Below are 57,176 nucleotides of genomic sequence, written 5' to 3' on the forward strand. Positions count from 1 at the left end.
AATCCTTTTAGGATTAATACAGCAGGAAAATAGAGGAGTCTGTGATGTTTTTTGCAGTCATTACGCTTTTTCCTGAAATGTTTGAAGCGATTACAGCCTACGGCATCAGCGGACGTGCGGCAAAACGAGATATTGTACAAGTCACTTGTATTAATCCTCGTGATTTTGCTGAGGGAAACTACAGAAGAGTGGATGAACGTCCATTTGGTGGCGGCCCGGGTATGGTGATGATGGCTGAGCCTTTGGCGAAAGCAATTGCACATGCCAAACAGCTTGCCTCACAAGCAGGACATGTTCATGTTCCTGTGGTGTATATGTCCCCACAAGGCAAAACCTTAAATGAACAGGCAGTACAGCAGTTTGTTGATTATGACGGCTTAATTGTACTGTGTGGACGTTATGAAGGAGTCGATGAACGTTTGATCCAGCATTATGTTGATCAAGAATGGTCAATTGGTGATTATGTTCTATCTGGTGGTGAACTGCCCGCTATGGTGTTACTTGACAGTATTATTCGCCGTTTGCCGAATGTAATGTCAGATGAACAATCAGCAGTACAAGATTCTTTTGTTGACGGTCTTTTAGATTGTCCACAATATACAAAGCCTGACCATTTTGAAGGGCTGGATGTGCCAGAGGTATTAAAATCTGGACATCATGGCAATATTGAAAAATGGCGTTTTTTGCAGCGGTATCAAAGAACTCTAGAGCGCCGACCAGAATTGGTCGAAAACGTAGAGTTGACTAAGCAGCAAAAAAAATGGCTAAAAGATACGCAAGAGAATGGTGGTAATTCTTAATCGTTATTCTCAAGAACGAAAGTTCTGCAACAAGACGAGAAGCAATGCTTCGAGTTAAAGCATAATTCTATTTAATGAATAGTTTTATGTAAATTTAAAGGCTCTTTATAGACATATTGTCGTAAAGGGAAAGATAAACGGGTTGATATGCGCTTTAGCCTCTATCCCCAGCGGAAATTCAGACCTCTTCTGACTCCGTACATATTGGAGATTCCCACAATGAGTGGTAAACATCCTTTAGTTCAAGCTGTTGAAAATGCACAGTTAAAATCTGATATCCCTGCTTTTGCTCCTGGTGACACTGTCATCGTTCAAGTAAAAGTAAAAGAGGGTGATCGTGAACGTCTTCAAGCATTTGAAGGTGTTGTAATCGCTAAGAAAAACCGTGGTTTGAACTCTGCGTTCACAGTACGTAAAATTTCTAGCGGTGTTGGTGTTGAGCGTGTATTCCAAACTCACTCACCAGTTGTTGCTAAAATCGAAGTGAAACGTCGTGGTGACGTTCGTCGTGCTAAACTTTACTACCTTCGTGACTTGTCTGGTAAAGCTGCACGTATTCGTGAAAAATTACCAGCTCGTAAAGCGTAAGCTTATAGCGAGTAAAAAAATGCGCCTTTTGGCGCATTTTTTGTTTAAAAACTATAGTCCTTGAAGTTTCAAACGGTTTGCATGTTGACGGTAAACTGATACAGGGTCGGAAGCAAAAATAGAGCGTATACCAAGCACTTGGTTTACTTCATCTAAATGATTCCAGTTGTAATCATCACGAATTGTTTTACCAAATTTGGCACTGCATCGGGAAACAAGTCCATCATTATCACCAAATGGATCGACCACTAAACTGCTGCCTGTAAGAGCAATATCAAATGGATCTAATGGGTTGGTCAGCGCTTTATTCCCCGAGAAAGAATACATATAAATACCTTTCTCTTGGTATGTCCCTTCACCACAAGAAGTAGTTGGTACACCCATAGGGAACTGAGCATTAAATTGAGCTGAACCTTGCGTAGATAAGCTATGAGCACCTGCTAAAGAGTCGTGCGGATAGCTTGTTGGGTCTAGGCCTCCTGCCCAAGTAATGGCTGCTGAAAACCAGTTTACTAATGTTGCCAGTCCAGACAGAGGAGTACCCTCAACGTTCAAGATCACATCTGCCATTGGTGATCCCTTATGAGGCGCACCAATTGTAGTGAGTGAGGCAACTTTCTCTGGCATGATACCGGCCACATAGCGAATTGTCGGGCCCCCATGGCTATGACCTATCAAGTTGACTTTAGGTTTACCAGTAATGGCAATAATCTCTTCTACTTGCTGGGCAAGTTGTTCACCACGCACTTCAGTTGAGTTAAAAGGTGACACTCTGGTTGCCCAGACATTTCCACCATTACGAGCCAGATCAGGAAGGATTTGGTACCAGTAATCGAGACCAAGTGTATCTGTCCCAACTCGGTTAAAACCTGCCATACCGTGGTTAAAAACCAGTGGATATTTGGTTTGTGCATAAGATGAATAGACGAACGAGTTTTTAACTTGTTCAGCATTTGTGGCATGGGCCGCTGAAATACTCAATCCTGAGAGCATTGCAGCGCAAAAAAACGTTAACTTTCTTTTCATTTTTTACTCACTATTTTTATTTTGTATGAAAAGCAGCTTCTTACTGCTAGTGCTTGTTTAGTCAGTTCCTAATAGGAAAGACTTAATAATTAAATGGCAGTTCACCTCCCTGATCATGGACCGTTTCAAAAGTTCGCAATCTTAATTGTTCTTGTGATGAGTTAAATTGTTGTTGGCGTAATTGTTGTATGGCTTGGCTTTTAGCACTATCACTCATGTTACTTTTAATAATTTCATCTCGTCCACTCAAGTAACTTGTGACCCTTTGTTGCCAAGCACTACGCTGTGTATCTAAAGTTTCTAGCCTTTGAGTTGCTTCAGCTCCGACGAGTGCTGTACGCATTTGTCTAAGCTCTTCTGCTGAACCATGACGTGCTTTAATTTGTTTGGTCAGTGCATGTAAGTCATCAAGTTTAGAAAGTTCTTGTAGGTTTTGCTGCCAGTCTTCAGGAAGTTCTTCAAAACGTTCTTTAAGCTTTTGAGCCTTTTCAATTTCGCTTAAAGAAGAGTCCTCAAGTATTTGCATACGATCTAGCGTGTAGTTCTGATATATATCTTCATTTGAGAAGAGCCCTTCAATTTCAGCGGCCGAAAAGAAACGTTTCCTTAAATCTTGAATTGAATTAAATATCTTTTGAAAATAATTTTTATCTTGTTGTTTTGATGGAGGTGTTTGGATTTGAGCAAGCTGTTCACGGTATTTTAAGTAGCGGGTCCATAAATCCAGAATCTGTGAGCGAGCTGGCTCTAAATATTTCCCCTGAATAAATTGTCCAAAGTGATTTTTAATTTGCTCTAAATCATTTTCTCCATATTGAGTAATAAAATATTCAAAGCAGTCACGAGTTTGACTGTTAACAACCAAATGTTGGGAACTATCAATTTTTAACTGACAGTTAACTTCAGTATCTTGCTGACTTTTACTATGGTAAGCATCTGCATTTAGCGATGAATGATTTGTAGGTAGAGCTGATGCTAAATTTTGAGCTGTCTTTTCACTGACTTGGGGTGATGTGTTTTTTGAATCAGGACTTAACCAATATACACATGCAATGAGGCTCAAAATAAAAAATCCGAGCACGCACCACAATACCTTCTTCTGCATCCCTTGCATAAAGATATCTTCCTTAAGTTTTAATTTGTTGTTTTTTTACTCGATCATTAATGTGCCATAAAATAAGTGAAAAGGCACCTAAATATTATGAAAATATCTTGCCGAATTTGCTAACATGTCGGCACTTTTTTCTAGCTTTGTGTTCCAGTAAAAATGACGACAAAAAATCAAAAAATTTCTCGTCGCCATATCAGTGGTGTATTTCTATTAAATAAACCATTAGGCTTAAGTTCAAATGCCGCTTTGCAAAAAGTGCGTTGGTTATATCGCGCCCAAAAAGCAGGCCATACTGGAGCGTTAGACCCCTTGGCGACAGGTTTGCTCCCGATTTGTTTGGGAGAGGCCACTAAATTCTCACATTATTTGCTGGACTCAACAAAGCGCTATCAGACCACTGTTCGATTGGGGCAGACCACAACAACAGGTGACGTGGAAGGGGATATTTTACAAGAACGTTCTGTCCCTGTTCTTAACCAAGAACTTATTGAACAAACTTTAGAAAAGTTTAGAGGCGATATTCAACAAGTTCCGCCCATGTATTCGGCTTTGAAAAAAGAAGGTAAGCCGTTATATGAGTTGGCGAGAAAAGGTATAGAGATTGAGCGAGAGGCGCGTCCAGTCACGATTTATGCTTTAGAGCTTATTGAGTTTACCGAAAATAGTATCACTCTGGATGTAACCTGCTCTAAAGGGACATACATCCGTGTATTAGGTGAAGATATTGGTGAAGCACTCGGTTGTGGTGGGCATTTAACGATGCTGAACCGGACTCAAACAGGACATTTTGAGCTTATACCGAGCTATACCATTGAATATCTGGAAAGTTTAACAGAAGAGCAAAGAGAAGCTTTGTTACTTCCAGTTTATGCACCAGTTGACCATTTCTTAAAAATTCAGGTTCCAGAAGGGCGTGAAAAATATTTTTGCAACGGTTTAGAAAGCAATATTGAACATTCTGCAGAAGCAGAAGTTTTGGTGTTTTCGGGTGAGCGCTGTTTAGGCTTAGCCGAGATTACCGATAAAAAACGGTTGGTACCTAAGCGTATCTTAAATTTGTAGTAGATGTAGAGTATAGAGCATGGGCATGGAATGGGACGTTATCCTTAGTTTGATCTTTTTTGCGTTTACTGCGGGAGCAATTGATGCTGCTGTGGGTGGCGGTGGACTCATCCAGATTCCCGGGATCATGAGCACTTTTCCTAACATGTCGACTGCTACGGTGATTGGTACCAATAAAGTCTCATCCATTTTTGGTACAGCGTCGGCGGCTTATACATTTGCTAAAAAAGTAAAGTTGCAATGGAAGCTTTTAGCCGTTATTGCCATTTGTGCCTTGATTAGTTCTTTTGCCGGCGCGGCATGCTTATCACTTATTCCTCAATCGGTATTGCGTCCTTTCGTTTTCGTAATGTTGATTGTGATTGCGATTTATACCCTAGTTAAAAAGAACTTCGGTCAAGTTCATACCGAGCAAAAAATTACCACGAAAATGTTAATTTTAGCTGGTATCGGTAGTTTGGCAATTGGTTTTTACGACGGTATTTTTGGGCCAGGTACAGGTAGTTTCTTTATTTTCTTCTTTATCCGTTTTTTACAAGTTGATTTCTTGCATGCTTCAGCTTTGTCAAAAATCGGTAATTTTATGACTAACTTAGCTGCGCTGAGTTTCCTCATCCCAACTGGTCACGCTATTTTACATATTGGTTTGATGATGGCAGCGGCTAACGTGCTAGGTTCTATTGTTGGGGTACGTACTGCGCTTAAATACGGCAGTGGTTTTGTGCGAATTATCTTTTTAATTTTGGTAAGTATTCTGATTTGCCGTTTGGGCTATCAAATGTTTGTTACGGGTTAAATAAGATTAAAAAAGTATGAGCTGTCCCTAAAATGCAGTTCATACTTTTTTGTATCATTTGAAATTAGAAATATAAAAATCATTACAGAAGTTTACTAGAAAGAAAACTGTGTAAAAAATAGTCTCATTTTAAGCTACTTAAACATTATAAATTTCAACGTATGATAAACCTTGAAATAAAAAAGATTTTTTAGCTAAAAAATGAGGAAGAGAATGAATATTTTCGAAGCATTAAGAGAAAGCCACGAAAATCAACGTAACCTTTCTGAACAACTTATTCAGACACATGGTTTAACTGAAGAAAGAAAAGAACTATTTGATGCATTAAAAAATGAACTTTATGCCCATTCAGTTGCCGAAGACCGTTACCTCTATATTCCTTTAATGTTTGACGATGTCGGTTTAGATATTACGAGACATGCTTTATCTGAGCATCACGAAATGGATGAGTTGGTTGAGCAGCTCGAAAAAACCGATATGAGTAGCCCAAGCTGGTTAGCAACCGCCAAACAGTTGAGTGAAAAAGTCCATCATCATTTAAAAGAAGAAGAGCATAAGTTTTTCCAGCAAGCCGGAAAAATTCTTAAAGACAGCGAAAAAGAGACACTCGGCAATAAATATTTAAAGGAATATAAAAAGTATAAAAAGCAGCAGTAGAGTAAACCTATACAGCTTTTTTAGTACTTCTTAAAGTAACACCAATAGAGGCCAACATTACGCAAGCCAAAGCCACCCATTGCAGCATGCTGATTTCTTCGTGAAGTAATAAGAAACCCGTTAATGCTGCCAATGCTGGTGCTAAACTCGTTAGAGTCCCGTAAGTTAATTTATTGAGTTGTTTGAGAGCCATTAAGTCGAGTGCATATGGAATTGCAGTCGCTAACACCGCAATAAGTAAGGCTTTACCCCAGTACTGTGTCTCAAGTAATGCAGGAGCATTATGCCAGATTCCAATTGGCAATAAGGCAAGTGCAGATACACCGATCCCAATCGTTAATGCATGCATCCCGATATTTTGGGTCACAACTTTATGACCGAAATAGATATAGAAGGCCCAGCAAAGTCCGGCACCTAGCGCACATGCTGCACCTACATACGAGAAATGGTGTTGAATAGGGTTTTGCCAAGGTACCATGAGTGCAATGCCTAACATGGCCAGTGCTACCCAAATGTAGTCGCTCTTTTGTTTAATAGAAAGAAGCGCAAGACCCAATGGACCAATAAACTCTAATCCAACAGCAATACCTTGGGGTAATTTTCCAAGTGAGGTATAAAATAGGATATTCATTAAGCCTAAAGATGCGCAGTACATCAATAAATCACGCCATTTTAAATAGGGTAAGCGTGACCAGATTTTCCAAGATCGGAACATAATTGCGACAATAACGGTTGCAAAACTCAGCCTTAAAACTGTAACGGTGAGAGGGTCTAATGTTGCAATGAGCTGCTTAGCAAATGAAGCGCTGATTTGATATGAGACCATCGACAAAATCATATACAGCACAGCAATAATTGGAAGATTTTGCATGGAAAATACTCTAGCGCTTCATCTGATGTCTAAAAATAATGGTGGACAATTATAACGAATACTGTGTTTTAGCTGGCAAATTTCATTAAATTAACTTGCTACTTTTTCACGTTCTTGGCGAGCTTTTTGGGTGGTTACGGTACAACCAACAGAGGCAGTGATAATGGTTGCAAGTGCTAGCCATTGGTTCCATAAAAGATATTCACCCAAGAAGATAAAGCCAGATAGTGCTGCAACTGCGGGCTCTAGGCTCATTAATGTTCCAAAGCTTAAAGGTGTCAAATTGCGCAGTGCTAACATTTCTAAAGAGAATGGAAGAGCACTGGCTAAAATGGCCAAACCAATAAAATAAAAAAGATAGGGAAGTTCTATAACTTGTGCAATTGAGCCTGAAAAAAAGGTAATGGGTAATAATATGCATGCACCTACACTCATTCCCAAGCACACCGTATGATTACCTGAAATACCAGAAGGTTTCTGGCCGGCAATAATATAAAGCGCCCAACAAGCCCCTGCACTAATTGCAAATAAAACGCCGATCCAATCTAGACTATGTGCCTGATTAAAAGGGAAAAGTAAAATCAGCCCAATAATTGCGAAGCTGACCCAAACAAAATCATATTTTTGGCGTGCGTGGTATAACGCTACACTTAAAGGGCCAATAAATTCAAAAGCAACCGCGATCCCAATCGGTAAGCGTTCGATCGACAGATAAAATAAGGCGTTCATGCCTGCAAGCGCAAATCCATAAGCTAAAATTGCTTTCCATCGAACCTGACTAAAATTAATTCGCCAAATTCTAAAAATAAAGGCAAGAATAATAGCACCTAAACATAGGCGCATTGCTGAAACAGTCAGTACAGGGAAGTTCTGAAATAAAATTTTAGCTAAAGATGCGCTACTTTGAACGCTTAACATAGCAAGAATAAGAAAACCCAAAGCATGTAGCTGAGATTTCTGGTTTAAAGTGGACATTTTATTATTTGATCAATTGGTATACTTTTCACATGATAATGTAAATGCCCATAAAAAAGCCACAGACAATGCTGTGGCTTTTGAATTTACAGTTCGTATTAGAACAATACGCGCACGCGAATTGTACCTTCAACTTCATGCAACATATCTAAAGCTTCTTGAGAAGCAGAAGCGTCAACATCCATTACGAGGTAACCGATGTCACCTTTAGTCATAAGTGACTGACCAGAAATGTTGATGCCTTGTTCAGCAAACAAGTTGTTGATTTTAGACAATACACCTGGCACGTTTTTGTGGATGTGCAATAAACGGTGTTGGCCAGCTGTCAATGGTAACGCGATTTCCGGGAAGTTCACCGCAGAAAGTGTCATACCTTTGTCAGAGTAAGCAACAAATTTCTCTGCAACTTCTAAACCGATGTTTGCTTGCGCTTCCATGGTTGAACCACCAACGTGAGGAGTTAAAATCACGTTGTCTAAGCCGCGAAGTGGAGATTGGAATTCTTCACCATTTGCTTTTGGTTCTTTCGGGAATACGTCAACCGCTGCACCAGCAATATGACCAGACCTGATTGCATCAGCTAAATCTTCAATCACTACACATGTACCACGTGCAGCATTTAAGAAGATCGCGCCTTCTTTCATTTTCGCAAATTGTTCTTTAGTGAAGAAGTTACGTGTAGACGGAACATCTGGCACATGCAACGTTACAACATCTGCAGTTGCTAAAAGTTCATCTAAAGAACCAACTTGGCGAGCATTACCCATTGGTAATTTCGTTACTGCATCATAATAAATAACATGCATACCCATGCTTTCAGCAAGAACTGAAAGTTGAGAACCGATGGAACCGTAACCCACAATACCTAAAGTTTTGCCACGAGTTTCAAAAGAACCGACAGCAGACTTGTCCCAACCACCACGATGACAAGCCGCCGATTTTTCAGGAACACGGCGAAGAAGAAGAATCGTTTCAGCAAGTACAAGCTCTGCAACCGAACGCGTATTTGAATACGGTGCGTTGAATACAGGAATACCACGTGCCATTGCTGCTTTAAGATCAACTTGGTTTGTTCCGATACAGAAACAACCTACTGCGATCAATTTATTTGCAGCTTCGAAAACTTCTTCAGTCAATTGGGTACGCGAACGAATACCAATAAAGTGAGCATCTTTAATTGCTTCTTTAAGCGCTTCGCCTTCAAGAGCAGTTTTACGATAGTCAATATTGGTGTAACCCGCAGCGTTTAAAGTATCGACTGCGTTTTGGTGAACGCCTTCTAACAAAAGGAAACGGATTTTATCTTTAGGTAGTGAAAGATGTTGGCTCATTACGGCTCCGCTACAAAGGCCAAATTTGGTGGCGGTATAATAACATACTGGGCAGCGCTATAGATATTTCGTTTATACCATCGCCTTATGGCAATTTTATCTATGTCTAATCACTTCTGTTTATGGCTTGTCGAGCATTTTAAAATATGCTTGGTAGGGGGATAAATGTGATTTTTCTCTGAAAGCCCCATAGAAAGTATTTATTTACGTTAAACATGTTTTGTAGTGACAGTATCTCTATTCTGAACTTTATCGCTTGCGCGGATACATGTAGAATATAGGAGTTCCTTGAACATTATGGCTTTGCTCAGGTGAGAACCTTGAGAATTATGAGGTCATATCCCACCACAGTTTACTTCTTGCTAGGTCTGCAAACGATGAATGCTCCAGTCGCTTTAACACCTGAGTTACTCACCCAATTAACAGCAATCGTCGGTGAAAACCGTATTAAAACCGATGCTGATAGTCTCGAAAACTGGGGTAAAGATCATACCAAGCATTTTAATCCGAACCCATCGGTCATCGTTTTTCCTTCAACGACTGAACAAGTTCAGGCGGTTGTTAAGCTTGCGAACCAGTTTAATGTTGCGATTACACCGTCAGGTGGTCGTACTGGTCTCTCTGCCGGTGCGGTAGCAACGAATGGTGAAATTGTCATTAGCATGGACAAAATGAACCAAATTCTTGAGTTCTTCCCAGCAGACCGTATGGTTCGTGTTCAAGCTGGTGTTGTGACTGAGCAATTGCAAAATTATGCAGAAGAACAAGGCATGTATTATCCAGTGGACTTTGCATCCGCTGGTTCTAGCCAGATTGGCGGTAATATCGGTACGAATGCTGGTGGTATTAAAGTTATTAAATATGGCATGACACGTAACTGGGTACTTGGCTTAACCGTAGTGACTGGTAAAGGTGATATCCTGCGTTTAAACAAAGGCATGGTTAAAAATGCGACTGGTTATGCATTACAGCATTTGTTTATTGGTGGTGAGGGTACACTAGGTTTAGTGACTGAAGCAGAAATTAAACTTGAGCGTCAACCACAAAACTTACAAGTTTTAGTTTTAGGTGTTCCTGATTTTGATGCAGTAATGCCTGTATTACATGCGTTCCAAAAAGACATCGATTTAACTGCATTTGAGTTCTTTGGTGAACTTGCAATGCAAAAAGTTTTAGATCATGGACATGTACAACGCCCATTTGAAACTCAATGCCCGTTCTATGTATTACTTGAGTTTGAAGCACCATATGAGCCGATTCTCGATAAAGCAATGGAAATTTTTGAGCATTGTATGGAGCAGGGTTGGGTACTTGATGGCGTAATGAGCCAGAGCCTTGACCAAGTAGAAAGCTTATGGCGTTTACGTGAAGATATCTCTGAGTCAATCGCGCCATTTATTCCATATAAAAATGATATTTCAGTATTAATTACTCACGTACCTGCATTTATTCGTGAAATTGATGCGATTGTTCAAGAAAACTATCCAGATTTTGAAATTTGCTGGTTCGGTCATATCGGTGATGGTAATTTGCACTTAAATATTTTAAAACCTGAAAACTTAACCAAAGATGAGTTCTTTGCGAAATGTCAGGTGGTTAATAAATATGTGTTTGATACCGTTAAAAAATACGATGGTTCAATCTCTGCTGAACATGGTGTAGGCATGACGAAAAAGCCATATTTGGAATATTCACGTTCGCCTGAAGAAATCGAATATATGAAAGCTTTGAAAAAAGTATTTGACCCGAATGGTTTAATGAACCCAGGTAAATTGTTTGATCTTTAAATTAGATCTATTTTGTAGAACTACATAGTTTCTACAGAGTAACCAACAAAGCCATAGCATCATAAAGCTATGGCTTTTGTTTTTGGTGATAAAAATGCAACGTTTATTTTTAATTTCAGCGCTCTGTGCTGGACTTTTCACTGGGTGTGCGACGACCAGTAAATTAATTCCTTTTGTGGGTTCTGAAACCCCGATGCAACAAGTACTTAAAGCCCAGCCTGAGATTGTAAAAGAGCACAATAATACCTCAGTTCAGCAAGTATTTAACCGAGTAGAATCTCCAACAGTTTCCCGTATTACCGTTATCCAAACAGGTTTAATGGATGATTCTGTTTCTGCAATCCGAACAGAATATTCATTTAAGCTAGTTGATGAAAAGTGGCAATTGCAAAATAAGCAAAAGAGCTATCAATGTGCGAGAGGAAAGGGTTCCAAAGGTTTCCAAACCCAGCTTTGCTCTTAAAAATAAAAAAGACGATAAATATATCGTCTTTTTTAATGACCTAAATTATACGCCGCTTTCTAAAATTTTAATTTTAACGTCAACTACATCATCTTTAACTGCTTCATGATGTGCTTGCATATGATGCGTCGCTAAATGTGCTTCAAGATGGGCAACACTTTCCCATTTTTCTAACATTACAATAATGTCTGGGTCTTTGTTTTGGAAGCTCGCATTTGAGATGTGGTCAACTAAAGGTTCATAACCATGACAACCATCTTCTGCTAAAACAGTTGGAATGATTTTTTGAAAGGCATCCAATACGTTCTGGCGATGCTGTCCACCCGATTTAGTACGAATTTCCGCAATAATGGTTAGCATGGATTTCTCCTTATTAGGCTGCTGCAAATACAGTATTTAAGTGTGCTTTATATTCTTCAACATAACTATCAACGTCAGGCATTTTAATTACGTCATTTACGATAAATGTCGGAAGGGTGCTCATGCCTAAGAACTGATTGGCTTTATGAAATGGTAAATAAACACCATCTACACCTACGCCGTGGAAGAATTGATCTGCATCTTCAAATGCTTCCATTGGAGCATTCCAAGTCAATGACAGCATATATTTTTTGTCATGAATTAGACCACCTGAACCATATTTTTTTGAGGAATCAGAACGGCTACGGCCATCACTTGCATAAAGTGAACCATGACCAGTGGTAAAGACATCATCAATATATTTTTTGACTGTCCAAGGTGCGCCCATCCACCAGCCTGGCATTTGATAAATAACAACATCTGCCCATAAGTATTTTTCAACTTCACTTTCAGCGTCATAATTGCTGTCTGCACGGGTGACTTGGACTTCATGGCCGAGTTCCGTGAGGTGTGTGGTTGCTAGGGTGGTTAATGTGTCATTTAATTCACCGTTTGAGTGGGCAAATTGTTTAGCACCATTAATCACTAAAATCTTACTCATGGAGGTTGCTCTCATTAAATTCCTGTATTTGACGCATACTCTATGAGATTTACTGTTGTAGAAAAATGCATGAATAGGAAAAATATTGTTGATAAAAAATCAATAATTATTATTGGATTTCTATTTAAAATTAATCTATCTCATTAATATCAATAAATTTATGCCTATTTACAAAGCTCAAAAGGAAAAAGTGGCCTATTATCTTTAGCATTAATTTTGAGTAAATAGAGGGGAAGAGTGATGAAAAAGAATGGTTTGTTGATTATTTTCAGCCTAAGTATATTAACTGCTTGTGCTCCACCTCAAAATTCTTCTGTTCAACTCGCTGATAGTCCTATACAGGCTGTATTACTCGATCAACCAGATCTTTTAAATGATGCAAGCAATTTAGATATTTCACAGCAAATGAATGCTTCAGATGATCCTTCCAATGCGCAAGTTACTATTTTGCAAACAGAGCCTAGTCCAGATGCGGTGTCGAAAACACGTACTGAATATTTATTAAAACGGGATCAGCAAATCTGGAAAATTGTGAATAAAAAGCAAAGTTATCAATGTACAAAAGGAGAGGAAACTACAGACTTTCAAGTTAATCCTTGCCCATGATGCTTAATTTATTATCGAATATGTGGATAACTTTGAGTTTGTGCACAACCATAATTTGCATGCCTTTTTGTGCAAAAAACTGAAATTTAAGCTTCTTGAAATTGCATGATTGCTGATCAATTTAAAAAGTGCTATTGTTGCGCTCGGCAATTGTGCCAATTGGTAAAAAATTACCGAATCTCACGTCATATATTTTTTCTCGTTTTAGACACCTTGTGAATACGGTGTTTCACACTCTAAACATGCACTCTCACGGCATATAACAACTTAACTAAAGATTGATTGACCATACATGTCATCGTCATGACTACATCTTATTTTATAGGTAGTCGTACAGACATATGGCCGCTATTTTGAAGTGTACAACTCATGAAAAATATTCAAACGACAACGTTGAACCGTACAACGTTGATGTTTCCGTTGGCCTTAGTGCTATTTGAATTTGCGGTTTATATTGGTAATGACCTGATTCAGCCAGCCATGTTGGCAATTACTGAAGATTTTGGTGTAAGTGCAACTTGGGCACCATCTTCGATGTCATTTTATTTATTAGGTGGCGCATCTGTTGCATGGTTACTTGGTCCTTTGTCGGACCGTCTCGGACGTAAAAAAGTACTATTAGCAGGAGTTTTATTCTTTGCTCTATGCTGTTTTTTAATTTTACTGACGACGCAAATCGAGCAATTTCTAGCTTTAAGATTTTTGCAGGGAATTGGCTTAACCGTAATTTCAGCCGTTGGTTATGCGGCTATTCAAGAAAGCTTTGCTGAACGTGATGCGATTAAAGTCATGGCACTCATGGCAAATATCTCATTACTTGCACCCTTGCTAGGACCTGTACTTGGCGCTTTCTTAATTGATTATGTGTCATGGCACTGGGGCTTTGTCGCCATCGCTGTATTGGCATTACTCAGTTGGATCGGGTTGAAAAAACAGATGCCAAGCCAGCAAGTCAGTGTAACCAAGCAACCTTTTAGTTATCTTTTTGATGATTTTAAAAAGGTGTTTGCCAACCGCCGTTTTTTAGGTTTAAGCCTCGCATTACCTTTAGTGGGTATGCCTTTAATGCTATGGATTGCTTTATCTCCAATCATTTTAGTAGATGAATTAAAGCTCACCAGTGTGCAATATGGCTTAGCTCAATTCCCCGTATTTTGGGGTTTAATCGTAGGCAACATTGTCTTAATCAAAATTATTGACCGTTTGCCTTTGGGTAAAACCGTCATGATGGGTTTGCCGATTATGCTAACCGGTACACTCATTTTAATATTAGGTGTAGTGTGGCAAACCTATCTCATACCATGTTTGCTTACAGGCATGACACTGATTTGTTTTGGTGAGGGGATTAGTTTCTCGGTCTTGTATCGTTTTGCGCTCATGTCATCTGAGGTCTCAAAAGGAACTGTTGCAGCAGCAGTTTCAATGTTACTGATGATGAGCTTCTTTGCAATGATTGAACTTGTACGTTATCTCTATACACAATTTCATTTATGGGCTTTTGCATTGTCTGCATTTACCTTTATTGTTCTTTGGTTTAGCCAACCGCGAAGTGCTTTGAAGCAGGAAATGCAAGAAAGACTGCAACAAGGCAACAATTAAATAAAAAAATACCGGAATTGATATTCCGGTATTTTTTTATTCTTGTAACATTTTTTCCATTTCTTCACGGTCTGCTTCATAGGTACAACCTAACAGTACCATTGGCTTTTTCCCTTTCATTTCTGATAAGTTCAAATTATGGTAAAAAGTAACCGAATCTGAAGTGGCGGGTTCTGTTTTAATTGTACGTACCCCTCTAAACAGAGGAAGCATTGTAAAATCAGGATGTTGAGGAATATCAAATTTCTTTGAAAGTTGCTGAACATTTACATTACGAAAAACAGCAGTTATACCTTGACCAGCCAAAGCAATCTCGTTTGTCTTTAAGCCAAATAGCTCAATAGGTTGATTGGTTTTATACAAATAAATGAAAGGTTGGTCTGAATCTTCAACTCTTTTAAAGCCAAGTGCTGTTAAATTCTCGTCATATTCAGAACCAAAATCTGAATAGGTCGCGTAATCAGATTGACACTCAATAATCTCTTTTAAATCATTCCTTTCAAACGCATAAGAACTACTACTCAGCATTATTAAAATCACGGAAAGAATCGAAGGAATTTTTGGGAAATGCATTTTTATCCTCAATAAAAATCTATATCTATTTAATCTCTTGTTCTAAAAGTTTGCCTTTAAGGGTTAATAATTCAGGCAAGGTTTCTAATAATAAGCTAATTTGTTTTAACACGAGTGTGTAATTCTCTGAAAAGTGCTCATGGGTAGTTAGGCTTTGAATTTGCGCTAAAGTCTGCTCAAGGAAATTGAAATCAATATAAGCCGGATCAAATAAGCTCTGTTTAAGAATTTGCTGACAATCCAGTAAGAGTTGTAATACTTGTTGATCATCAATTTTCTGTCGTTGGCTTCCTAATGCTGCTACGTAACTCAGTTGACTGTGGCTATAAACCAAATAACGGAAAGCATAGTGGATGAGTTGAGGGTTCGGGTTGGGTTCAGCACTCAGGCTTGAAATCATATTCGATAGTTCAATTTGAGCGTTATGTGCAGCACGACGAATTCGGCGGTACTCTATATCCTGATTTTTGCCATATTGATATTGCTCAACAATCACATTGAAATAATCTAAGGTCGCTTTGCTGCTTTTATTAATATTGTTGGGGATGTTTCGAAAGTTCCAGTCGGGCCAAATAAAGTTTACGGCGAGCCATGCAATAAAGCAGCCTAATAAGGTATCTATCAGTCGAGGCAAAATAATACTGTAGCCAGCGCCTTTTAAGTTGAAAATTAATAGCACCATAAGGGTGGCCATGAGCGTAGCCAAAGCATATTTCTTTTGACGTAAGTAAAAAAAGCAAACTCCACAAATAATTGTAATGATGAGCTGGCCTTCAATACTCGGTACAAAATATAAAATTGGTATTCCTAATAAAACGCCGAGTAAGGTACCAATCGTTCTTAATTTAAGACGGCTTTTAGTCGCAAAATAAGTAATCTGACAGACAAACAAACTGGTGAGTAAAATCCAGTAGCCATGCTGCGCAAAGGGTAACAGTGAAATTGCATAACCTGCGGCGAAAACCACAGCAATTCGTATGGCATGCCTAAACAGCGCTGACTGTGGCGTAAGTTGTTGCCGAATTTTTAAGATAAGATCTGAAAATCCTTGAATATCATCATCAAGTAAATTTAAGTGTTCTTGTCTTGTTTGAGTGCTATTTTCAGGAACAGGTTGGGCATATTGCAGTTGTTCAAACTGTTCATGCATTCCTTTTAAATTATCAAAAATAAGTTTTAAATTTTTAACTTCAAAATTTTGTGGATGTTGTTGTATCCAATTTTTTAAAGAACTTTCCAAATGTCCTAGTACTTTCTGACTTTCTTGCGAAGGCTGATATGGCTGGTTATATAAAATACATTGAGCTAAGTCTTGGCATGCTTGTGCTTGTAGGCGCAGGTTTTTTTGGAAACGGAAAATAAGATCGCTACGGCTAAAATTCTGTTGAATATGTTCGTAATGTAAATAATTAGAAGTTGCTTGCTCGTGAATATCTCGGGCGAAAAAATATAGGTTTAGCCAATAGATACTTTTATTACTGACTCTGGAAGCTTTGAGCCGAGTAAGTAGTGAACTGCGTATTTGATTGAGGCTTTGGGCAACTTGCGTATTTTGTAGAGATAATTCATATAAAAGCTGCTCAACATTCTCTTTATTGTCCGGATCAAACAAACGAGCTTTTGCTTGTAGTAGAACAGTAATTTCTTTAAAAATTTGTGAGAGCTTATCTTGTAAGGGAAGTGTCGGTTTAATAATAAAAAATAAAATAGAAGTTAAACCGTACCACAGAGCACCATAAACAAAATAAGTAGGTTGTTGATACCAATGTGCGTATTCGCCTAAACCGAACATACTATAAATAGAGAGCAGAATCGTGCCAAAAGAAATCGTGGCATAACGTTGCCCTAAGGCGCCTAGTAATATAAAAAAAGCGCTTGAGATAGAGAGATATAAAATAAAGAAAATTTTGTAAGGAGCTAAAAAGCCAAGAATACTACTGACTGTAAAAAAGAGCAGGCAGACATAGACCAAGTTGCGTAATCGAATACTTAAACGATCATCAAAGTCTGTTAATGCTGCTGCAATTGCGCCTAAGGTTACGGGAACAATAAGTTGATTATAGCCCAGCCACAGCAAACCTAAAGTTGTGCCAGTGAGTACAATCAGAATTTGCAGGCAATAAATTAAAATAGAATTGGTCTTAAAGCTATTAAATATTTGGGTCAGATAATTCACGGCTTTTGTTCTAAATTAGAGAATACGTGAGAAAGCAGTATGTAACTTTAAATTTTTATTACTTCAAAAATATTATTCTTTTTATCTACAAAAGTCAGTCATTTTTTAAGATTTTATTAGACTTAAACCAAGTTGTAACGATCAATAAATTAACAAAATTGTGGATATCTTTTTAGATACCCACAATTTGAAAAATATATAAATTATTTAATCACACCACATGCAATTCGTGCTCCACCACCGCCAAGAGGTTGAGGTGAGTCTGAATAATTGTCGCCACCCGCATGAATCATAATCGCTCGACCCTGAATATCAGCAAGTTTTAATCGAGGTGCGATTACGGCAGTTGTTGCAACACCTGTATTATCGACAACTAAAACAGGTAGATCGCCTAAATGGCCAGTCGTTGGAGTACCGTGATGAGGGGCTTGGTTCGGGTTATAGTGGCTACCCGCAGCTAAAGCAGCGCCAGTTTTTCCATCTTTTACAGCAGGTGCACAAGAAGCGTTTTCATGAATATGGAAACCACGAGTACCACTTGGTAAGTCAGCAAGAGCAGGGGTAATAATTAAACCTTTGTCACTATCTTGAAAGCTAATCGTACCTATTTTTTTGCCAATACCGTTAGCTGTCACTTCATTTACATCGACCACTTTTTTTGTATGCATTGAGGTTAATGCTTGGGCTGTGTCAGATACAGTTTTAGTTACCGAACTACAGCCAACGGTAAAAAGGGCTGTAAGCGCACAGACTGCGCCAATTTTATTAAACATCTGCATGATTGGATGTCCTTATAAATATATATGATTGTTTGATTCAAACAAACAGAGGTCTGACCTACAAGTTAATTTAAATAGTTAATTTGTATCTAGAAACATTTTTAAATTAAATCTCTATGTCACTTTTCATCATTAGACGATTCACCCTCAGAATCATAAATCATGGTCGTTTTTGGCATAGGTTCAGGCTCAATCGTCTCATGTAACCATTCACGCCAAATTGCCAGTAAAATAGCCAAAATTACAGGACCAATAAATAATCCAACCAAGCCAAAACTCGCAATACCGCCTAATACACCAAACATAATTAATAAGAACGGAATTTTGGTGGCACCAGAAATGACGAGTGGTCTAATCACATTATCTGAGCTACTGACAATCAGCACACCCCAAACCACAACACCAATTGCCTCCATAGTTTGTCCCTGAGAGAACAACCATAAGCCAACGCCTAAATAAGAAATTGGAGTACCAAATGGAATTAAAGCCAATAAGAAAGTAACAATAGTGAGTACCATAGGGTTTGGTACACCTGCTACGAAGTAACTTAATCCAGCTAAAACGGCTTGAGCAATTGCAGTTAAACCCACACCATAGACTACTGCACGAGTTGTTTCAGAAATTGTATCGAGATAATGATGAATACGAGGGCCAATGACCATTTCTAAAGCTTTACTCACTTGAGATAAAATCATTTGACCATCACGATAGAAGAAAAATAGGCTAAATACTGCAAAGCCAAGTTTGACAATATTTTTACTAATTTCACCAAGCAGCACACGGCCATAACTTAAATGGCTTTGTACCCAAGCTGCGATATTTTGAATCGTACTATTAGGATCGTTATTTAATTCATTGAGTGTACGAGAAATCTCTTTTCCTACAAAAGGAAGATCACGAATAAAATCTGGAACGCTTAAATGACCCGAAAAAACCTGACGTTGTAAATCAAAATATAAGTTACGTCCCTCATGCTGCAAAATAAAAACCGCGCATGTAAAGGGGATACCAACTACCAAAATGACCAGACTAATCATCAGGGTTGCGTTTAAAGTATTACGTGATTCTCCAAAAAAACGCTGAATTCTTAAATAAATAGGCCAAGTCATATATGCAATGATGGCAGCCCAAAGTACAGGAACAATAAAATATTTCAGGATATTAAATCCTAAAAAAATCAAAATAAAAAACAGCCCAAACAATAAAACGCGCTGTAAATTAGGAGCGTATGGATGCACGAACAATATTTCTCTAATTTTCTACATAGAATAAAGTCATATTAACTGAAAAATAACCTGAGGCAAATTTTAAGGCCGTAATGTAAAGAACCTTATACATCCAGTTTCAAAGGCTAAAATTCCTTTAAAACCACTCAGCTTTATCTTCAATTAACTTGTTTAGAACAGGTTGCCATTGATTTTGGATACTAATAAAGTTCTTTTGCGGTTTATCAAAAATGCTTAAACCTTGCATTGCTAAGCTGCCATAGGCAGTGCGTTCAGCAATCCATGCAACAGGTTCCTGTTCAATTTTTTCAAAGAACTGCTGGATATCTTTTGAGCTTGCACTGTTTGGTTTTACACGGTTAGCAAGAAGCAAAATCTGTACTTTGCCTTTGCGAATACGTTTAATATCTTGTAAATGCTTCAAAAATCGACGAGTACTGTCTATGTCAAAAAATGAAGGCTGAAGCGGAGTAATAATGGCATGAGCTTCACTAATAAGTTGTTCAGCATGCTCACCTGAAAGTGCACCAGGCGCATCAATAATTAAATAGTCCAGATTTTTGGGTGCATCACCAATTGATTTCTCATGACGCCAGTCTAGGCTTTGAATCGTTACAACGGTATCAGGGCGCTGTTTTAACCATTGTAAAGCCGATTTTTGATTGTCCGAATCTGCTAATGCTACTTTATATCCTTTTTGTGCCAATGCTGTTGCCAACGTAATGGCCGTCATGGTTTTTCCGCATCCGCCCTTTTGATTTGCAATAAGTATCGTTTTCATAAATCCAATTATTTTCAGCAGCACATTTGTTTATGTTTTATACCTTAGCATCTTTTTATGTGAAGGAGATGACCACATTTGACAAAAGTTTAAGCTGTTTCGTTATTTTAGATATGATTAGATCTGTAATCTTAATTCGTGCTTTTTAAGGAAAATTTATGTCTGTATGGCTTGCCATGCTTATTGGTGCTGGAATTGGCATCATTATCACTACTCTTATTTTATCAAATACACGTAATGGACGAATTAAGGCTGAATATGAGCAATATATTGCTGAACTTGAACTAGAGCATCAACAAGCGCTTACTCAAGCACAAAAGAGAAGTGTAAATACAAGTCGTGCGGTGTTGAAAGGAAAAATGGCAGAACAATTTGCTCCGGTTTTACCTGAATTTCAGTATTTACCAAGCGATGCAAAATTCATGGGCGATCCGGTGGACTATATTATCTTTGATGGATATACCGATTTTCGCGATGGCGATGGTACGGCAGAAGACATCAATATTATTTTGCTCGATGTAAAAAGTGGTGGAGCTAGACTTACAAAGGGTCAACAGGCAATTGCTCAAGCTGTTCAACAAGGTAAGGTTCGTTTTGAAACGTTGAGAATAGATTTCGAAGATTAACAAGCTGTTTAATTCAGCACAAAAATAGACGAAATTGATCTGTATTGTTACTAAATTTCGATATTTTTTTCATCGCTTAAAGCTATTATAAATTGAAGATCTATTCACTTTGATCTAGCAATATTTGAGGTGTAACACGATGAAAAAACAACGTTTGATGATGGGCTTACTCGCCGCGATTGGCATGAGTTCAACATTTGCATCGACCTCAAGTGAATATAATATTGCCAATGGTTTGAGCCCGATAGAAAAAGATCAATCTATTTCTGTATTACAACCTTTTCAAGGCAATTTTAGAATCTTGGGTTCAAAAGTTTATCAAAATGATGAACAAGCTAAATTTTCTCCTATTGACTATGCCGTAAGTTGGGGATTGTTTGCACAGCCTGAAATCGCACGTCATATTTCAGTGAAACAATATGACCGTTATTTAAACTGGAAAATTCCTAAATTACCTGTTCCAGCAGAGCAAGCAATGCAAATGGTGTCTAACATGCACATCATTCCTGCGAACCCTGAGATTGCTCAGCAGATTAAACAGGTTAAACGTGGTGATCTGGTCTATCTTAAAGGTGACCTTGTCGAGATTAAGGACAAAAATTTGGTCTGGAAATCTTCACTTACGCCGACTGATACGGGTGATGGTGCATGTGAGTTATTCCGCGTTCAGGCAATTCATTGGGTTGAAAAGCAAAATATATAATTTGAAAAAAAGCCTTCATAAGTTTGAAGGCTTTTTTATAACCACTACATTGCTTATTTCTGTTGCGATGCTTTCCAATATTTTAATTGATTTTGCGCTTGTAAATAGTCGGCAAGATCATTGATCTGTTCATCTTTAGTGGCTTGCTTATCACTCAAGTGTTTTTCTTGGTTTTCCCAATATTGATAAAGTAGACCCTGAATGTAACGACCTTGCTCAGTTTTTAAATCTAAATCTTTTAACATGGTCAGAGAAGAGCGCACATTATCGAGAGTACGCTGTTGCTCAAACTCTGTAGTGAGGGTTCCAGCTTCATGCATTTTTGCTAATTCACTTTCCATCTCGTCACTCATTTCTGTAAAGCGGCGGTCATAATCCTCTAAGAGCGCAATATCGTGTGCATCATTAGCAGTGGCAGGGAAGGTCTTAACAGGTCTTTCATTTAGTTTTTCTAAAACCTGATCGGTAGATGAGGTGGCAGAAGGTTGCTCCGTCTTAGCAGGCTCATCCGCTTTTTTACAAGCAGTCAGAAATAGGCTAGAGCAAAGCAAAGACATTAATATGATTTGAGGTGTTTTCTTCATAACTTTCAACCAAACCTATTCACTAATTATTTAACGGGTAACGTACTTTTTTGAAAGTGATATGCATACGTAACATATGGAAAATCAATCTGATCTTGAGGACCTAATCCAGTAAAATCATAAACAATTTTTTCAAACTGTGCTTTGAGTTGTAATTGATCTTTTTCAGTCATTGCAGCAATAAAACTCGTAGAGAGTAAACGTTTACTCACGACTTGTTCGACAGAACCATGTTGTGACTGTGTGAATGTTTGCAGGCTATCAAATATAAATAAATCTTGTTGTTCAAATACGCGTTTCCACTTTCCACTATGATAACGAGGTGTATCGCCTTCAAGTGGAAGTAGGAAATCAGCTAAAGCCTTGACCCAATCTGTACGTTCGTCGCGTTGATTCCAAACGAGCCCTAAATGTCCTTGTGGTTTTAATACTCTATGCATTTCTGTTAGGGTGTCGAGGTTGTCAAACCAGTGAAAAGATTGCGCACAAATAATGGTATCAATTTTATGATTTGCTACAGGAATTGAATGGCTAAAAGCCTGTAATGTTTGAATATCAGGATAAACTTGTTGAAGCTGCTGTAACATCTCGCCAATTGGCTCAACTGCAATAACATCAGCATGTGTTTGTTTTAAGTAGGGTAAGAATTTGCCAGTACCCGATCCAAGATCAATAACAGTAGAGTTTTCCTGTATTTGTAGGCAATTTTGCAGCCAACTTACTATTTCTGCGGGATAATTGGGTCTAACTTGCTGATATAGTTCAGCAGCTGAGCTGAAGCCTTTTTGAGCGGCAGGATGTAAGGATTGTGTCATATTTTGCGCTTTTTAATCTGACTGGCATCTATAAAATAAGATACTCCGCAATCATAAATTGGCAAAACACCTATTTTGTTTCATTTTTGACGTTGTATGTGGGAGTAAATTTTCTTTCGGTGTGAGCATGGATAAGCAAATTATTTTTGAAGACGAACACATTAGAGCCATTTTTTTACCAGGCGATTCTAATACATTAGTTCTCTCTTTTGGCGATTTGATTACCCGAGCGAGTGGCTTATCTATCAATGCTGAAAAGTCTCTAATTAAATACCAATATAATGTTATTGGGGTAATGCCAAAACAAAAATCATGGTTTCCTCAAGCAAGCATGATTGAGCTGGCAAAAGCAATTTCGCCTATTCTAGAAGGCTTTAAAAATATTGTGGGTTATGGCGGTTCAATGGGCGGCTATGCGGCAATCAAATATTCTAATTTATTGAATATGAACCGTGTGATTGCATTTGTGCCTCAATATTCAATTGACCCAGAGCATGTTGAAGACCGACGCTACGCTGAGTTTTTTGATTCGGTAGCAAACAAGGACATGCAGATTCAGCCGCAAGATGTCGATTCAGCGCGTGAATACGTTATTGTTTATGACCCATATTTCTCGATTGACCGTGAACATTACTTAAAAATAAAAGAGCTGTTACCAAGCTTACATACGATTCATTTGCCATTTACTGGTCATGAAGCATTGTCTGTATTGGCTAGTTCAAGTTTATTACATGATTTTATTGAACATGATTTCGATGAAATCTATTTTTATCAGCAAGTTCGTAAGGTCAAAAAACAAAGTAAGTTTTACTTCCGTAATGTACTTGCGCATGTTCTTACCCAACATGATGAAATGTTGTTAAAAATATTGCGTCAAAATGATTTTCAGTTAGATGAACGTTATTTTGATAACCCACTTAAACAGGCTATTACACGTAGTCTGATAAAAACAAATCAAGCAACTGAGTTGGATTTTCAAAAGCTTGGTATTAAAGTGCTGCGAATTCAAGAAGATGCAAATTACACAGAAGGCTTGCAGACTAGCTTTGGTTTAATTTTGGTATTTAACCTTATCAATTCAAAGTTTGAAAGTTATACAGTAGATACTCTACTGGTGAATAAATCTTATTTGGTTCCAATTGTGGCTGAGCAAACCGGTGTAGTGCATATTGAATTAAATAATGAAGTTTATTTGTTAGCGATGAATGATCGTAAGATTATTAAATTGTTCAAGAGTGAAGAGCCTTTAACATCGGATATGAGTCCTTTTGTAATCAAAAAATATTCGGATTCTTTTGCGATTAGCTATAAGCAACTAAATTTATCTTGTGATGAACAAGGGCTGTGTGAATTTACGGAAGGTTCAATTCAACCTACAGAGCAGTTGACCACCATCAGCTATTAAAACTTTATAGTGTTTAAATAAAGCTCAGACCTTTAGGTTTGGGCTTTATTTTTTGCTTAAAAAATATTTTTTTATAAACTTATTTGTATATTATTTTAAAATTCATTATTTAAATAAATAGTAGGTTTATTATATGGTGATCTGCTGTATTTAAAGTAGGCATAACTAGTAATATATATAAATACTATATTTAAAGATAAATGGGTTTTCCTAATACATAAATTATAGAAATAATATAAGATTAATTAAAATACAGTCCTAGCTATAAAAAAATATAACTAAATGTTTTTATTATATATTTTATTTTTACCTGAAGAGCTTGGTTAAAATAAGTTCACTATTCAAAGATAATTGCATATTTATTTTTTTCTCCTAAAATGATTTTTTACTAAATTGTCGTTACAGTTTTTTATATGCAATCATTAAATTATCGGAATAATGATGCATCGCAACATGGAAGTTCTGCACCTTTGAAACGAGCAATGAGTACTCGACATTTGGTGATGATCTCCCTTGGCGGTGCCATAGGTACAGGTCTTTTTTTAGGGTCTGGTGATGTAATTTCCCAAGCAGGCCCAATTGGCGCAATTATTTCTTATTTTTTGGGCGGTTTAATTGCCTATACCGTGATGTTATGTCTTGGTGAGCTTGCGGTTCATGTACCGGAATCAGGTTCTTTTGGTGAATACGCCCGCCGTTATATTGGTCCGGGTACGGGCTATATGATTACTTGGCTCTATTGGTTAACTTGGACTGCAACTTTGGGGACTGAGTTTACTGCGGCAGCTTTATTGGTGCAGGAGTGGTTTCCATCTACCTCGGTATGGGCTTGGACTCTTTTTTTTGGCGCCTTAGTTTTTTTCCTTAATATTAGTTCAACTCGATTATTTGCCGAATCTGAATTCTGGTTGGCACTCGTCAAAGTTATTACAATCATCTGTTTTATTGGTTTGGGTCTACTGGCAATTTTTGGTTTTATTCCTTACCACGGACATGAAACAGCGCCATTGTTTAGTAACCTAACTGCTCACGGTTGGTTTCCAAATGGTCTTTTTCCAATTTTTGCTACTATGCTGATTGTTAACTTTGCTTTTTCGGGCACAGAATTAATTGGAGTAGCGGCGGGGGAAGCCGAGAATCCAGCACAGACAGTTCCTAAAGCAATCAATGCGGCTATTTGGCGTTTACTGATTTTCTTTGTTGGTACAATTGTGGTGATTAGTTCATTACTGCCGTTCCAGCTTGCAGGCCTTAGTGCAAATGAAGTAAGTAATAGTCCTTTTGTGACGGTATTTAACTATATTGGTATTCCATACGCAGAAGACATTATTCGCTTTGTAATTATTACGGCTTTACTATCTGCTGCAAATTCTGGTTTGTTTGCTGCTTCACGTATGATGTGGTCGCTTTCGGCAAAAAATCAATTACCAAAAATATTTTCTAAATTAACTCCTTCTGGAACACCGATTGTTGCCATTACTGTAACTATGTTTGGTGCAATTCCTGGATTGCTTTCAGAACAATTCGCGCCAGAAACAATTTTTAAGAATTTGTTGGGCGTTGCAGCTTTTACAATGGTTGTGGTTTGGATTGCGATTTGCGTTTCACAGTTTAACTTCCGTAGACAGTGGTATAAGTCGGGTAAAACAGCAAAAGATTTACGCTTCGCGGCACCTCTTTTCCCTCTTACTCCAATTGTAGGTGGGCTGTTCTGTATCGTTACCTGTATCAGTATGGTGTTTGACCCATCTATGCAAGTTGGTTTTATCTGCTGCATTATTTTTATCATTTTATGCTATGCAAGCTACTTCATTTTTTATCGAAAGAAAGATCTAGTGTAAAGCTAAGCTTTTTAGTCGAAAAATGTGTTTTTAAAGGTCCCGAAAGGGGCCTTTTTTGTGCCTTAAAGGAACTGCAAAAGAAAGAATTTCTGTATTTTTTTTAAAAATGAAGTTTTATTTTTAATCATGAAAACAAATATTGTTTTATAAAATTACCATTGATCGGATTCTTATTAATATTTATTTATTATTAATAGTTGATTAAGTCTATGTTTAGCTTGGTTATTTGATAAAGAGCTTTTTGGGTTTTTATAAAATATGAATTAGAAATGGACTTATTATAGATTTAATGTAGAGGTGGTATAATTTTTTGACAAATTCATGAAGGTGATTAATTTTTAAGTTATTGTTATTTATAATTTTAATTTGATATATTTTTTTAAATTATGAATTTATGTTTCCTATAAATTTTTTTTATTAAAGTTAAGCTTTTTTTAATATTTGTTGTTTTTTTATTATAAGGATTAGTGCGATTTGATTATTTTTTCTCTGCTTATTTATTTTAAAATGTTCTAAATGAGTGTGCTCTATGCTATATTTATTGGAAGATTTTATAGCTATGTTCCGGCTTAATTTTAAGCGGTATGTGTAGAGATAATTAATCTGTAGCATTATTGAACAATGTTTATTTTTAAAAAGACTAATGGAGGGATCTATCGATTAGTCAAAATAATTTTTATGGACATATGATTTTTTTATAAATCATCGTTCTTTTTAACTCCCAAACGGTTATGCCATTTCTTTTGTATTTATATTTCAGCCGACTGGATTAAGTGGGTTGTGGTTAAACTTTGCTTTTATAAAGATAGCTTTATAAACAGTAAGTTAAATGAAAGAAAGCTTGTAAAAGATATCGATATATAAAAGTAGATCATACTTTTAGTATCAACAAATGGAATTTAAAAAACCTAATGCTTTAGAAGAGCAGAAGGTTTAGTAAATAAACTAAGACTTTGTTATTGCAAGGTTTTAGTTGCTGAATAATAAAGACTACGGATTTATCAAATCTGAGTCTATGAAGGTATATAGGAAAAAAGATGTCAGATCTTTCATACGTAAACGAACATAGCGATGCATGGCAAACTTACTTGGCACAAATTGACCGTGTTGCTCCGTACTTAGACCACTTAGCTGAGTTTATCGATACATTAAAACGTCCAAAGCGTGCGCTTATTGTTGACGTGCCAATCGTAATGGATGACGGTTCTATTCAGCACTTTGAAGGCTACCGTGTACAACACAACTTGTCTCGTGGTCCTGGTAAAGGTGGTGTACGTTACCATCCAAACGTTGATTTAAATGAAGTGATGGCGTTATCTGCATGGATGACAATTAAAACTGCTGTTTTGAACTTGCCATTTGGCGGTGCAAAAGGTGGTATCCGTGTTGACCCACGTAAACTTTCAAATCGTGAATTAGAACGTTTAACTCGCCGTTATACGACTGAAATCGGTCACATTATCGGGCCTCAAAAAGATATCCCAGCTCCAGACGTTGGTACAAATGCCAATATCATGGGTTGGATGATGGATACTTATTCTACTAGCCAAGGTTATACAGTAACTGGTGTTGTAACTGGTAAGCCAGTTCACTTAGGTGGTTCTTTAGGTCGTGTGAAAGCAACTGGTCGCGGTGTATTCGTTACAGGTCGCGAAGTAGCTGCAAAAATCAATTTACCAATTGAAGGCGCGAAAATCGCTGTTCAAGGTTTTGGTAACGTAGGTAGTGAAGCTGCTTTCTTGTTTGTTGAATCAAAAGCAAAAATCACTCACGTTCAAGACCACACTGGCACAATTTTCAATGCTGACGGTATTGATCTTGTTGCATTACGTGAACACGTAAATGCAAATCAAGGTGGTGTTGGTGGTTTCGCTGGCGCGCAAGCAATTGCTGATGAAGATTTCTGGACTGCAGATGTAGATATCATTATTCCTGCTGCGCTAGAAGGCCAAATCACTGTTGAACGTGCTCAAAAACTTAAAGCTAAGTTGATTTTAGAAGGCGCGAACGGCCCGACTTATCCTAAAGCTGAAGATATTTTAGTTGAGCGTGGCATTGTTGTGGTTCCTGACGTGGTATGTAACGCCGGCGGTGTAACTGTAAGTTACTTCGAATGGGTTCAAGACATGGCGAGCTACTTCTGGACCGAAGAAGAAATCAACGAGCGTTTAGATAAGTTGATGGTTCAAGCTATGCATGACGTTTGGAATACAGCAAACAGCAATGCTTGTACTTTACGTACAGCAGCTTACATCTTGGCATGTGAGCGTATCTTAAAAGCTCGTAAAGAACGCGGTATTTTCCCAGGCTAATCTGCGGAAATTACTTTAGATAAAGTGGTTTGAGCAAATATAAAGGATGTTATAGGGTTTATTTGCTCATTCCCTTTTTCTGAATTATTCAAATTTAAGTGTTATCGAATATATTAAATAAATACTGAGGTAAGCATGGAACAGCCAATTTCTGTAACTCGAAGCAACTTTAACGACTGGATGGTTCCAGTTTTTGCACCGGCAAATTTCATTCCGGTACGTGGCGAAGGTTCACGTATTTGGGATCAAGAAAATAAAGAATATATCGATTTTGCAGGCGGGATTGCAGTAAACGCATTAGGTCATGCGCATCCAGTGGCAGTGAATGCTTTAACAGAACAAGCAACAAAACTTTGGCATGTAGGCAATGGTTATACAAATGAACCCGTTCTACGCCTTGCAAAACAACTCACCGAAAATACATTTGCAGATAAAGTATTCTTCTGTAACTCAGGTGCTGAAGCGAACGAAGCTGCTTTAAAACTGGCTCGTAAAGTTGGTTTAGACAGCGGTATTGCTGGTAAAAGTGGCATTGTGGCATTTAACAATGCTTTCCATGGCCGTACCTTATTTACCGTTTCAGCAGGTGGTCAACCTAAATATTCACAAGACTTTGCACCACTTCCAAATGGCATTAACCATGTTGCCTTTAATGATTTAGAAGCTGCAAAAGCAGCCATTAATGAGCAAACATGTGCTGTTATTGTTGAGCCGATTCAAGGTGAAGGCGGTGTTATTCCTGCTGATATCGAATTTTTAAAAGGCTTAAGAGCACTGTGTGATGAGTTCGGTGCCTTACTGATTTTTGATGAAGTACAAACGGGTGTTGGCCGTACTGGTGAACTCTATGCCTACATGAACTCTGGTGTCATTCCGGATGTGTTAACGACTGCAAAAGCATTAGGTGGTGGTTTCCCAGTCGGCGCAATGTTAACAACCGATAAGTTTGCTCCGCATTTTTCTGTCGGTACACATGGTACGACTTATGGTGGTAACCCGTTAGCAAGTGCGGTAGCAGGGGCTGTATTTGAGTTTATTAATACGCCTGAAGTACTTGACGGTGTAAAACATCGTCATCAATATTTCCTAGACGCATTAAATAAATTAAATACTGAGTACCCGATTTTTGAAGAAATTCGTGGTCAAGGCTTACTCATTGGTTGCGTATTAAAAGCTGAGTATGCAGGAAAAGCGAAAGACATTACGACTTGGGCGGGCGAAGAAGGTTTGCTTGCTTTAATCGCGGGACCAAACGTGGTTCGTTTTACACCGTCTCTAATTATTCCTGAACAAGATATTGATGAAGGAATTGCTCGTTTAAAACGCGCATTGGCAAAGTTGGCTAAATAAAAAAAAGGAAAGCTAGCCATGATGATCGTCCGTCATGCCGAGTTTCGAGACCTTGAAGATATTTATAAATTAGCAGGTAAGTCGGGTGTAGGCCTGACTTCCTTGCCACAAAATATGGATACACTTTCGGCTCGAATTTCACGTACTCGCAATACTTTAAATGGCAATGTCCATAAAAGTGAACAAGGCTATTTATTTGTTCTTGAAGATACAGAAGCTCAACGTGTTATTGGGTTAAGTGCAATTGAAGTTGCTGTGGGACTCATTGAACCTTGGTACAACTTTCATGTTGGTACTCAAGTACACGCTTCAAAAGCATTAAATGTTTATAAGTCATTACCTACTTTATTTTTAAGTAATGACAGAACAGGTAGTAGTGAACTCTGTACACTATTTTTAGATCCAGAGCGTCGTGAAAACCAAAACGGTAAATTCTTATCGAAGATCCGTTTTATGTTTATCGCTGCCTTTAAGCAATATTTCGAGAAAAAGTTAATTGCTGAAATGCGTGGTTTCTCAGACGAAAATGGATGTTCTCCATTTTGGGATGCGATTGGTCACCATTTCTTTAATATGGATTTTTCAACAGCAGACTATTTGAGTGGAATTGGGCAAAAAGTATTTATTGCAGAGCTTATGCCACGTTTCCCAGTCTATGTAGATCTCTTGCCAAAAGATGCGCAAGAGGTAATTGGAAAAATGCATCCACAAACTTTACCTGCTTATCATGTGCTTGAGTCGGAAGGCTTACGCTATCAAGGATATGTCGATATTTTTGATGCTGGTCCAACTATTGAAGCCAATATTGATGAATTGCGAGCAGTAAAAGAAAGTCAGTTACTAAACGTCAAAATTACAAGTGAAGCTGCGGTCGGTAAGACCCAATATCTCATTGCCAATGATAATTATCATGACTATAAGGCAATGTTGTTAAAGCTTGATCTTGTTGATAACACAATAAATTTAACACATGAACAAGCTGAAAAACTCGGTGTACAAGAAGGTCACGTTGTTCGTGTGTTATCACTAAATCCAATGGAAGTATCCTGATGTCAAACTCTTTATTTATAAACGGTGTCTGGTTACAAGGCAGCGGTGCAACATTTGAAAAAACAAATCCAGTTGATAACCAAACTGTATGGTCAGGTGCCGAGGCTACTGCTACTGATGTAGAGCAAGCTTGTCAGGCAGCGCGTACTGCGTTTCCAGCTTGGGCGCGTTTACCACTTGCAGAACGTGTAGCGATTGTTGAAAAATTCGCCGCTTTGCTTGAAGAAAATAAAAAGCATTTAGCAGAAGTCATTAGCCAAGAAACCAGTAAGCCATTTTGGGAAACGTTAACTGAAGTTCAATCAATGATTGGCAAGGTTGCGATTTCGATTCGTGCTTACCACCAGCGTACAGGCGAAAGCTCAACTGAAATGGCTGATGGTGTGGCATCTTTACGTCATCGTCCGCATGGTGTACTTGCGGTTTTCGGTCCATATAACTTCCCGGGCCATCTACCAAATGGGCATATTGTTCCTGCATTACTTGCTGGCAACACAGTTGTATTTAAACCAAGTGAATTAACGCCATGGACTGCTGAAGAAACTGTAAAACTTTGGCAGCAAGCTGGTCTGCCAAATGGTGTGATGAATTTGGTGCAAGGTGGACGTACCACGGGTGAAGCACTAGCTGCTTCACATGAAATTGATGGTTTATTGTTTACCGGAAGTGCAAACACTGGTTATCACTTGCATAAGCAAATGGCAGGTGCACCTGAAAAAATTCTTGCGCTTGAAATGGGCGGCAATAATGCATTGATTATTGATGAAATTGTTGATGTTGATGCAGTAGTTAATCTTGCTATTCAATCTGCTTTTGTTTCGGCAGGTCAGCGTTGTACATGTGCGCGCCGCATCTTGGTAAAAAATGGTGCTGAAGGTGATGCATTTATTCAACGTTTTGTTGAAGTTGCTAAAAATCTAAAAGTTGGCCGTTGGAACGACGAACAACAACCATTTATGGGTGGGGTAATCTCGTCAGTTGCTGCAACAAACATGATGAATGCTCAGCAAAAGTTACTTGAGCTGGGTGCAAAAAGTTTATTAGCCATGACGCGTCCTCAAGAAGACAGTTCTCTACTTACTCCGGGTATTGTTGATGTCACAGGCGTGAAAGATATTCCGGATGAAGAATATTTTGGCCCGCTTACCACCATTCAACGTTATGACAACTTTGATGAAGCATTAAAAATTGCTAACGCAACTCGTTTTGGCTTGTCAGTTGGTTTGGTTTCACCAAAACGTGAACTGTTTGATGACTTACTCATTGAAGCACGTGCCGGTATTGTGAATTGGAATAAGCCGTTAACTGGCGCTTCAAGTGCTGCACCGTTTGGTGGTGTAGGGGCATCAGGTAATCACCGCGCGAGTGCTTTTTATGCTGCCGACTATTGTGCTTGGCCAATGGCATCACTTGAAAGTGACAGCTTAACCTTACCAGAAAAATTATCTCCAGGGATTGTGTTGCCTTAAACACTAGGGAAAGAAAAAATGAAAGGATATGAAGTAAATTTCGATGGTTTAGTGGGACCAACACATCACTACGCGGGTTTGTCGTTTGGTAATGAAGCATCGACAAAAAACCGTAATAATACCTCGAATCCAAAATTAGCAGCTAAACAAGGTCTGCTAAAGATGAAAGCCTTGGCTGACATGGGAATGAAACAAGGTGTACTTGCTCCGCATGAGCGTCCACATGTTCCAATGTTACGCCGTTTAGGTTTTACAGGTGATGACATTAGCGTTGTTGCTCAAGCAATGCGTCATTCACCTGAACTATTGTCATCTTTAAGTTCAGCTTCTCCAATGTGGACTGCTAATGCAGCTACCGTTTCACCTTCGGCAGATAGCCAAGATGAGCGCGTGCATTTTACAGCAGCGAACCTGAACAATAAGTTTCACCGTTCAATTGAAGCTGAAACTACAAGCCAAGTTTTACAAGCGATCTTTAAAAATGAACGCCACTTTGTACACCACGAAGCATTGCCACAAGTGGCTTTGTTTGGTGACGAAGGTGCAGCCAATCACAACCGCTTAGGGGGTGATTATGCTAAGCGCGGTGTTCAGGTGTTTGTTTATGGTCAACAACATTTAAATAATGGCTTGCCAGGACCAAAACGTTATCCTGCTCGTCAAACGCGCGAGGCAAGTGAAGCTATTGCACGTTTGCACCGTTTAGATGATGCGCATACCGTTTTTGTTCAGCAAAATCCGGATGTAATTGATCAGGGCGTTTTCCATAACGATGTGATCGCGGTAAGTAACCAACAGGTTTTATTCCACCATCAACATGCCTTTTTAAATCAAGATCAGGCCTTTGCTGAAATTCGTCAAAAAATGGCAAGCATCGGTGAAGACTTTATTTCAATTGAAGTCCCTGAAAACCGTGTTACCGTTGACGATGCCGTAGCAACCTATTTATTTAATAGCCAAATTTTGACTCGTCCAGATGGTGGAATGACTATTGTTGTACCGGAAGAGTCTCGTCAAAATGCAGCAGTCTGGGGCTATTTAAATGACATGATTCAAATGGGCTCACCAATTGATGCTATTCAGGTATATGACTTACGTGAAAGTATGCGTAATGGTGGTGGTCCAGCTTGTCTACGTTTACGCGTAGCTTTAAACGAAACGGAATTAAATGCCGTAAATCCAAAAGTACTCATGAACGATCAGTTGTTTGGCACACTCAATCAATGGGTTGATAAACATTATCGTGATCGTTTAGCACAAGAAGATTTGGCTGATCCGCATTTGTTAATGGAAAGCCGTATGGCACTTGACGAACTGACCAAAATTTTAGGTTTAGGTTCGGTTTATCCTTTCCAAAAATAATGAGGAGGTGACATGCAAGATTTTCTAGCATTAACCTTACAAGGCGAGCAGCCTACAACTCGCGAAGGAAAACAAAATAATTTTTCTTGGCGCTGGTTGGGTGAAGGACTTCTTGAATGTACGCCAAACGCACAGTACGACAAAGCTGTCGTACTGTCAGCTGGAGTGCATGGTAATGAAACAGCACCAATTGAATTGTTATCTCATCTTTGCACGGATTTATTTGCAGGGCGTTTAAACCTTGCTGTGAGATTGCTGCTTGTGTTGGGTAACCCTTATGCAATGCGTCAAGGCAAACGCTATGTGCATGACGATGTAAATCGAATGTTTTGTGGTGGATATAAAACTCTAGCCGTGACTGAAGAATCAAAGCGTGCTGAAGTTTTAGAGCAAGTTGTCACAAACTTCTTTCAAGAAAGTGCAAGTGACGCTAAACGCTATCACTATGATTTACACACAGCAATTCGTGCTTCATTGTTACCAACGTTTGCTTTATTTCCATATCAAACGCATGGCTATGATGCTGATTTAACAGCAAGTCTTGAAGCAGCCGATTTAGATGCTTTGGTTTATCACAATGCGGTAGGTAAAACGTTTACACATTTTACGAGTGAGAATTTTAAAGCGGCGAGCGCAACTTTAGAGTTAGGCAAAGCCTTGTCATTTGGGCAAAATGACTTGAGCCAATTTGCTGCAATTGATGAAGTTATTCGTAATGTAGTTTCTGAGCAAGCCTTACCGCTACGCAATAAAACAAAAATTCGAGTCTTTAAAGTGTCTGATTCTTTAATTAAAAAAGATGAAGACTTCCAGATGAATTTATCTGCTGAAGCTCCGAATTTTTCGACTTTTACCAAAGGTGAAATCATTGCAACTCAACCTTCTGGTAATTATGTGGTTGAGCAAGATCAGGTCTGGATTTTATTTCCAAACCCAAATGTGAAGCTTGGTTTACGTGCAGGCTTAGTTTTAACTGAAACGAGTTGAATACTTGATTTTTGAGAAATAAAAAAGGGCAATTAATTGCCCTTTTTTATTTATAACGGATTAGTTATTACCGAAAAGACCTTTAATAAAAGATTTCTTTTCAGCTTTTTGTGTAGTCGCTTGAGCGCCTGCATTTACGTTTGCATTTGCATTAATACCAGCAACATTAACACCAACGTTTACACCTGTTTGAGCGTTAACTCCATGAGCTGGTTGAACTGCATTTAATTTTGCTTGAGCATCAGCTTTAGTGTCAGCTACAAACTCTTTTTGCTCAGCTTGGTTTTGAGCTACACGAGTTTTTACAGCATCTACATGCGCTTGAGCATTAGCTTGTTTTTCAGCAGTAAATTCTTTTTGGTCTGCTTGTTTTTCTGCAACTTTAGCTTTTACAGCATCAACACCTGCTTTTGTATCAGCTTTCGCTTCAACTGCTAGGTTTTTAGTACCGTTTGCAGCTTTAGTTGCTACATTTTTAGTACCTGTTACTGCTTCGGTAGCAAAATGTTTAGTACCAGTTGCAGCTTTAGTTGCTACATTTTTAGTACCTGCTGCAGCTTCAGCAGCAAAATGTTTTGTACCATTTGCAGCTTTAGAAGAAAGTTCAGTCACTTTTCCTGTTGTTTTTTTTGTTGCTTTAACTGTAGTGTCAGCCGCTACATGACCAGCATGCTTTGCTGTGCTACCCACAGTATGTGCAGTATTTTTGACTGTATTGGCTACGCCACTAACAAGACCACCCGGTTGTACATTTACTTGAGCAGAAGCACCTGCATTAACGCCCGCACTTTGTGCAAAAATAGAGGCAGAAGCAAGAACACTTGCAGTAACGATAGCTGTTTTCATCATTTTCATTGCGATATCCTTCAAAGAATATACCCTTTTAGTGAGGTATTTCATAAACGCAAACGAATCATAGCTAAGGGAATATAGTCTTGTGAACTGGCTTCATCAAAATGTTACAACAGTGTTACGTTGAGTAAACAGACTAGGGATAAATTGTGAAGATTAATAAAAATTAATAATAAAGTGAAAAAGAACATTTATTTGTTAGATATTCTAATTAGACTCTCTTGTCTTTCCTTTTTTAAAAAATATCCTTTAATTTTTTTCTCTTTCGGTTTTTCTCGACTTGTCCTTTATATCTTTAAATGTGATGTGAATCTCATTATTTATTAGAGGAAACGGCATAATTATTGCTTATTATGAGAATGGAGTGCTTTTTTAGCACTTTTTTGAACCATATTCTGCCAGAAATATAAATGTACAGGGCAGAACTGTATTTTTGCTTATTCGGGAAAAAGTACTTTAGTTTTTCTCAGGTTTGTATATTTCATGAAATAGAAATTTCACATGAAATATATTTAAAGAAATAGCGCTTTATTTCGAATAATCAAAAATAAAAATAGATATCTATAAACAAAAAAACAGAGATATGACAGATGAAAATTATTGCTTCCCTTCTTGTATTGGTCGGCTTAGTCGCCGTTGTTCTCTATCTTAAGCCGACAAGTGGTGCATCTGATGTGTTCAATTCTGCTTTACATGAGTCGAATTCGCCACAACCAGACACATCGTCCTTTCTTTCTAAACTTAAGGAGCCTACTCAACCTAAAAATCTATCTCAACATTCAACTCATCCTCAATCGGTATCAGCTGATACCGTTCCTTTTTATGACACAAAAAGTGATCTTTCTATTCAACCGATTGATCCAGAAAAAGATCCAGCAAATGAAATAAAAGCGAAATAAGCAAATTGTTAGTTGAAAAACTACGGAGAAAAATAATGCAAAGTAAAACGTTATTTCTATTAGGTCTATGTACGATATTAAGTACAACTGCATCCGCTCTTCCTTTGGATTCTCAAGGGGCTAAACAGCGGTTAAATCAAGCAGCAAAACAAAAAGTATTTCAGGGCAAAATCGATTTGGATGCCTTGGTCAATAATGATTCGAATGATTTAATCGTCGAATACAATATTCCTTCGGTGAGTGTGCCTTCCGGTTTAGAGCGGCGGAGTTATATTGCAACAAATAAAAAGAATATACAGGCAAGGTTTAATCGTGCTGGTGGTGTCCAAGTACTTCGGGACTACAATAATTTGCCTTTAGCTTTCTATCGAATTAGTAATCGCGAAGCTTTGGTGACTTTATTAAATGATCCAAATGTTAAAGCAGTTTATCCGAACCGTATTAACCGGACTACGACCAATGAAAGTTTACCTTTAATTAATCAACCACAGGCCAATACCAATGGTTTTACGGGCGAAGGCTCTAGTGTGGCAGTGATTGATACAGGTGTGAATTATCTTCACTCTGATTTTGGCTGTACGGCAGTAAATACACCATCAAGCACATGTCGAGTGGTTTATTCATTTGATAGTGCACCAGATGATGGCGCTTTAGATGATGATGGGCATGGGAGTAATGTTTCAGGCATCGTATCTAAGGTTGCTACCAAAACCAAAATTATAGGCATAGATGTTTTTAGAAAGGTCAGATCTCAAGGTAAATGGGTAAGCACAGCTTATGATAGTGATATCCTCGCAGGGATTAATTGGGCTGTAAATAATGCACAAACCTATAATATTAAAGCAGTCAACTTAAGCCTTGGCGTACCGGGTGTTAAATATACCTCGGAGTGTAGTGATAGTAGTTATGGAACTGCATTTGCCAATGCGCGAGCTGCTGGTGTGGTACCTGTAGTCGCTTCAGGCAATGATGCATTTTCAGATGGCATCTCATCTCCTGCTTGTGTTGCTGGTGCAGTAAGAGTGGGGGCTGTTTATGATAGTAATATTGGTGGTGTGTCATGGGGGAACCCTGTGAAATGTTCGGACCCGACCACAGCGGCAGACAAAGTGGCGTGCTTTAGTAATGGTGGTAGTCTTGTGACCTTATTAGCACCGGGAGCAATGATCACGGCGGGTGGTTATACCATGGGTGGTACATCTCAAGCGACACCACATGTGGCAGGTGCAATTGCTTTGTTACGAGCAAATCGTGTGAGTCCAACAGAAAGTATTGATCAAACCATCAGCCGTTTAAAAACGACAGGTAAACCAATTACTGATTCAAGAACGGGCTTGGTTTTCCCACGTATTGATTTACTGGCAGCAACAAATGGTTTAACCATTAATTAATAGCTTATTTATAATTTTTTAAATTAGGTCCAAGAAATTTTTAAATAGCTATAACCCGTTGCAACGGGTAACTTCTGCAACGGGCTTTTTATGAAAAAAGTATTAATTACACTTTGCTAGATTCGCTGGATTAAAGTTGCTTTGGAGTTTCTTGAAATTATTCTGAATTTCTGGATCTTGAATATTAAAAGTCGTTGAGCTTTTGGTTGTAGAGTTGGTTGCCTGATTTAATATGCCTGATTCATCAGGATATTGCATAGTCGAAGAGGTCGCTGAAATCAGACCATTATTATTAAAAGTCCAGTGTTCAGTTACATGTCCACCCCCTAAATAGCCAGTAAATTCAATCATACAAGCCTGTTTATCTTGTTTAATGAGTTTGGCTACATTACCTGTAGTAGAGGGATAAGCCTCGATATTCGTATCTTGTTCTAAAACTTGTGCCTGAGAATAAGATGAAGAAGGAGGTGTAGAGGTCGCACACGCAGTTAATGCTAAGCAGCATAGTGTTGAAAAGAGGAGTTTTTGACTATTCATAAGGCAGATTCCTAGCTTTCTTATACTTAATGACATTATTTCTAGATGAATATCTGGGTTTATAAGCGCGCGAAGTTATCGCGCTATCCAAAAAATTAGTTAGCTGTTGTGCTCGATTTACTTAATTCACCTTGCTCAATCGGAATATTTTCACCATTTCGGCTACTGGTAATATTTTGTTTGGCTTGCTTTATTTTCTGTTCAGTAAATACTTTAGCAGTATCTACTTTTTGCTGGGCAACTTCTGATTTTTCAGCTGTAAATTCTTTAGTGCTTTGCCATTTTTCACTAATTTTATTTGACGTATTTTCAGAAGCACCTTGAATAGAGTTTCCTAAATTTTGTATACCTTTACCTGTTTTATACAACAGGACACGTCCTAGGCTAGGATTGTCACCATAAGGTTGTGTTTTGGATGTCGTTTCAACAACTTGTTGTGGCTGTGTTGTTTCTGCAAATAAGGTTGATGAAGCCAATATAGAACTTGCAACGCATAACACTTGTAAGGTTTTCATATGGATCAATCTCCCCAACCAAAATCAAAAGATGAAGAGGTGATCTTACTGTTAAAAATAAAGCTTGTACTGCAATGAGATAAAACCCATACGATTTGATTACGATAAATCATCATTTCAAATATAATTAAATAGCATATCTAAATTCCTAGAATGATCTGGAGCTTCAGGTGATACAAAATATAGAATTAAAATGGTTATATGATCTGATCATTCTAGAAAAATACCGAAATTTTACAGTAGCTTCTGATATTAGGAATATTTCACAGTCTTCGCTAAGTCGCCGTATTCAGGCTCTAGAAAATAGTTTGGGATTCGAGGTTTTTGACCGAGAAACTTCGCCGTTACAGTTGACAGAAAAGGGTAAGCTTTTTGTTCTACATGCCAGAAATTTGCTAGATGATTTTGAGTTCAATATAGATCGAATTAAAGGTGATAATCATGTTAGAAGTAAAGTCACTATTGCGTCTGCTCACTCATTGGCGGGTTATATTTTCCCTAAAATTTTAGGAAATTTAAAAAACTATCAAGAAAAGATTTTTCATGTTGAAGCCATTAACGTAAATGAAACTGTAGATTCTCTTAAAAATGGACAATGTGATTTTATTGCATCTTTTTATGATGACGAGCTTATGAATCCACAGTTCTTGTGCCATAAATTATTTTCAGCAAAGCTTTATTTAGTCACTGCACCTAACCATTTAGGTCGTCCCAAATATTCACTTGAAGATACTTCAGTTCCGCTCATGAATTACACCGATGACAGTTACATGGGTAAAAAAGTAAATAAGTTTCTTCAAGAGCATCATTCAGACAAATTTGAGACAAATTTTGTGTCTTCAATGAGTTTACTGCTTAAAGATATGATTAAAGGGGGATATGGAGTGGGGTGGTTACCTGATTACAGCATTCAGGATGAGCTTGAAAAAAATCAACTCATGATTGTCCCTTTGAAAGATTCAGTCTTATCTGTAGATATTTACTTATATCGTAGTAGTGCGAGGCTCAATACAGCTTCTGAAAGTTTATGGAACTTTATGAAGGCAATTGACTGGACAATTGCCTAAACCAATTTATGCATAAGTTGCATTATCTTTCATTTAACTATGCAACTTTTGCTATAGGAGAATTCTGATACCACGCAATCGCATTTTTAATGAGTATGTCGGTTGTGTCTATGAATAGTTGAGGATAAGCCTCAATACTTTCTTCTAAAATGAGAGGTATTTCTGTACAAGCCAACAGGAATTTTATATTTCTCTTGTTAGTGTAAAAATTAATAACTTCATTTATCATTTCTCTAGCTTGTTGAATATTTCCTGCTTTGTATTGGTAAATACTTTGCATTACTTTATTTTGCATTTCAGCAGAAGGAGTAGAGAAATCAATACTATTTTCAATAAACTGGCTTTGATAAAGCTCGGTGTTTATTGTGGCAGATGTAGCAAGAATACACACCTCATCAATTTGACTGTCTTGAATAAAATGAACCGCAGACTCAATGATACTGATCATTTTAGTTTGGGTACGCTTTTGCAGTTGGTTAAACCAGAAATGAGCAGTATTACAAGGAATAATGATACAACCGACTTGTGCTGCTTCTAAGATTTTAAGATATTCAGCCATTTTCTCGAGTGGTTTATCATCATGATTTATAATGGATTGAGTTCTGTCAGGAATATCTGGGATAGAAACTGTAACGACAGGAATATGTTCTTGATCACAATGTGCTGGTGTATTTTTAATAATTTTATTCATAGCATCAATCGTAGCTTGTGGTCCCATACCACCTAAAATTCCAATTGCTTTATTCATGTTGAACGACTCAAAAAATTCTATAGGTTTAGAATGAGCGTATTTTTATTATGATCATTGCAAAAAGCGGATGACTTATGCAGAACTTATTTCTAAAGTTATAATTGGTATTTGATTAAATTTTTGTTTTATATTTATAAAATTTTAAAATGTGAAATTTAGCGATGCTTTTTATGCATCATGCTTTTATATAAAGCATAGATTTTTGCATGGATAGTTGGTTGTAGGAAAAAATCTAAACGATAAATTCAGATTTAATCAATTCTATAAACATGTCTCTGGCTTTATGGTTGCTCACATTTTTGTGCCAAAAAAATTGATTTTGCATAAAGGCAAGATGTTCAAATTTATAGCCTCGAATATTGGTTAAATTTTTATATTGCTCAAAAAGACTCTTTGGCACTAAAGACACACCAGAGCCTGCACTCACGCAACCAATAATTGTGGCGTAACTGGTAATGCTGGTAATTGGAAGCGAAATATTTTTGAGCTTAAGCCATTCTTCAAGTGCAGCGCGGTAAGGGCAGCCTTCGGTCCACATAAAAATTTCTTTACCAATCAAATCTTCTTGGCAATGAATCTCTCCCAAAGAGTGAGATGCAATTAAGACCATATCTTCTTGGTAAATACCGAGCTTATTTAACATTGGAAAATCAATATTGCCCGCGACAATTGCACCATCAAGTTTGTGCTGAGAAATATCAACTAATAACTGTTTCCATGTGCCTGTAATAATTTGAATGGAAACCTCTGGAAAGCGTTGATGATATTTCGCAAGTAAATTGGGGAGGCGAGTGGTAGCAGAAGATTCAATTGCTCCAATTTTTAATGGGCCAGAAGGTGGGGCATTTGGATGAATACTTCGTTTTGCCTCATCGCATAGCGCTAAAATTTTATGGCAATAATCGAGAAAGATTTCTCCTGATGGGGTGAGTTTTAAAGCTTTACCTTCACGATAAAACAAAGGTGCTCCAAGCTCTTCTTCGAGTTGTTTAATCCGTGTCGTAATGTTGGATGGTACACAATGCAGTTGCATTGATGCCTTTGCCATTGTCCCGCATTCAACCACGGTTTGGAACATCTTTAACTGAGCGATATCCATGTTTTATCATTCACTTTTAATGAATATTAAACTCAATATAAGTTAATTTTATTCAACTATCCATGCGCATATGATGAAAGAGTTCCATTTCATTAGTGCAGATTTAACATGGCAATTTCTCTTGCTGCCGAAACCCAGCCTCCAGCTTTTAAGCTCTATTTATGTATTGCTGTGACTGTCTTTTGTTGGGGTTATTCACCTATTGGTGTGCATAGTGCTTTGCATTCATATACCCCACAGCACATTGCCTTACTTCGCTTTTTGATTGCATCGTTTTTTTTACTGCTTTTGGTCATGAAAAAAGGCATTCAGCCTTTAAATTGGAAAGATGTTCCTGCGCTTGCAGTATTAGGATTTTTCTCTGTAACGTTGCATCATTTGCTGATAAATACAGGGCAGCAATATGTGACTGCGGTTGCATCTAGCATTTTAAGTCAATCTATTCCGCTATTCACTTTTATTATTTCAGCTTTGCTTTTTAAGGAACAAATCAGTTTCAAACAATGGTTATGTATTTTATTGGGGCTTTGCGGCGCCGTGTTGGTGGTTAGTGGAGATCATGGTTTTGGTATACCGAGTCCTTATAGTTTGTTGATAGTTTTAGCTGCAATTGCATGGGGTCTCTACTTTAATTTATATAAGAAATTTGCTTTAAATTATGATGCTTTGAGCATGATGTGCTACATCATCTGGTTCGGGACCATTCCTTTACTATTTTATAGTGCTCATTTATCTAGTGAAATTTTACATGCCACTTGGCAAGCCAATATGTCTATAGTTTTGTTGGGTATTTTTCCAAGTGCGATGGCGTATGTACTTTGGGGATATGTACTTAAAAATATGCCATTAACGATTGCATCGAATTTTTTATATTGTTCGCCCATTGTCGCAATGAGTTTGGCAGTACTTTTCTTAAATGAAAAACCGTCAATAATGGTGCTGTTAGGTGGGGTGATTATTGTGGGGAGTTTGGTATGGATGAATTGGGGGAATAGGCGTACTATCGAATAATCTATAGATCATTAAACTATCTATAGACTAATGCTATGTCATACGCTACTTGCTTTAAGAGAATAAGATGATTGTTGTTACCTTGACCTATAAAAAACCATTAGCCGAAGTTGATGCTGTATTGAAAGAACATATTGCATTTTTAGATCATTACTATGAGCAAAAGAAATTTCTGGCATCGGGGCGCCGGGAAAATAGAGTAGGTGGGGTGATTTTGGTTTTAAGCTCTTCGATTCAAGAAGCTGAAGAAATTATGAAAAATGATCCATTTTATATTCATAATGTAGCTGATTATGACTTTATGTGGTTTGAGCCGTCGAAAATTTTAGAAGAAATTAAAGCATTTGTTTGATTACATTAGAGAACAACTTAAATTTAAGTAGTTCTCCAATGTATTTGGTTAATATTTATTATTGCTCAACAATATAAATACTATTTTCGAATACATCTCCTTTATTTGTTTTAACTACACCAACACATAAATTGTCAGGAGTTTGGATAAAAGAAACTAAGGATGTATCCGCATTAGTTTTACAGTTCTTTTGCTTGTTCTCATCAAATGCTTTTAAATTTAATTGATGTTGTAAATCTAAAGTGAATACTTGGCTAAGAGCGCTAAATGCTTGATCCGCTTTTTTCATAAATAATAAATTATTATTAGCTTCCCATTCAGATAAAGAAATACGATCCTTACTTACATAGTGATATAAGCGTTTTGTATCTGCATTATTGTCCGCTGCATTTTTAAATTGTGTTTTTAATCCAAAATTTACTTTTACAATGGGTTTTTCACGGAAAGAAAGACGTGAATAAGGCACAATTTTAATTTCAGATGCCTGATTTAAACTTAGAAGTTTGAGAGTAGGATCTGTTTTATTTTGGGTGAGAGAGTCAGTAATTTTTTGATGTATTAACTGGTCAAATTTAATAGGTTGATTGAGAGAGCTTTTTTCAATGGCTGAACTATTTGCGTTTTTATCAATTGCCATTGCAACACCTACTCCGATAAGACCGAACATTCCAGAAACTGGGCTGGCAGAAGCATTGCTTGAATCACCAACTAATATTTGGCTGTCTTTTATAAAGTAATCACCTGCACCTGATTCAGTCATTGAAGATAATTGTTCTGAAGAAACGGAAAGAGAGGTTTGTTTACCCGCAGCTGGATATTGAATCGATTTAGTCGTTGCACATCCAGTAAATAATAATGTTGATATGAGTAATAAATTTAGGTTTTTCATTGCAATGGTACTTTGTTAAGTTTGGTAATTATTTGTTTTAGTTTATTGAATTGTGGATAAAAAGTGAAGGAAGTAAATAATTCTTATTTATTAATTGGATGTAAAATAATCATTAATAATTATACTGCATGCAATTCTTCAATAAAAAACCATGTTTCCAACTAGAGTGAAAACATGGTTTTTATTAAAGCTTAATTATACAAAAATTAATTTTTATATAATTTTAACCCTGCAACACACTCACATCAGCAACAGCAGTAAACAAGTTACGTAACTGAGCCAATAAACGTAAACGGTTTGCTTTTAGGTCAGCATCATCTGCCATTACCATTACGCCATCAAAGAATGCATCAATCGGCGCGCGAAGTGCTGCAAGCTTAGAAAGGGCAGCTGTGTAATCTTTTGCTGCAAGTAATGGTTCAACCACAGGTGTCACTGCTTGAAGTTCAGCAAATAATGCTTTTTCAGCGTCTTCAACCAAGTTTGCTTGAACTACAGAACCTTCAGGTGTTGCTTCTTTTGCAAGAATGTTCGCAACACGTTTATTTGCAGCAGCAAGTGCAGCAGCTTCAGGTAGTGTACGGAAGTGGTTAACAGCATTTACACGCTTGTCAAAATCAAGTGGAGATTTTGGTGCAAGGGCCTGAACCGCTTGAAGTACGTCAACGGCAACACCTTGGTCTTCGTACTTAGCACGGTAACGACCTTCCAAGAACGCAACAGCATCAGCACGAGTTTTATCGTGGTCTTTAACGATATCGCCATAACCTTGAAGCGCAAGATTCACTAACTCCTCAATAGTTACATCTAATTCATTTTCAATGATTAAACGTAAGATGCCAATTGCTGAACGACGAAGAGCAAACGGGTCTTTAGAACCTGTAGGCGCTTGTCCAATACCGAAAATACCAACAAGTGTATCTAAACGGTCAGCAAGAGCAATGGTTGTACCTGTTTTGGTTTTTGGTAAAACATCACCAGCAAATTTTGGTAAATATTGCTCACCTAAAGCTTCTGAAACTTCAGTGTTTTCACCTTCAATACGTGCGTAGTAAGTACCCGCAATACCTTGAAGTTCTGGGAATTCACCAACAAGCTCAGAGGTTAAGTCGCATTTAGCAAGTAATGCAGCTTTTTCAGCATCGGCTGGGTTTGCACCAGTGATTGAAGATAATGCAACTGCAAGTTTTGCAATACGTGTTGATTTGTCCCAAAGCGTACCAAGCTGTGCTTGGAATACCATGTTTGCTAATTTTTCTTTACGAGATGCAAGCGGTTGCTTTTGATCTTGTAAGAAGAAGAATTCAGCATCAGACAAACGAGGACGAACAACTTTTTCGTTACCTTCAATAATTTGAGTTGGATCTTTAGACTCAATGTTTGAAACAGTAATGAAGTAAGGCTGTAATTTACCTTCGCTATTGATCAAACAGAAATACTTCTGGTTGTCTTGCATTGTCGTAATAAGAGCTTCTTGAGGAACAGCTAAGTAGCGTTCTTCAAAAGTTGCACGTAAAGCTACAGGCCATTCAACTAGACTTGTTACTTCATCAAGTAAGTCAGCTGGAACAATCGCAGTTGCGTTCACTTCATCAGCTAACTTTTTCACTTGTTCTTGAATGGTTGCTTGACGTTTTTCAAAGTTTGCAACGACGTAAGCTTTTTCTAAAGCAGCCAAGTAGTCATTTGCATGCGCTAAAGTCACAGCTTCAGGTGCATGGAAACGGTGACCATAAGTTACATTACCAGCTTTGTGATCTTGAATAGTTGCGTCAATAATTTGGTCGTCTTTGAGTAAAAGAACCCATTTCACTGGACGTACAAATTCGGTACGGCTTGCAGCAGAACGCATACGTTTAGCAATTGGTAAATTGTCTAATGCAGTTTGTAAAATTTGTGGAAGTAAAGCGTCAAGGCTTTGACCTTTCACATCTTTTAAATAGCAAACTTTTTCAACTTTACCAGCTTGGAATGTAGAAAGCTGATCAACAGTAATACCTTGACCACGCATAAAGCCTTCAAGTGCTTTAGTCGGTTTGCCTTCTGCATCATAAGCCGCTTGAACAGCAGGGCCGTCAAAACGTTTTTGTGTATCTGCTTGAGCAGCATCGATATCAACAATTTTAAGCGCTAAACGACGTGGAGCTGCATAAGCTTCAATTGATGCGAAGTTTAAGCCCGCATCTTTTAAGCCTTTTACCGTTTCTGCCTGTAATGCATCACGTAAAGTTTTCAAGCTTTTTGGTGGAAGCTCTTCACAGCCAAGTTCGAATAAAACAGTATGTTTGCTCATTAGTTTTTCTCCGCCTTTGCTGCTTCACTTTCAGCTTGTGCTTTTAGCTGTGCCAATACTTCATCACGTAGGTGTGGTTCTGCCATTGGGAAGCCAAGTTCTGCACGTGCTTGTACATAACTTTGTGCAATAGCACGCGCTAAAGTACGTACACGTAAAATGTAACGTTGACGCTCAGTCACAGAAATTGCACCACGTGCATCAAGCAAGTTAAAGGTATGAGAAGCTTTAACGACTTGCTCATAAGCAGGAAGAGAAAGTTTTGCTTCAATTAAACGGTTTGCTTCTGATTCGTAAAAATCAAATAGTTCAAATAGTTTTTCAACTGGAGCGTATTCAAAGTTATAAGTCGATTGTTCAACTTCATTTTGATGGAATACGTCGCCATAAGTTACAGTACCAAATTGGCCTTTAGTCCAAACAAGGTCATAAACCGAGTCTACACCTTGAAGGTACATTGCAAGACGTTCTAAACCGTAAGTGATTTCGCCTGTTACTGGGTAACATTCAACACCACCGACTTGTTGGAAGTAAGTGAACTGAGTTACTTCCATACCGTTAAGCCAAACTTCCCAACCTAAGCCCCAAGCACCTAGCGTTGGAGATTCCCAGTTATCTTCTACGAAACGGATGTCGTGAGTAAGCGTATCAATCCCGATTGCTTTTAAAGAATCGAGATAAAGCTGTTGGATATTGTCTGGATTTGGCTTAAGTACCACTTGGAACTGATAGTAGTGTTGCAAACGGTTCGGGTTTTCACCATAGCGGCCATCTTTTGGACGACGTGAAGGTTGAACGTATGCAGCATTCCAAGTTTCAGGCCCTAAAGCGCGTAAGAATGTTGCGGTGTGGAATGTTCCAGCGCCCATTTCCATGTCGTAAGGTTGCAATACGACGCAGCCTTGTTCGGCCCAATAGTTTTGTAGGGCAAGAATTAAGCCCTGAAATGTATCAATGTGCGAGATGGCGCGACTCATGTAGCATCCACGAATTTATGAGAAAAATTGCCACTAAGTATAAGGATTTTGTGGGGTAGTGGCAAAGGCTTAATCGCAGGAATATGTGATTAGCCGATTTGTCTTCGCCTCAGCCATTCCAAGCCAAGCCAGTAGCAAAAGCTGGTAAATAAAATCATAAGATAAAAACTATAGATCTTATAAATATGCCACCAAGGAGAAGGGAATGAACCGACAAAAATTAAGCGTGTAATAGGGCTAATCAAAATCCAGATGACAGTTGCGCAGATAAAAATACTCATCAGATTTAAACGATTTTTACGCGCGAGAAAATATGAAGTGATATATGCGAAAGGAATAACCAGAAGGCCATAAAAAAGTAAATAAAATAAGAAATGGGCTAGAAAAATAACTCCAATCGAATAAAGGTTGAACTCAGCATTTAATATTATTACCCCTAAGGCAGATAAACTCAGCAATGGGATGGGTGCAAGCGCAAGTGCGTGAATAATCATTTTTTTGTTATATTGAAGCATATTAAAAATTATAGAACTGAGAAGAAGTTATGTTGAAATTTTGCTGCAAACTTATTGTTTTATCCAGTCTTTCCTGTAGTCCATGGCTTTACGCGCAAACAGAAACTGATGAGCAAGATGAATACAACCAATGTGTAGAACAGACCATTAAAGAAATGAAGCTTGAGAGTATTAACAACATGATCGTGCATAGCTGTTCTGAACAAGCTAAAAAGACTTATGAAGAAAAAATTGTTGCTCTCATTGATCAAATTCGCACACAAAGCGAAGAATATAAACAGCCAGAGCGTTATCAAGATATTTTAAAATCTCAGCGACTTTGGAAAGCTTATGTAGATCAGGAATGTAGTAATGCAGGCTCATACATTGGCTCACCCATGTATTCGTATTGCCCAATGCAAGAGTATGCAGCGCGTGTAAAGCAGCTTGAAGAATACGTTAATTAAGACGAATTATTTTAAACGTCACTTCATGACGCCGAGCGTATTTCACTGGATTAAATTTAAGAATGCGAAATGATATTTTTTAAACGATGCCATAAATGAGTCGTTTGATATGTCTGATCGCATTCGAGAAAAACTACAAATTCTTGCTGATGCTGCTAAATATGATGTGTCTTGTTCATCAAGTGGTAGTGATCGTAAAAACAAAAATAAAGGTCTGGGGGATGCCAGTCATTCGGGTATTTGCCATAGCTATACCGAAGATGGCCGCTGTGTATCTCTCTTAAAAATTCTATTTAGCAATGTCTGTATTTTTGACTGCGCCTATTGTGTTTCACGCCGTTCTAACGACGTCCAGCGTGCAGCATTTACGGTGCAAGAGGTTGTAGACTTAACTATTAATTTTTACCGCCGTAATTATATTGAAGGGTTATTTTTAAGCTCCGGCATATTTAAATCGGCCGATCACACGATGGAGCGCATGCTTCAAGTCGTGAAAAAGTTACGTCTTGAAGAAAATTTTAACGGTTATATTCACCTAAAAACAATTCCGGGTGCATCGCCTGAACTGATCCATGAAGCAGGTTTATATGCTGACCGGATGAGTATTAATTTAGAGATGCCGACCGAAATTGGGCTAAAAACTTTTGCCCCAGAAAAATCACATCAGGAAGTGCAAAAAGATTTAGGATTAGTGCGTGACAGGCTGATTCAGCTTAAAGATGAGCGACAAATCATTAAGCATGTACCGAAATATGTGCCAGCAGGGCAGACCACACAAATGGTAGTGGGGGCCCATCAAGAGTCAGACCAAGATGTCTTGTTTATGGCAGACAAGCACTACAAAGAATTTAAACTCAAACGCGTCTATTTTTCTGGTTATATCCCAATTAATACCGAAAATAATTACTTGCCAGCAGTGGGTTCTGCACCGCCATTACTACGGGAAAACCGACTCTATCAAAGCGATTGGCTGATGCGTTTTTATGGTTTTCAGGTCAATGAAATCGTCAATGAAAAACACCCAAACTTAGACCTTGATGTAGACCCGAAATTAAGTTGGGCTTTAAGGCATCCTGAACAGTTTCCAGTAGATTTAAATCGTGCTGATTATCAAATGATTTTGCGTGTGCCGGGTATTGGCGTGAAATCGGCCAAGAAAATTGTACAGGCTCGCCGTTTTGGAAAAATCCATATCGATTTATTAAAAAAACTCGGGGTAGCTTACCAACGTGCCAAATACTTTATTCGCTGCGAAGACAGTCCAAAATTCCAAAAAGAACTATCATCAAGTTTTATTCGGCAGCAGATTTTAACGCAGGGATCTTCGAAATATGTTCAGCAACTCTCGCCACAATTAAGCCTTGGGTTTTAGCCATGTTTAATGAGGAGGTTGCTTACTATTTTGATGGTTCAATGGTTGGGTTGCTGAGCTGTGTTTTTCGTGCATTTCAATTTAAAGAATTACAGGTCAGGCTCCATCTGAATGATGCAGCTCAACATGGCTTATTTGCCGATAAAATTGAGGTGGCAAATAACGAGCAGCATGCTGAGCGTGTGTGGTCAGCGCTACAAAAAAAGCTTTCACCATCTTCGTTAAAACAATTTTATTTTGCCTCTTTATCTGAATCTTTAGACGCCTATCAGCACTTATTTGATTATTGTATCTATGTGTTTACTAGCCATGTTTCCATTGAAAAAGATTATTCAAATCCTAGTGTTTTAGCGATTGCGCAGTGGACGAAAAAGGTCGGGAGAGAGAAGCATCGGATGGAAGCTTTTATTCGGTTTAAGAAAACTAAAGATGAGCTTTTTTTAAGTTTAGTACGTCCCGATTTTAATGTTTTACCGCTTATTCAGCCTCATTTTAAACGGCGTTATCAAGATCAACGTTGGCTTATTTATGACGAACAACGCAAGTTTGGAATCTATTATGATTTACGTGAAATACATGAAGTTTCATTAGAAGCCTCGGATGTTGATCGTAATTTAAAAAATGGAATGAGCCAAAGCTTTCAGCTTGAGCTTGATGAGCAGGAAGTTTTATATGATCAGCTTTGGAAGGATTATTTTAACAGCGTAAATATTACTGAACGGCAAAATATAAAACTTCATGTGCAATATTTGCCGAAGCGTTATTGGCGTTATTTAAATGAAAAATTGATGGAATATTAAAGTATTAGAATAGTAAGAATAGGTTTAATAAGTTTTCTGATAGTTAAAAGGTATAATTTAAATGCACTTTATGTGGCTTTGGGCGTATACTTTTGCCCGTTATAAATGACGGCATATCCCCTAAGGTGTACTGTGAGTGTTATACAGCGAGAATGGTTACAGATTTTAAAGCCAAATTTTAAAGTTTTACCCTTAAAAGAACGGTTACTTTGCGGTATTGGAGCTTTGTGTGGTTTAGCAATTTCCTCCTTAATTAGCTGGTATGTTCTCGGTGGAATTAATGCATGGTACATCGCCCCAATGGGCGCCTCATCTGTTCTATTGTTTGCTGTGCCGACTAGTCCTTTGGCCCAACCATGGAATGTTATTGTCGGTAATACATTAGCCGGAATTATTGGGGTTGCTTGTGCGCAGTGGATTCCGGATTTAACCACAGCTTTTAGTGTTGCAGTTGGTTTTGCCATTTTTTTAATGATGACCACCGACTCTTTGCACCCACCGAGTGGAGCGGTTGCGATTACAGCAGTACTAGGTGGAGCCACAATTCATAAGTTGGGCTTTTACTTTATTTTTTATCCAGTTTTACTCAATTCGTTACTTCTACTTGGGTTTGCTGTTTTCTTTAATCGATTGATTGGGCGACATTATCCGGTTACCGCGCATTTAAATGAGCGAAGTAAGGACCCAACGCCAACTCAAAAAGTATCGATTCAGCCGAAAGATATTGAGTATGCATTAGGGCATCACACTGAACTTTTAGATATTAGCCAATATGATTTAGAAAAAATCATTTTAGAAGCTCAGGAACATGCCAATGAGCGTATGGTAAATCAATATATCTGTCAGGATATTATGAGCCGTGATGTGATTAAACTACATGAAGATGATGATATTCATCAGGCACTCGATAAGTTTAAACATGTGAATTTAATGAGCCTACCTGTAGTAAATACAGAAAATCATTTGGTCGGAACTTTAGCGTTATATGAAGTCGTAGAATGGTTTAAAGGTGCAGCCGACCCAAGAAATTCTTGGCAGCATTATGTAAAACAAATTATGAGCCGTAGAGTGATTACCGTACTGCCAACTCAACCTATTCAAGATTTGGTGCCATACTTTGTTGAAAAGTCTTTTAATTACATTCCTGTTGTTGAAGATCGTAAGCTTATAGGAATGATTAGCCGTGCAGATATGATTGCTGCATTGCAGCAACAGTTAAATCGAAAGCTATAATTTCTAGAATAAAAAAAGCTACGGTTGATTAGGGGATGCAACCGTAGCGACCAAAGTTATTAATTAACGTACTTGTTCTTCATTTACTGTTCGGACGGATTGTCGATAGCCTTCAATATGTTCTGGCTGTTTTTTAGGAATCACTAACCATAAAACCAGATAAACTAAAATTCCTGGAAAGGCAGCACTCATAATTGAGATCAAAACAAAAATGACACGTAGTAAAGTTACGTTCCAACCAAAACGTTCAGCAATACCACCCATTACACCGGCGATCATGCTGTGTCGGTTCGAGCGATATAAACCAGAACTGGCCATCTAATTCTCCTTAAAGATAAAAGTTACAAGAAGCTATTGCTCTTGCTTAATAAAAATATGGAGACAAAATAACGGGTTTAAAGTCCTTTAAAAAGTAAAATAGTTAAAATATGTAAAGGATTGAAATGAACGAAACTAACATCTACTAAAATGCACCCTTTCAGGGCTTAAGAGTTTAAAGCGGCAATCAGCTAATACTTGATTTGAATCGTAAATATAGCTGTTGCTGTTATCTGTGAATAATGTATATGTCTTTGAAGTGGTCTCGTTTTTCAGTTAAGCATGTGGTTGTAGTGGCTGCGATGTGCATGACACTCAGTGCTTGCGATATAAACCATACCAATTCGAAAGATCACTCAACTACAAGTTCTAGTTCTAATCATGAAGAAAACTTAATAAAAAGTAGTACGTCTATAAAAACATTGGATTATGTCGCTGGACGAACTTTCTTACCTGAAGATACCTCAGATCAAACCCAAAAATTAAACGCAGCGTCATTACAATATGTAGGGCGATATCATACTCGTATTTCATGCGACGATGCTTTTGCTGATTGTGAATCAGGCGAAGCAGAGTACATTTTAAATTTATTACCAAATGGGTCGGCTTATTGGAATGTTGTTCATTTTGGTCGTGTGGGAAGTAAAGACGGGGCTAAAAGTGCCGCTGTAAATCAATTATGTCCTACTCTAAATTGGAAAGTGGATGAAAAAGGGAATGAGTTAACGATTCAATGTCCATTATCTAAAGTTAATTTTTATTTTAATATTGATTCAAATAAAAGATTGGTCACAAATTTAGAAAAATTACTTTATAGCGACTATGGAAAAAATCGTGAATTTTTAGAGCAAAACTATTTTGTTCCAAATCAGGCTTATGTTTTAACTAAAGAATAGATATCCGATAAATATAAAAAGAGCGCAATATTAAATTGCGCTCTTTTTATATTATGACTTAAAAATCATTAGTAGTCGAAGCTAAAGTGTTCAACTGGTAATGATGTTAGGGTGCGAGATGTAGTCACCATTGATTCTGCATGACCTTGAGCGCGTGGCAATAAACGATCAAAGTAGAAATCAGCAACTTTGATTTTTGCTTTATAGAACTCAGCAGTTTCTTGGCCGTTACCTGCTTCTAATTTTTCAGAAGCAACCACAGCTTGTTGAGCCCAGAAATAAGCCATCATCACGTAGCCTGAGAACATCAAGAAATCTACAGAAGCAGAAGATACGATGTCGCGGTCTTTACGTGCAGCAAGCATGATACGAACTGTTAAAGTGTTCCACTGAGCACAAAGCTTAGTTAAGTCCCAAGCAAAACGACGTAAATATTTATTACGTGCATGTGCAGCACAGAATTTTAAGATTTCAGCAGTGTATTCACGAACTACTTTACCTTTTGAACTTAACAACACTTTACGACCAATTAAGTCGAGTGCTTGAACACCAGTTGTTCCTTCATACAAAGTCGCAATACGTGCATCACGTGCGATTTGCTCCATACCCCATTCTTTAATGTAGCCATGGCCACCGTAAACTTGCATACCGTGGTTAGCAGCTTCTAAACCAAGTTCAGTTAAGAAACCTTTTAAAATTGGTGTATAGAAACCAAGTTTATCATCGTAGTCTTCAAAAGCAGCTTGATCACCACGTGCTAAAGCATCTGTCATTTTGTCAGCGATTTGAGCAGCGTAGTAAATCATAGAGCGACCGCCTTCAGCGATTGCTTTTTGAGTTAACAGCATACGGCGTACGTCTGCATGGTGAATGATTGCATCAGCAACTTTATCAGGATCTTTTTTACCAGAAAGCGCACGCATTGACATACGATCTTTAGCATATGGTAATGCGCCTTGGAAAGATAACTCAGCGTGTGCAATACCTTGAACAGCAGTACCAATACGTGCTGTATTCATGAAGGTAAACATTGCATGTAGGCCTTTGTTCACTTCACCGATTAAATAACCAGTTGCATTATCAAAGTTGAGTACTGCAGTTGCAGATGCACGGATCCCCATTTTGTGTTCGATTGAACCACAAGCGACTGTATTACGCTCACCAACACCGCCATCAGCTGTAGGCATGAATTTTGGTACGATGAATAATGATATACCGCGAGTACCAGCAGGTGCATCCGGAAGGCGTGCAAGTACGATGTGAATGATGTTTTCAGTTAAATCATGTTCACCGGCAGAAATGAAGATTTTTGTACCAGTGATTTTGTAACTACCGTCTGCTTGAGGTTCAGCTTTAGTTTTTACCTGACCTAAGTCTGTACCACATTGAGGTTCGGTTAAGCACATTGTGCCGCTCCAAGTGCCTTCAACAAGCTTAGGCATATATGTTTGTTTTTGCTCATCAGTACCGAATTGCAAAATAGTGTTCATACAACCAGAACTTAAACCTGGGTACATGGTAAATGACCAGTTTGCAGTACCCATCATTTCTGATTTAATCAGGTTTAAAGACATTGGAAGGCCTTGACCACCAAATTCTTCTGGGTAAGAAAGACCTTGCCAACCGCCCATTACGAATTGGTCATAAGCTTCTTTAAAGCCTTTAGGAGTAGTTACTTCGCCGTTGTCAAAATGGCAACCTTCTTCATCACCAGATTGGTTAAGTGGCGACAATACGTTTTCACAATAATCTGCCGCACCTTCAAGAATCATATCAACAGTATCTGGATCAGCATTTTCACCATTTGATAAAGTTTTATAGTGAGCAGGGTAATCTAGTACTTCATTCATTAAGAAGCGGATATCGTGTAGCGGAGCTTTATATGCTGGCATGGCTTTAATCCTAATTTTGAATCATTGTGGGATTATCTGTATCGATGATTTGATTATTCACTCGCATGATAAAAATACAATGTTAATCGCACCCGAAAGAAATGTCAGAAAAGCGAATTTTGTCGAAAATAAATACACCTGAAATTATAATTTCTGCTACATTCAGGACTTATACTTTTATGTGAAAAAACAACTAATTTTCTTATTTTTAGCAAGTTTTGTTAAAAAGATAAAGCGATAAGGTTTTAAAAAAGGTTATGCATTTAAAATATCTCAGTTTATGTTTATTTAGTTTGGGTTTGACCGCTTGTGCGCAGCATAACCTACGTCCATCGGTACCATCTACTCAGTTAGATCAAAAAGTCATTCAGGGTATGAATGCAATATATGAATACCCAAGCTATGACTATCGTGGGCATTTTAAAGTTAGTGTTGATCCAAATCAGTCAAAAAAAATAAATAATGTAGAAAAAACAGTGCAGCTAGATGCTGCAGTGCAAAAAAAAGTAGATCAATATTTACGTGAACAAAAAATTAATTTGAATAAAAAACAGAAGCAGGCGTTGTATGCCGCAATTGCAAATGAGCAAGCGGATTCAGGCATTTCTGTTGAATCACGCTCAGAAAAAGTAAACGCCGTATTAATTAATTTATTAAATGATCTTCAATTTAGTTACGATGGTTCGGTTCACTATCGTCAAAAAATGGGGTCTTTAAACCTTACAGCAAGGTATGAAAAACCGACACTTTTGGTACAGGCAAAATTGCCAATGGTACTTGATCTGAAAGATTATAAATTTTACGTTAATTATTTTGGATTAATGCCTTATCTGGTTAATAAAGATAATCAAAATAATTTAGCGTATGTCGATTTTTCAAAGTATAAAAATCTGTTTACGAATGTCGATATGAAGAAATTCGTTGAATATGCGAAAGCTTCTGGCGCTGTATCTTATCGTTTGGCTGAACCACAAAATTTACAGCGTTTATCAGTTAGTGACGCTGAGCGTAAAGCGGGAATTGTAGAAAAAATTCGTTTAAAAGATACGGTTGAAGCGTTATTGCTACAATCGGAGCTCTATAGTCAGGTCAATGCTAAATATCTGCAAAAAAATGTTTTCGGTTTTGATGAAGAAAAGATTGCCGAAACTATAGCAACTGAATTAGTTGCTTCAGAAGCGAAGAGTAAAGAAGGTAATGCTGATGGGCAAAAAGTTTCTTCTGAAGATGCAGCCGCAGTTAGCCAACAACTTTACTCACTGATTAATGCTCATTTCGGTAATGCCTTAGATTCTGAGTATGATGAAGACCAATCAAGTGCAGCTCAAGATGGGGCAGCCGAAGAGGATGCTTCTGATACGGCCCAAGCCGAATATGTTGCTGTAGCAGATGCTGAAGAAGTGACACAAGATGAAGAAGTGGCTTCACTTACAGAAGATCAGTGTGTCGAATTACAGTCTCAAAAAAGTTCCGTTGCCTTAGGTGATATTAATTACTGTCAAATTTACGGTATTGATGTGCTTGATCAGAGCGCTGGAAATACCGAAAAAACTCAGATTAAGGCTCGTCAAACTGCCTTGAAACAAACTTTTGCTGCTTATGATCAAAACCAGTTTGTTGATGATGAAGCATTCAAGGCTCTATGGATCAAGCATAAGGCAGAAATTGAACAAGCTTTACCAAAACAAAGAAATCCGGTTGCGATTGATGTCGGACTGGATGAAAAGGGCCGTTTAGTCAACGCGGATTATGATATTGCGTATACACCAGCTGAATTTAACCATCGCTTTAATATTAAAGCAGACATGCAAATTCTCAATTATGGTAAAGCGACCCCAATTAATCAGCAGCAACTTAAACAAGCTAAATCGGTTGCAGAGGCAAGTAAGGGTTCGTTATTTGAAAACTTCGTAAAAGGATTTAGTGAAAAACTTGGGCAGAGTGATGTTTCTGAGCATCCAGTTGGTGCACATAGCGATGTACAAGATTTAGATTCGAGTCTGGCGCTGTTGGCTAACCAAACTTATGATGCAACACATGCTTATGACAAAACATATAAGGCTGTGTTTATTGCAAAATTGACTGCCGAAAAACCGTCATATATTAATTATTATTCAGTTCAACAGTTGCAAGAAATTGCCGAGGTTTATGCTTATTGGTTCTCTGAAGAGGAAACTTATAACCCTCAAGGGAAAGCTTTAGAACGTATTGAGGCGTTACAGAAAAAACATCATCTTGAGCAAGAAGATCAGTTTGATAATGACTTAGGCCGAGCTGTGGACCATATTGTGATCACAACAATACAAGGTGAAGCTGGGCGTGAAGCATGGCAAAAACTACAGAAACAATATAAGCAACCTGAACAGCTTTTCTCAAAACAGTATCAATTAGAGTTTGAA

Annotated in this window: 56 protein-coding genes (2 of these 56 only partly in view); 31 read left to right on the forward strand and 25 right to left on the reverse strand. The window is 37.9% G+C overall.

What is annotated here, in order from left to right; translation table 11 throughout:
- The 3 genes from rimM to rplS form a co-directional block, all read left to right on the forward strand.
- Window positions 1–2: a 2-nt sliver of a ribosome maturation factor RimM gene (gene rimM, locus JGE69_RS11460; RefSeq protein WP_002116736.1), read on the forward strand. The gene continues 547 nt to the left of window position 1, outside the view; just 2 of its 549 coding nucleotides fall inside the window; its start codon lies off the left edge, out of view; the stop codon is cut by the window's left edge — 2 of its three bases fall inside, at window positions 1–2.
- A 42-nt stretch (window positions 3–44) separates the two neighbouring features.
- Window positions 45–800: a tRNA (guanosine(37)-N1)-methyltransferase TrmD gene (gene trmD / locus JGE69_RS11465; protein ID WP_005067137.1), complete on the forward strand. Its 756-nt coding sequence runs from the start codon at window positions 45–47 to the stop codon at window positions 798–800.
- Window positions 801–1,019: 219 nt separating this feature from the next.
- Window positions 1,020–1,388 (forward strand): 50S ribosomal protein L19, encoded by a 369-nt coding sequence (gene rplS / locus JGE69_RS11470; RefSeq protein ID WP_002116654.1) that lies wholly within the window; start codon window positions 1,020–1,022, stop codon window positions 1,386–1,388.
- A 51-nt stretch (window positions 1,389–1,439) separates the two neighbouring features.
- Here rplS and JGE69_RS11475 read toward each other — a convergent pair whose 3' ends face one another.
- Window positions 1,440–2,381 carry a lipase family alpha/beta hydrolase gene (locus JGE69_RS11475; protein ID WP_014207808.1) on the reverse strand — a complete coding sequence of 314 codons (942 nt, stop codon included), beginning with the start codon at window positions 2,379–2,381 and terminating at the stop codon, window positions 1,440–1,442.
- A 115-nt stretch (window positions 2,382–2,496) separates the two neighbouring features.
- A complete protein-coding gene (locus JGE69_RS11480) occupies window positions 2,497–3,528 on the reverse strand; it encodes a lipase secretion chaperone (protein WP_130121771.1) in 1,032 nt (343 codons plus the stop codon).
- A 153-nt stretch (window positions 3,529–3,681) separates the two neighbouring features.
- On the opposite strand from JGE69_RS11480, the gene truB reads away from it, so the two are divergent.
- From truB to JGE69_RS11495, 3 genes are all read left to right on the forward strand, one after another.
- On the forward strand, window positions 3,682–4,587 hold the full coding sequence (gene truB / locus JGE69_RS11485) for a tRNA pseudouridine(55) synthase TruB (protein WP_060464971.1): 906 nt from the start codon (window positions 3,682–3,684) through the stop codon (window positions 4,585–4,587).
- 19 nt (window positions 4,588–4,606) lie between these two features.
- Window positions 4,607–5,383, forward strand: a complete 777-nt coding sequence (locus JGE69_RS11490; RefSeq protein WP_000525218.1) for a sulfite exporter TauE/SafE family protein — start codon at window positions 4,607–4,609, stop codon at window positions 5,381–5,383.
- A 213-nt stretch (window positions 5,384–5,596) separates the two neighbouring features.
- The gene (locus JGE69_RS11495) at window positions 5,597–6,040 is read left to right on the forward strand and encodes a hemerythrin domain-containing protein (protein ID WP_001019905.1); all 444 of its coding nucleotides are present in this window, start codon (window positions 5,597–5,599) and stop codon (window positions 6,038–6,040) included.
- 7 nt (window positions 6,041–6,047) lie between these two features.
- On the opposite strand, the gene JGE69_RS11500 is transcribed toward JGE69_RS11495, so the two are convergent.
- The 3 genes from JGE69_RS11500 to serA form a co-directional block, all read right to left on the reverse strand.
- Window positions 6,048–6,911 carry an EamA family transporter gene (locus JGE69_RS11500; protein ID WP_069124552.1) on the reverse strand — a complete coding sequence of 288 codons (864 nt, stop codon included), beginning with the start codon at window positions 6,909–6,911 and terminating at the stop codon, window positions 6,048–6,050.
- Between the two features lie 90 nt (window positions 6,912–7,001).
- Window positions 7,002–7,886, reverse strand: coding sequence for an EamA family transporter (locus tag JGE69_RS11505; RefSeq protein ID WP_068526927.1), 885 nt, complete (start codon window positions 7,884–7,886; stop codon window positions 7,002–7,004).
- A 98-nt stretch (window positions 7,887–7,984) separates the two neighbouring features.
- Window positions 7,985–9,217, reverse strand: coding sequence for a phosphoglycerate dehydrogenase (gene serA / locus JGE69_RS11510; RefSeq protein WP_068526928.1), 1,233 nt, complete (start codon window positions 9,215–9,217; stop codon window positions 7,985–7,987).
- A gap of 377 nt (window positions 9,218–9,594) precedes the next feature.
- On the opposite strand from serA, the gene JGE69_RS11515 reads away from it, so the two are divergent.
- Window positions 9,595–11,004, forward strand: coding sequence for an FAD-binding oxidoreductase (locus tag JGE69_RS11515; protein ID WP_002116692.1), 1,410 nt, complete (start codon window positions 9,595–9,597; stop codon window positions 11,002–11,004).
- 94 nt (window positions 11,005–11,098) lie between these two features.
- Window positions 11,099–11,467, forward strand: a complete 369-nt coding sequence (locus JGE69_RS11520) for a hypothetical protein (protein WP_002116952.1) — start codon at window positions 11,099–11,101, stop codon at window positions 11,465–11,467.
- A 45-nt stretch (window positions 11,468–11,512) separates the two neighbouring features.
- On the opposite strand, the gene JGE69_RS11525 is transcribed toward JGE69_RS11520, so the two are convergent.
- Both JGE69_RS11525 and JGE69_RS11530 read right to left on the reverse strand, forming a co-directional pair.
- Window positions 11,513–11,827 (reverse strand): putative quinol monooxygenase, encoded by a 315-nt coding sequence (locus JGE69_RS11525; RefSeq protein ID WP_002117007.1) that lies wholly within the window; start codon window positions 11,825–11,827, stop codon window positions 11,513–11,515.
- A gap of 13 nt (window positions 11,828–11,840) precedes the next feature.
- Window positions 11,841–12,428 (reverse strand): NAD(P)H-dependent oxidoreductase, encoded by a 588-nt coding sequence (locus JGE69_RS11530; protein WP_069124554.1) that lies wholly within the window; start codon window positions 12,426–12,428, stop codon window positions 11,841–11,843.
- A 237-nt stretch (window positions 12,429–12,665) separates the two neighbouring features.
- Here JGE69_RS11530 and JGE69_RS11535 point away from each other — a divergent pair, with 237 nt between their 5' ends.
- A complete protein-coding gene (locus tag JGE69_RS11535) occupies window positions 12,666–13,034 on the forward strand; it encodes a hypothetical protein (protein WP_080750073.1) in 369 nt (122 codons plus the stop codon).
- Between the two features lie 369 nt (window positions 13,035–13,403).
- Window positions 13,404–14,633: an MFS transporter gene (locus JGE69_RS11540; protein ID WP_199113513.1), complete on the forward strand. Its 1,230-nt coding sequence runs from the start codon at window positions 13,404–13,406 to the stop codon at window positions 14,631–14,633.
- 36 nt (window positions 14,634–14,669) lie between these two features.
- On the opposite strand, the gene JGE69_RS11545 is transcribed toward JGE69_RS11540, so the two are convergent.
- The 5 genes from JGE69_RS11545 to JGE69_RS11565 form a co-directional block, all read right to left on the reverse strand.
- Window positions 14,670–15,206 (reverse strand): hypothetical protein, encoded by a 537-nt coding sequence (locus tag JGE69_RS11545; protein WP_069124560.1) that lies wholly within the window; start codon window positions 15,204–15,206, stop codon window positions 14,670–14,672.
- Window positions 15,207–15,231: 25 nt separating this feature from the next.
- Window positions 15,232–17,382 carry a YccS family putative transporter gene (gene yccS / locus JGE69_RS11550; protein WP_199113515.1) on the reverse strand — a complete coding sequence of 717 codons (2,151 nt, stop codon included), beginning with the start codon at window positions 17,380–17,382 and terminating at the stop codon, window positions 15,232–15,234.
- A gap of 203 nt (window positions 17,383–17,585) precedes the next feature.
- The gene (gene sodC / locus JGE69_RS11555) at window positions 17,586–18,155 is read right to left on the reverse strand and encodes a superoxide dismutase family protein (RefSeq protein WP_199113597.1); all 570 of its coding nucleotides are present in this window, start codon (window positions 18,153–18,155) and stop codon (window positions 17,586–17,588) included.
- 125 nt (window positions 18,156–18,280) lie between these two features.
- Window positions 18,281–19,399, reverse strand: a complete 1,119-nt coding sequence (locus tag JGE69_RS11560; RefSeq protein WP_199113517.1) for an AI-2E family transporter — start codon at window positions 19,397–19,399, stop codon at window positions 18,281–18,283.
- Window positions 19,400–19,523: 124 nt separating this feature from the next.
- Window positions 19,524–20,168 carry a ParA family protein gene (locus tag JGE69_RS11565; protein WP_016805948.1) on the reverse strand — a complete coding sequence of 215 codons (645 nt, stop codon included), beginning with the start codon at window positions 20,166–20,168 and terminating at the stop codon, window positions 19,524–19,526.
- Window positions 20,169–20,326: 158 nt separating this feature from the next.
- On the opposite strand from JGE69_RS11565, the gene JGE69_RS11570 reads away from it, so the two are divergent.
- The gene (locus JGE69_RS11570; protein ID WP_002116954.1) at window positions 20,327–20,794 is read left to right on the forward strand and encodes a Holliday junction resolvase-like protein; all 468 of its coding nucleotides are present in this window, start codon (window positions 20,327–20,329) and stop codon (window positions 20,792–20,794) included.
- 139 nt (window positions 20,795–20,933) lie between these two features.
- Window positions 20,934–21,497 (forward strand): hypothetical protein, encoded by a 564-nt coding sequence (locus tag JGE69_RS11575; RefSeq protein ID WP_017387028.1) that lies wholly within the window; start codon window positions 20,934–20,936, stop codon window positions 21,495–21,497.
- 53 nt (window positions 21,498–21,550) lie between these two features.
- Here the strand turns inward: JGE69_RS11575 and JGE69_RS11580 are convergent, their stop codons facing one another.
- Both JGE69_RS11580 and JGE69_RS11585 read right to left on the reverse strand, forming a co-directional pair.
- Window positions 21,551–22,081, reverse strand: a complete 531-nt coding sequence (locus JGE69_RS11580; RefSeq protein ID WP_080973524.1) for a hypothetical protein — start codon at window positions 22,079–22,081, stop codon at window positions 21,551–21,553.
- A 26-nt stretch (window positions 22,082–22,107) separates the two neighbouring features.
- Window positions 22,108–22,896, reverse strand: coding sequence for a class I SAM-dependent methyltransferase (locus JGE69_RS11585; RefSeq protein ID WP_032006328.1), 789 nt, complete (start codon window positions 22,894–22,896; stop codon window positions 22,108–22,110).
- 127 nt (window positions 22,897–23,023) lie between these two features.
- On the opposite strand from JGE69_RS11585, the gene JGE69_RS11590 reads away from it, so the two are divergent.
- From JGE69_RS11590 to astE, 8 genes are all read left to right on the forward strand, one after another.
- Entirely contained in the window at window positions 23,024–24,301 is a 1,278-nt protein-coding gene (locus tag JGE69_RS11590) for a hypothetical protein (protein ID WP_199113519.1), read from the forward strand.
- A gap of 413 nt (window positions 24,302–24,714) precedes the next feature.
- Window positions 24,715–26,142: an amino acid permease gene (locus tag JGE69_RS11595; RefSeq protein ID WP_005078414.1), complete on the forward strand. Its 1,428-nt coding sequence runs from the start codon at window positions 24,715–24,717 to the stop codon at window positions 26,140–26,142.
- A gap of 1,037 nt (window positions 26,143–27,179) precedes the next feature.
- Entirely contained in the window at window positions 27,180–28,454 is a 1,275-nt protein-coding gene (locus JGE69_RS11600) for a Glu/Leu/Phe/Val family dehydrogenase (protein WP_017387023.1), read from the forward strand.
- A gap of 135 nt (window positions 28,455–28,589) precedes the next feature.
- On the forward strand, window positions 28,590–29,804 hold the full coding sequence (locus JGE69_RS11605) for an aspartate aminotransferase family protein (RefSeq protein WP_199113520.1): 1,215 nt from the start codon (window positions 28,590–28,592) through the stop codon (window positions 29,802–29,804).
- 18 nt (window positions 29,805–29,822) lie between these two features.
- Window positions 29,823–30,854, forward strand: a complete 1,032-nt coding sequence (astA, locus tag JGE69_RS11610) for an arginine N-succinyltransferase (RefSeq protein WP_002116871.1) — start codon at window positions 29,823–29,825, stop codon at window positions 30,852–30,854.
- Window positions 30,854–32,323 carry a succinylglutamate-semialdehyde dehydrogenase gene (gene astD, locus JGE69_RS11615; RefSeq protein ID WP_005804573.1) on the forward strand — a complete coding sequence of 490 codons (1,470 nt, stop codon included), beginning with the start codon at window positions 30,854–30,856 and terminating at the stop codon, window positions 32,321–32,323. Before astA ends, astD begins: the two co-directional genes overlap by 1 nt.
- A gap of 18 nt (window positions 32,324–32,341) precedes the next feature.
- Window positions 32,342–33,685 carry an N-succinylarginine dihydrolase gene (astB, locus tag JGE69_RS11620; protein ID WP_174725311.1) on the forward strand — a complete coding sequence of 448 codons (1,344 nt, stop codon included), beginning with the start codon at window positions 32,342–32,344 and terminating at the stop codon, window positions 33,683–33,685.
- 12 nt (window positions 33,686–33,697) lie between these two features.
- The gene (gene astE / locus JGE69_RS11625) at window positions 33,698–34,672 is read left to right on the forward strand and encodes a succinylglutamate desuccinylase (RefSeq protein ID WP_199113522.1); all 975 of its coding nucleotides are present in this window, start codon (window positions 33,698–33,700) and stop codon (window positions 34,670–34,672) included.
- 60 nt (window positions 34,673–34,732) lie between these two features.
- Here the strand turns inward: astE and JGE69_RS11630 are convergent, their stop codons facing one another.
- Window positions 34,733–35,527, reverse strand: a complete 795-nt coding sequence (locus tag JGE69_RS11630) for a hypothetical protein (protein WP_199113524.1) — start codon at window positions 35,525–35,527, stop codon at window positions 34,733–34,735.
- A gap of 587 nt (window positions 35,528–36,114) precedes the next feature.
- Here JGE69_RS11630 and JGE69_RS11635 point away from each other — a divergent pair.
- Both JGE69_RS11635 and JGE69_RS11640 read left to right on the forward strand, forming a co-directional pair.
- Entirely contained in the window at window positions 36,115–36,423 is a 309-nt protein-coding gene (locus tag JGE69_RS11635; RefSeq protein WP_005078399.1) for a hypothetical protein, read from the forward strand.
- 35 nt (window positions 36,424–36,458) lie between these two features.
- On the forward strand, window positions 36,459–37,814 hold the full coding sequence (locus tag JGE69_RS11640) for a S8 family peptidase (RefSeq protein ID WP_005067195.1): 1,356 nt from the start codon (window positions 36,459–36,461) through the stop codon (window positions 37,812–37,814).
- Window positions 37,815–37,916: 102 nt separating this feature from the next.
- Here the strand turns inward: JGE69_RS11640 and JGE69_RS11645 are convergent, their stop codons facing one another.
- Together JGE69_RS11645 and JGE69_RS11650 are read right to left on the reverse strand one after the other, a co-directional pair.
- Window positions 37,917–38,351 carry a hypothetical protein gene (locus tag JGE69_RS11645; protein WP_199113526.1) on the reverse strand — a complete coding sequence of 145 codons (435 nt, stop codon included), beginning with the start codon at window positions 38,349–38,351 and terminating at the stop codon, window positions 37,917–37,919.
- 95 nt (window positions 38,352–38,446) lie between these two features.
- The gene (locus tag JGE69_RS11650) at window positions 38,447–38,866 is read right to left on the reverse strand and encodes a hypothetical protein (RefSeq protein ID WP_199113528.1); all 420 of its coding nucleotides are present in this window, start codon (window positions 38,864–38,866) and stop codon (window positions 38,447–38,449) included.
- Window positions 38,867–39,036: 170 nt separating this feature from the next.
- Between JGE69_RS11650 and JGE69_RS11655 the strand changes: the two genes are divergently transcribed.
- Complete coding sequence (locus tag JGE69_RS11655; protein WP_199113530.1) at window positions 39,037–39,933, forward strand: LysR substrate-binding domain-containing protein; 897 nt, start codon at window positions 39,037–39,039, stop codon at window positions 39,931–39,933.
- Between the two features lie 37 nt (window positions 39,934–39,970).
- Here JGE69_RS11655 and JGE69_RS11660 read toward each other — a convergent pair whose 3' ends face one another.
- Window positions 39,971–40,681, reverse strand: coding sequence for an aspartate/glutamate racemase family protein (locus tag JGE69_RS11660; protein WP_199113532.1), 711 nt, complete (start codon window positions 40,679–40,681; stop codon window positions 39,971–39,973).
- A gap of 235 nt (window positions 40,682–40,916) precedes the next feature.
- Window positions 40,917–41,783, reverse strand: a complete 867-nt coding sequence (locus JGE69_RS11665) for a LysR family transcriptional regulator (protein WP_199113534.1) — start codon at window positions 41,781–41,783, stop codon at window positions 40,917–40,919.
- Between the two features lie 108 nt (window positions 41,784–41,891).
- Here JGE69_RS11665 and JGE69_RS11670 point away from each other — a divergent pair, with 108 nt between their 5' ends.
- Together JGE69_RS11670 and JGE69_RS11675 are read left to right on the forward strand one after the other, a co-directional pair.
- A complete protein-coding gene (locus JGE69_RS11670) occupies window positions 41,892–42,794 on the forward strand; it encodes a DMT family transporter (RefSeq protein WP_199113536.1) in 903 nt (300 codons plus the stop codon).
- Between the two features lie 67 nt (window positions 42,795–42,861).
- Window positions 42,862–43,146: a YciI family protein gene (locus JGE69_RS11675; RefSeq protein ID WP_199113538.1), complete on the forward strand. Its 285-nt coding sequence runs from the start codon at window positions 42,862–42,864 to the stop codon at window positions 43,144–43,146.
- Between the two features lie 58 nt (window positions 43,147–43,204).
- Here JGE69_RS11675 and JGE69_RS11680 read toward each other — a convergent pair whose 3' ends face one another.
- The 4 genes from JGE69_RS11680 to JGE69_RS11695 form a co-directional block, all read right to left on the reverse strand.
- Window positions 43,205–44,035: a hypothetical protein gene (locus tag JGE69_RS11680; RefSeq protein WP_199113540.1), complete on the reverse strand. Its 831-nt coding sequence runs from the start codon at window positions 44,033–44,035 to the stop codon at window positions 43,205–43,207.
- A 223-nt stretch (window positions 44,036–44,258) separates the two neighbouring features.
- The gene (gene glyS / locus JGE69_RS11685; protein ID WP_199113542.1) at window positions 44,259–46,328 is read right to left on the reverse strand and encodes a glycine--tRNA ligase subunit beta; all 2,070 of its coding nucleotides are present in this window, start codon (window positions 46,326–46,328) and stop codon (window positions 44,259–44,261) included.
- Window positions 46,328–47,305: a glycine--tRNA ligase subunit alpha gene (gene glyQ / locus JGE69_RS11690; protein WP_002044989.1), complete on the reverse strand. Its 978-nt coding sequence runs from the start codon at window positions 47,303–47,305 to the stop codon at window positions 46,328–46,330. Before glyQ ends, glyS begins: the two co-directional genes overlap by 1 nt.
- 89 nt (window positions 47,306–47,394) lie before the next feature.
- On the reverse strand, window positions 47,395–47,820 hold the full coding sequence (locus tag JGE69_RS11695) for a hypothetical protein (protein ID WP_199113543.1): 426 nt from the start codon (window positions 47,818–47,820) through the stop codon (window positions 47,395–47,397).
- A 29-nt stretch (window positions 47,821–47,849) separates the two neighbouring features.
- Here JGE69_RS11695 and JGE69_RS11700 point away from each other — a divergent pair, with 29 nt between their 5' ends.
- The 4 genes from JGE69_RS11700 to JGE69_RS11715 all read left to right on the forward strand — a co-directional run bounded on the left by JGE69_RS11700 (window position 47,850) and on the right by JGE69_RS11715 (window position 51,671).
- A complete protein-coding gene (locus tag JGE69_RS11700; protein WP_199113544.1) occupies window positions 47,850–48,266 on the forward strand; it encodes a lysozyme inhibitor LprI family protein in 417 nt (138 codons plus the stop codon).
- 109 nt (window positions 48,267–48,375) lie between these two features.
- The gene (locus JGE69_RS11705) at window positions 48,376–49,638 is read left to right on the forward strand and encodes a putative DNA modification/repair radical SAM protein (RefSeq protein WP_199113545.1); all 1,263 of its coding nucleotides are present in this window, start codon (window positions 48,376–48,378) and stop codon (window positions 49,636–49,638) included.
- Between the two features lie 2 nt (window positions 49,639–49,640).
- Entirely contained in the window at window positions 49,641–50,438 is a 798-nt protein-coding gene (locus tag JGE69_RS11710) for a TIGR03915 family putative DNA repair protein (protein ID WP_199113546.1), read from the forward strand.
- A 132-nt stretch (window positions 50,439–50,570) separates the two neighbouring features.
- On the forward strand, window positions 50,571–51,671 hold the full coding sequence (locus tag JGE69_RS11715) for an HPP family protein (protein ID WP_199113547.1): 1,101 nt from the start codon (window positions 50,571–50,573) through the stop codon (window positions 51,669–51,671).
- Between the two features lie 63 nt (window positions 51,672–51,734).
- Here the strand turns inward: JGE69_RS11715 and JGE69_RS11720 are convergent, their stop codons facing one another.
- A complete protein-coding gene (locus JGE69_RS11720) occupies window positions 51,735–51,989 on the reverse strand; it encodes a PspC domain-containing protein (protein ID WP_002116779.1) in 255 nt (84 codons plus the stop codon).
- Window positions 51,990–52,237: 248 nt separating this feature from the next.
- Between JGE69_RS11720 and JGE69_RS11725 the strand changes: the two genes are divergently transcribed.
- On the forward strand, window positions 52,238–52,885 hold the full coding sequence (locus JGE69_RS11725) for a hypothetical protein (protein WP_199113548.1): 648 nt from the start codon (window positions 52,238–52,240) through the stop codon (window positions 52,883–52,885).
- A 68-nt stretch (window positions 52,886–52,953) separates the two neighbouring features.
- Here the strand turns inward: JGE69_RS11725 and JGE69_RS11730 are convergent, their stop codons facing one another.
- On the reverse strand, window positions 52,954–54,777 hold the full coding sequence (locus tag JGE69_RS11730; RefSeq protein ID WP_002116803.1) for an acyl-CoA dehydrogenase C-terminal domain-containing protein: 1,824 nt from the start codon (window positions 54,775–54,777) through the stop codon (window positions 52,954–52,956).
- 257 nt (window positions 54,778–55,034) lie between these two features.
- On the opposite strand from JGE69_RS11730, the gene JGE69_RS11735 reads away from it, so the two are divergent.
- A protein-coding gene (locus JGE69_RS11735) for a hypothetical protein (protein WP_199113550.1) crosses the window boundary here: on the forward strand, window positions 55,035–57,176 show its 5' portion. The gene runs 198 nt beyond the window's last position; the window shows 2,142 of its 2,340 coding nt (coding positions 1–2,142); it begins with the start codon at window positions 55,035–55,037; its stop codon lies off the right edge, out of view.

This window comes from Acinetobacter sp. C13 (assembly GCF_016809775.1).
GTDB classification, from domain to species: domain Bacteria; phylum Pseudomonadota; class Gammaproteobacteria; order Pseudomonadales; family Moraxellaceae; genus Acinetobacter; species Acinetobacter pittii.

What these genes read in the sequence shown, in the direction of transcription:
- trmD (WP_005067137.1), top strand. Translation starts at nt 45, where the DNA reads ATGTTTTTTGCAGTCATTACGCTTTTTCCTGAAATGTTTGAAGCGATT.
- rplS (WP_002116654.1), top strand. Translation starts at nt 1,020, where the DNA reads ATGAGTGGTAAACATCCTTTAGTTCAAGCTGTTGAAAATGCACAGTTA.
- JGE69_RS11475 (WP_014207808.1), bottom strand. Translation starts at nt 2,381, where the DNA reads ATGCTCTCAGGATTGAGTATTTCAGCGGCCCATGCCACAAATGCTGAA.
- JGE69_RS11480 (WP_130121771.1), bottom strand. Translation starts at nt 3,528, where the DNA reads ATGCAAGGGATGCAGAAGAAGGTATTGTGGTGCGTGCTCGGATTTTTT.
- truB (WP_060464971.1), top strand. Translation starts at nt 3,682, where the DNA reads ATGACGACAAAAAATCAAAAAATTTCTCGTCGCCATATCAGTGGTGTA.
- JGE69_RS11490 (WP_000525218.1), top strand. Translation starts at nt 4,607, where the DNA reads ATGGGCATGGAATGGGACGTTATCCTTAGTTTGATCTTTTTTGCGTTT.
- JGE69_RS11495 (WP_001019905.1), top strand. Translation starts at nt 5,597, where the DNA reads ATGAATATTTTCGAAGCATTAAGAGAAAGCCACGAAAATCAACGTAAC.
- JGE69_RS11500 (WP_069124552.1), bottom strand. Translation starts at nt 6,911, where the DNA reads ATGCAAAATCTTCCAATTATTGCTGTGCTGTATATGATTTTGTCGATG.
- JGE69_RS11505 (WP_068526927.1), bottom strand. Translation starts at nt 7,886, where the DNA reads ATGTCCACTTTAAACCAGAAATCTCAGCTACATGCTTTGGGTTTTCTT.
- serA (WP_068526928.1), bottom strand. Translation starts at nt 9,217, where the DNA reads ATGAGCCAACATCTTTCACTACCTAAAGATAAAATCCGTTTCCTTTTG.
- JGE69_RS11515 (WP_002116692.1), top strand. Translation starts at nt 9,595, where the DNA reads ATGAATGCTCCAGTCGCTTTAACACCTGAGTTACTCACCCAATTAACA.
- JGE69_RS11520 (WP_002116952.1), top strand. Translation starts at nt 11,099, where the DNA reads ATGCAACGTTTATTTTTAATTTCAGCGCTCTGTGCTGGACTTTTCACT.
- JGE69_RS11525 (WP_002117007.1), bottom strand. Translation starts at nt 11,827, where the DNA reads ATGCTAACCATTATTGCGGAAATTCGTACTAAATCGGGTGGACAGCAT.
- JGE69_RS11530 (WP_069124554.1), bottom strand. Translation starts at nt 12,428, where the DNA reads ATGAGTAAGATTTTAGTGATTAATGGTGCTAAACAATTTGCCCACTCA.
- JGE69_RS11540 (WP_199113513.1), top strand. Translation starts at nt 13,404, where the DNA reads ATGAAAAATATTCAAACGACAACGTTGAACCGTACAACGTTGATGTTT.
- JGE69_RS11545 (WP_069124560.1), bottom strand. Translation starts at nt 15,206, where the DNA reads ATGCATTTCCCAAAAATTCCTTCGATTCTTTCCGTGATTTTAATAATG.
- sodC (WP_199113597.1), bottom strand. Translation starts at nt 18,155, where the DNA reads ATGTTTAATAAAATTGGCGCAGTCTGTGCGCTTACAGCCCTTTTTACC.
- JGE69_RS11565 (WP_016805948.1), bottom strand. Translation starts at nt 20,168, where the DNA reads ATGAAAACGATACTTATTGCAAATCAAAAGGGCGGATGCGGAAAAACC.
- JGE69_RS11570 (WP_002116954.1), top strand. Translation starts at nt 20,327, where the DNA reads ATGTCTGTATGGCTTGCCATGCTTATTGGTGCTGGAATTGGCATCATT.
- JGE69_RS11575 (WP_017387028.1), top strand. Translation starts at nt 20,934, where the DNA reads ATGAAAAAACAACGTTTGATGATGGGCTTACTCGCCGCGATTGGCATG.
- JGE69_RS11580 (WP_080973524.1), bottom strand. Translation starts at nt 22,081, where the DNA reads ATGAAGAAAACACCTCAAATCATATTAATGTCTTTGCTTTGCTCTAGC.
- JGE69_RS11585 (WP_032006328.1), bottom strand. Translation starts at nt 22,896, where the DNA reads ATGACACAATCCTTACATCCTGCCGCTCAAAAAGGCTTCAGCTCAGCT.
- JGE69_RS11590 (WP_199113519.1), top strand. Translation starts at nt 23,024, where the DNA reads ATGGATAAGCAAATTATTTTTGAAGACGAACACATTAGAGCCATTTTT.
- JGE69_RS11595 (WP_005078414.1), top strand. Translation starts at nt 24,715, where the DNA reads ATGCAATCATTAAATTATCGGAATAATGATGCATCGCAACATGGAAGT.
- JGE69_RS11600 (WP_017387023.1), top strand. Translation starts at nt 27,180, where the DNA reads ATGTCAGATCTTTCATACGTAAACGAACATAGCGATGCATGGCAAACT.
- JGE69_RS11605 (WP_199113520.1), top strand. Translation starts at nt 28,590, where the DNA reads ATGGAACAGCCAATTTCTGTAACTCGAAGCAACTTTAACGACTGGATG.
- astA (WP_002116871.1), top strand. Translation starts at nt 29,823, where the DNA reads ATGATGATCGTCCGTCATGCCGAGTTTCGAGACCTTGAAGATATTTAT.
- astD (WP_005804573.1), top strand. Translation starts at nt 30,854, where the DNA reads ATGTCAAACTCTTTATTTATAAACGGTGTCTGGTTACAAGGCAGCGGT.
- astB (WP_174725311.1), top strand. Translation starts at nt 32,342, where the DNA reads ATGAAAGGATATGAAGTAAATTTCGATGGTTTAGTGGGACCAACACAT.
- astE (WP_199113522.1), top strand. Translation starts at nt 33,698, where the DNA reads ATGCAAGATTTTCTAGCATTAACCTTACAAGGCGAGCAGCCTACAACT.
- JGE69_RS11630 (WP_199113524.1), bottom strand. Translation starts at nt 35,527, where the DNA reads ATGAAAATGATGAAAACAGCTATCGTTACTGCAAGTGTTCTTGCTTCT.
- JGE69_RS11635 (WP_005078399.1), top strand. Translation starts at nt 36,115, where the DNA reads ATGAAAATTATTGCTTCCCTTCTTGTATTGGTCGGCTTAGTCGCCGTT.
- JGE69_RS11640 (WP_005067195.1), top strand. Translation starts at nt 36,459, where the DNA reads ATGCAAAGTAAAACGTTATTTCTATTAGGTCTATGTACGATATTAAGT.
- JGE69_RS11645 (WP_199113526.1), bottom strand. Translation starts at nt 38,351, where the DNA reads ATGAATAGTCAAAAACTCCTCTTTTCAACACTATGCTGCTTAGCATTA.
- JGE69_RS11650 (WP_199113528.1), bottom strand. Translation starts at nt 38,866, where the DNA reads ATGAAAACCTTACAAGTGTTATGCGTTGCAAGTTCTATATTGGCTTCA.
- JGE69_RS11660 (WP_199113532.1), bottom strand. Translation starts at nt 40,681, where the DNA reads ATGAATAAAGCAATTGGAATTTTAGGTGGTATGGGACCACAAGCTACG.
- JGE69_RS11665 (WP_199113534.1), bottom strand. Translation starts at nt 41,783, where the DNA reads ATGGATATCGCTCAGTTAAAGATGTTCCAAACCGTGGTTGAATGCGGG.
- JGE69_RS11670 (WP_199113536.1), top strand. Translation starts at nt 41,892, where the DNA reads ATGGCAATTTCTCTTGCTGCCGAAACCCAGCCTCCAGCTTTTAAGCTC.
- JGE69_RS11675 (WP_199113538.1), top strand. Translation starts at nt 42,862, where the DNA reads ATGATTGTTGTTACCTTGACCTATAAAAAACCATTAGCCGAAGTTGAT.
- JGE69_RS11680 (WP_199113540.1), bottom strand. Translation starts at nt 44,035, where the DNA reads ATGAAAAACCTAAATTTATTACTCATATCAACATTATTATTTACTGGA.
- glyS (WP_199113542.1), bottom strand. Translation starts at nt 46,328, where the DNA reads ATGAGCAAACATACTGTTTTATTCGAACTTGGCTGTGAAGAGCTTCCA.
- glyQ (WP_002044989.1), bottom strand. Translation starts at nt 47,305, where the DNA reads ATGAGTCGCGCCATCTCGCACATTGATACATTTCAGGGCTTAATTCTT.
- JGE69_RS11695 (WP_199113543.1), bottom strand. Translation starts at nt 47,820, where the DNA reads ATGCTTCAATATAACAAAAAAATGATTATTCACGCACTTGCGCTTGCA.
- JGE69_RS11700 (WP_199113544.1), top strand. Translation starts at nt 47,850, where the DNA reads ATGTTGAAATTTTGCTGCAAACTTATTGTTTTATCCAGTCTTTCCTGT.
- JGE69_RS11705 (WP_199113545.1), top strand. Translation starts at nt 48,376, where the DNA reads ATGTCTGATCGCATTCGAGAAAAACTACAAATTCTTGCTGATGCTGCT.
- JGE69_RS11710 (WP_199113546.1), top strand. Translation starts at nt 49,641, where the DNA reads ATGTTTAATGAGGAGGTTGCTTACTATTTTGATGGTTCAATGGTTGGG.
- JGE69_RS11720 (WP_002116779.1), bottom strand. Translation starts at nt 51,989, where the DNA reads ATGGCCAGTTCTGGTTTATATCGCTCGAACCGACACAGCATGATCGCC.
- JGE69_RS11725 (WP_199113548.1), top strand. Translation starts at nt 52,238, where the DNA reads ATGTCTTTGAAGTGGTCTCGTTTTTCAGTTAAGCATGTGGTTGTAGTG.
- JGE69_RS11730 (WP_002116803.1), bottom strand. Translation starts at nt 54,777, where the DNA reads ATGCCAGCATATAAAGCTCCGCTACACGATATCCGCTTCTTAATGAAT.